At 53.3% G+C, this 42019-nt stretch carries 44 protein-coding genes (1 of these 44 only partly in view); 16 read left to right on the plus strand and 28 right to left on the minus strand.

From position 1 onward, the window contains the following. Positions 1–702, plus strand: the 3' portion of a protein-coding gene (locus tag IE065_RS06630) for an N-acetylmuramoyl-L-alanine amidase (protein WP_189513142.1). 501 nt of this gene lie to the left of the window's left edge; the window shows 702 of its 1203 coding nt (coding positions 502–1203); its start codon lies off the left edge, out of view; the stop codon is at positions 700–702. Between the two features lie 93 nt (positions 703–795). Next, positions 796–2154: a GH1 family beta-glucosidase gene (locus IE065_RS06635; RefSeq protein ID WP_189513144.1), complete on the plus strand. Its 1359-nt coding sequence runs from the start codon at positions 796–798 to the stop codon at positions 2152–2154. A 15-nt stretch (positions 2155–2169) separates the two neighbouring features. On the opposite strand, the gene IE065_RS06640 is transcribed toward IE065_RS06635, so the two are convergent. From IE065_RS06640 to IE065_RS06660, 5 genes are all read right to left on the minus strand, one after another. After that, on the minus strand, positions 2170–2598 hold the full coding sequence (locus IE065_RS06640) for a hypothetical protein (protein ID WP_189513146.1): 429 nt from the start codon (positions 2596–2598) through the stop codon (positions 2170–2172). A gap of 24 nt (positions 2599–2622) precedes the next feature. Next, positions 2623–2997 carry a hypothetical protein gene (locus tag IE065_RS06645; RefSeq protein ID WP_189513148.1) on the minus strand — a complete coding sequence of 125 codons (375 nt, stop codon included), beginning with the start codon at positions 2995–2997 and terminating at the stop codon, positions 2623–2625. 32 nt (positions 2998–3029) lie between these two features. Beyond that, the gene (locus IE065_RS06650; protein ID WP_189513150.1) at positions 3030–4433 is read right to left on the minus strand and encodes a hypothetical protein; all 1404 of its coding nucleotides are present in this window, start codon (positions 4431–4433) and stop codon (positions 3030–3032) included. Further along, complete coding sequence (locus tag IE065_RS06655; protein WP_200163321.1) at positions 4433–6337, minus strand: DNA translocase FtsK; 1905 nt, start codon at positions 6335–6337, stop codon at positions 4433–4435. Before IE065_RS06655 ends, IE065_RS06650 begins: the two co-directional genes overlap by 1 nt. A 312-nt stretch (positions 6338–6649) precedes the next feature. Beyond that, a complete protein-coding gene (locus IE065_RS06660) occupies positions 6650–6820 on the minus strand; it encodes a ribbon-helix-helix protein, CopG family (protein WP_189513151.1) in 171 nt (56 codons plus the stop codon). A gap of 176 nt (positions 6821–6996) precedes the next feature. Here IE065_RS06660 and IE065_RS06665 point away from each other — a divergent pair, with 176 nt between their 5' ends. Beyond that, on the plus strand, positions 6997–7395 hold the full coding sequence (locus IE065_RS06665; RefSeq protein ID WP_189513153.1) for a hypothetical protein: 399 nt from the start codon (positions 6997–6999) through the stop codon (positions 7393–7395). Positions 7396–7410: 15 nt separating this feature from the next. On the opposite strand, the gene IE065_RS06670 is transcribed toward IE065_RS06665, so the two are convergent. Beyond that, positions 7411–11166 (minus strand): hybrid sensor histidine kinase/response regulator, encoded by a 3756-nt coding sequence (locus IE065_RS06670; RefSeq protein WP_189513155.1) that lies wholly within the window; start codon positions 11164–11166, stop codon positions 7411–7413. Positions 11167–11512: 346 nt separating this feature from the next. Here IE065_RS06670 and IE065_RS06675 point away from each other — a divergent pair, with 346 nt between their 5' ends. Next, the gene (locus tag IE065_RS06675; protein ID WP_189513157.1) at positions 11513–12418 is read left to right on the plus strand and encodes a hypothetical protein; all 906 of its coding nucleotides are present in this window, start codon (positions 11513–11515) and stop codon (positions 12416–12418) included. Between the two features lie 2 nt (positions 12419–12420). On the opposite strand, the gene IE065_RS06680 is transcribed toward IE065_RS06675, so the two are convergent. Beyond that, on the minus strand, positions 12421–15117 hold the full coding sequence (locus IE065_RS06680) for a TonB-dependent receptor domain-containing protein (RefSeq protein WP_189513159.1): 2697 nt from the start codon (positions 15115–15117) through the stop codon (positions 12421–12423). Between the two features lie 63 nt (positions 15118–15180). Between IE065_RS06680 and IE065_RS06685 the strand changes: the two genes are divergently transcribed. The 5 genes from IE065_RS06685 (at position 15181) to IE065_RS06705 (ending at position 20385) form a co-directional block, all read left to right on the plus strand. Further along, a complete protein-coding gene (locus IE065_RS06685) occupies positions 15181–15861 on the plus strand; it encodes a response regulator transcription factor (protein ID WP_229792068.1) in 681 nt (226 codons plus the stop codon). Positions 15862–16115: 254 nt separating this feature from the next. Beyond that, a complete protein-coding gene (gene ppk2 / locus IE065_RS06690) occupies positions 16116–17177 on the plus strand; it encodes a polyphosphate kinase 2 (protein ID WP_189513164.1) in 1062 nt (353 codons plus the stop codon). An 88-nt stretch (positions 17178–17265) separates the two neighbouring features. After that, positions 17266–18129 (plus strand): M48 family metallopeptidase, encoded by an 864-nt coding sequence (locus IE065_RS06695; RefSeq protein WP_189513166.1) that lies wholly within the window; start codon positions 17266–17268, stop codon positions 18127–18129. Between the two features lie 60 nt (positions 18130–18189). Next, the gene (locus tag IE065_RS06700; RefSeq protein ID WP_189513168.1) at positions 18190–19566 is read left to right on the plus strand and encodes a M20/M25/M40 family metallo-hydrolase; all 1377 of its coding nucleotides are present in this window, start codon (positions 18190–18192) and stop codon (positions 19564–19566) included. 12 nt (positions 19567–19578) lie between these two features. Beyond that, complete coding sequence (locus IE065_RS06705) at positions 19579–20385, plus strand: class I SAM-dependent methyltransferase (RefSeq protein ID WP_189513170.1); 807 nt, start codon at positions 19579–19581, stop codon at positions 20383–20385. A 2-nt stretch (positions 20386–20387) separates the two neighbouring features. Here IE065_RS06705 and IE065_RS06710 read toward each other — a convergent pair whose 3' ends face one another. The 3 genes from IE065_RS06710 to IE065_RS06720 are packed head-to-tail and all read right to left on the minus strand — an operon-like array spanning position 20388 to position 23885. Next, on the minus strand, positions 20388–21131 hold the full coding sequence (locus tag IE065_RS06710) for an esterase/lipase family protein (RefSeq protein ID WP_189513172.1): 744 nt from the start codon (positions 21129–21131) through the stop codon (positions 20388–20390). Between the two features lie 54 nt (positions 21132–21185). Next, positions 21186–22157 carry a hypothetical protein gene (locus tag IE065_RS06715; protein ID WP_189513174.1) on the minus strand — a complete coding sequence of 324 codons (972 nt, stop codon included), beginning with the start codon at positions 22155–22157 and terminating at the stop codon, positions 21186–21188. A gap of 51 nt (positions 22158–22208) precedes the next feature. Continuing rightward, positions 22209–23885, minus strand: coding sequence for a hypothetical protein (locus IE065_RS06720; RefSeq protein WP_189513176.1), 1677 nt, complete (start codon positions 23883–23885; stop codon positions 22209–22211). Between the two features lie 114 nt (positions 23886–23999). Between IE065_RS06720 and IE065_RS06725 the strand changes: the two genes are divergently transcribed. Together IE065_RS06725 and IE065_RS06730 are read left to right on the plus strand one after the other, a co-directional pair. Next, the gene (locus IE065_RS06725) at positions 24000–24443 is read left to right on the plus strand and encodes a VanZ family protein (protein ID WP_189513178.1); all 444 of its coding nucleotides are present in this window, start codon (positions 24000–24002) and stop codon (positions 24441–24443) included. Beyond that, positions 24436–25266 (plus strand): TatD family hydrolase, encoded by an 831-nt coding sequence (locus IE065_RS06730; RefSeq protein ID WP_189513180.1) that lies wholly within the window; start codon positions 24436–24438, stop codon positions 25264–25266. The genes IE065_RS06725 and IE065_RS06730 overlap by 8 nt, the downstream gene beginning before the upstream one ends. A 6-nt stretch (positions 25267–25272) precedes the next feature. Here IE065_RS06730 and IE065_RS06735 read toward each other — a convergent pair whose 3' ends face one another. The 16 genes from IE065_RS06735 to IE065_RS06810 all read right to left on the minus strand — a co-directional run bounded on the left by IE065_RS06735 (position 25273) and on the right by IE065_RS06810 (position 36576). Next, a complete protein-coding gene (locus IE065_RS06735) occupies positions 25273–25857 on the minus strand; it encodes a hypothetical protein (protein WP_189513182.1) in 585 nt (194 codons plus the stop codon). A gap of 199 nt (positions 25858–26056) precedes the next feature. After that, the gene (locus IE065_RS06740) at positions 26057–26839 is read right to left on the minus strand and encodes a tRNA threonylcarbamoyladenosine dehydratase (protein WP_189513184.1); all 783 of its coding nucleotides are present in this window, start codon (positions 26837–26839) and stop codon (positions 26057–26059) included. A gap of 51 nt (positions 26840–26890) precedes the next feature. Next, positions 26891–27826, minus strand: a complete 936-nt coding sequence (locus tag IE065_RS06745; RefSeq protein WP_189513186.1) for a lactate/malate family dehydrogenase — start codon at positions 27824–27826, stop codon at positions 26891–26893. A 44-nt stretch (positions 27827–27870) separates the two neighbouring features. After that, complete coding sequence (locus IE065_RS06750) at positions 27871–28944, minus strand: class II aldolase/adducin family protein (protein ID WP_189513188.1); 1074 nt, start codon at positions 28942–28944, stop codon at positions 27871–27873. A 13-nt stretch (positions 28945–28957) separates the two neighbouring features. Then, a complete protein-coding gene (locus IE065_RS06755; protein ID WP_189513190.1) occupies positions 28958–29263 on the minus strand; it encodes a EutN/CcmL family microcompartment protein in 306 nt (101 codons plus the stop codon). A 21-nt stretch (positions 29264–29284) separates the two neighbouring features. Continuing rightward, positions 29285–29542, minus strand: coding sequence for a EutN/CcmL family microcompartment protein (locus IE065_RS06760; protein WP_189513192.1), 258 nt, complete (start codon positions 29540–29542; stop codon positions 29285–29287). Between the two features lie 64 nt (positions 29543–29606). Next, the gene (locus IE065_RS06765; RefSeq protein ID WP_189513194.1) at positions 29607–31079 is read right to left on the minus strand and encodes an aldehyde dehydrogenase family protein; all 1473 of its coding nucleotides are present in this window, start codon (positions 31077–31079) and stop codon (positions 29607–29609) included. Between the two features lie 74 nt (positions 31080–31153). Then, entirely contained in the window at positions 31154–31462 is a 309-nt protein-coding gene (locus IE065_RS06770; protein ID WP_189513196.1) for a EutN/CcmL family microcompartment protein, read from the minus strand. Between the two features lie 115 nt (positions 31463–31577). Further along, positions 31578–31874 (minus strand): BMC domain-containing protein, encoded by a 297-nt coding sequence (locus IE065_RS06775; protein WP_189513198.1) that lies wholly within the window; start codon positions 31872–31874, stop codon positions 31578–31580. A gap of 43 nt (positions 31875–31917) precedes the next feature. Then, entirely contained in the window at positions 31918–33102 is a 1185-nt protein-coding gene (locus tag IE065_RS06780) for an acetate/propionate family kinase (protein ID WP_189513200.1), read from the minus strand. Between the two features lie 27 nt (positions 33103–33129). Then, entirely contained in the window at positions 33130–33408 is a 279-nt protein-coding gene (locus tag IE065_RS06785) for a BMC domain-containing protein (protein WP_189513202.1), read from the minus strand. Positions 33409–33436: 28 nt separating this feature from the next. After that, on the minus strand, positions 33437–33706 hold the full coding sequence (locus IE065_RS06790) for a BMC domain-containing protein (protein WP_189513204.1): 270 nt from the start codon (positions 33704–33706) through the stop codon (positions 33437–33439). Between the two features lie 69 nt (positions 33707–33775). Further along, positions 33776–34447, minus strand: a complete 672-nt coding sequence (pduL, locus tag IE065_RS06795; RefSeq protein ID WP_189513206.1) for a phosphate propanoyltransferase — start codon at positions 34445–34447, stop codon at positions 33776–33778. 324 nt (positions 34448–34771) lie between these two features. After that, positions 34772–35560, minus strand: coding sequence for a PEP-CTERM sorting domain-containing protein (locus tag IE065_RS06800; RefSeq protein WP_189513208.1), 789 nt, complete (start codon positions 35558–35560; stop codon positions 34772–34774). A gap of 92 nt (positions 35561–35652) precedes the next feature. After that, the gene (locus IE065_RS06805) at positions 35653–35982 is read right to left on the minus strand and encodes a hypothetical protein (RefSeq protein ID WP_189513210.1); all 330 of its coding nucleotides are present in this window, start codon (positions 35980–35982) and stop codon (positions 35653–35655) included. Positions 35983–36081: 99 nt separating this feature from the next. Continuing rightward, entirely contained in the window at positions 36082–36576 is a 495-nt protein-coding gene (locus IE065_RS06810) for a hypothetical protein (RefSeq protein WP_189513212.1), read from the minus strand. An 83-nt stretch (positions 36577–36659) separates the two neighbouring features. On the opposite strand from IE065_RS06810, the gene IE065_RS06815 reads away from it, so the two are divergent. The 4 genes from IE065_RS06815 to trhO all read left to right on the plus strand — a co-directional run bounded on the left by IE065_RS06815 (position 36660) and on the right by trhO (position 39265). Beyond that, complete coding sequence (locus tag IE065_RS06815) at positions 36660–37442, plus strand: metallophosphoesterase (protein WP_229792069.1); 783 nt, start codon at positions 36660–36662, stop codon at positions 37440–37442. A gap of 42 nt (positions 37443–37484) precedes the next feature. Then, the gene (locus IE065_RS06820; protein WP_200163322.1) at positions 37485–38051 is read left to right on the plus strand and encodes an isochorismatase family protein; all 567 of its coding nucleotides are present in this window, start codon (positions 37485–37487) and stop codon (positions 38049–38051) included. 26 nt (positions 38052–38077) lie between these two features. Further along, complete coding sequence (locus IE065_RS06825) at positions 38078–38368, plus strand: hypothetical protein (protein WP_189513216.1); 291 nt, start codon at positions 38078–38080, stop codon at positions 38366–38368. A 66-nt stretch (positions 38369–38434) separates the two neighbouring features. Then, positions 38435–39265, plus strand: a complete 831-nt coding sequence (trhO, locus tag IE065_RS06830; RefSeq protein WP_189513219.1) for an oxygen-dependent tRNA uridine(34) hydroxylase TrhO — start codon at positions 38435–38437, stop codon at positions 39263–39265. 346 nt (positions 39266–39611) lie between these two features. Here the strand turns inward: trhO and IE065_RS06835 are convergent, their stop codons facing one another. Next, a complete protein-coding gene (locus tag IE065_RS06835; RefSeq protein ID WP_189513221.1) occupies positions 39612–40355 on the minus strand; it encodes a cytochrome c oxidase subunit II in 744 nt (247 codons plus the stop codon). Positions 40356–40546: 191 nt separating this feature from the next. Between IE065_RS06835 and IE065_RS06840 the strand changes: the two genes are divergently transcribed. Next, positions 40547–40759, plus strand: a complete 213-nt coding sequence (locus IE065_RS06840) for a hypothetical protein (RefSeq protein WP_189513223.1) — start codon at positions 40547–40549, stop codon at positions 40757–40759. Positions 40760–41601: 842 nt separating this feature from the next. Here the strand turns inward: IE065_RS06840 and IE065_RS06845 are convergent. Beyond that, positions 41602–41751 carry a hypothetical protein gene (locus IE065_RS06845; protein ID WP_189513225.1) on the minus strand — a complete coding sequence of 50 codons (150 nt, stop codon included), beginning with the start codon at positions 41749–41751 and terminating at the stop codon, positions 41602–41604. Between the last annotated feature and the right edge of the window lie 268 nt (positions 41752–42019).

Here is a 42019-nt window from a genome sequence, read left to right on the forward strand (position 1 = left end):
CTGGAAGCCCTTGGCGCGGTGGTCACGCTGGTTCGCGACACACCTGCCCCGGTGACCACAGATACGCCCGAGAGCCTCCGCCCAGTTGCCGCTGAACTCATCGCCGAACGCGAGCTGACACCCGGCTTAGAGATCGACGTGAAGGACCTTCAGCGGCGTATTGATGCACTCGCCCGGCTGCTTTTTTACCGCGTTAGTGAGATCAAGGCTCGCGCCGAGCGGGTCAATGAATCCATCCAGCCGGACATTGTTATTTGCCTCCATGTGGACGGCGCATCCTTGCCAGAGGGCGTCGAATTGGCGGATTTCGGGCACGCGCATTTTCTGATCAATGGGGCCTACAGCGCAGATGAGATCAGCTATGACGACCAACGCTTGGCCATGCTGGAGAAACTCCTCAGTGGGTCTTGGCGTGAAGAGCGCGGATTGGCCGCAGCAATGTCTGAGAGCTTCGCCGCCGTCAATCCACTGCCTCCCTATGTTTACACCGGAGACAACGCTATACGTATCAATGAGAACCCTTATCTGTGGGCGCGAAACTTGATGGCTAACCGCCTGTATGCCTGCCCAACGGTATTCCTCGAGCCTTACGTGGCCAATACCAAGGAATTCTATGGGCGTTTTACCAAGTCGCCAGCAGGCTTAGTCGATGAGTATGCCGATGCGGTCGCAGTTGCGTTAACGACCTTCTATGGCGAGTAATAATGGTTGTGAGCCTTAGGGGGGGGCTGTCCGGATCATTAGCGCATTTCGTTGTTGTTCTAAGGCCGAGTGAGCACACAAGATACGGCCACAATGTCGATAAATACGAAACCACTTACATTTCCTAAAAATTTCATTTGGGGTTACGCTGCAGCCGCTGCTCAAATTGAGGGCGCGGCCTTCACGGACGGCAAGGGCTGGTCTATATGGGACACATTTGCCCGCGAGCCAGGTAAAGTACACAATGGCGATACCCTCGACGTCGCCTGCAATCACTATAAGCTGTTTAAAAAGGATTTCGCTTTGATGGCGAAGCTTGGCGCGAAGAACTACCGGCTCTCTATTTCTTGGCCTCGCATCTATCCCAATGGTACTGGTGAGATCAATCAAAAGGGCGTGGACTTCTACAATCGCCTAATCGACGCCTGCATTGATGCGGGCATCACGCCTTGGGTCACGATGTTCCACTGGGACTTACCGCAGCAGCTCGAAACGGACTTTGGCGGCTGGCGTGATCGACGCACTGCTGACGCCTTTGCGACTTATGCCGACACGATTGTGCAGGCCTATGGCGATCGCGTGAAAAATTGGATTACGCTCAACGAAATTGTTTGTTTTACCCGACTTGGTTACGGTAACGGCCAGAAGGCTCCGGGTCTCAAGTTGTCCGATCAAGTGGTTAATCAGACTTTTCACACGGCCCTGCTTGCGCATGGTCATGGTATTCGTGCGGTACGGGAGTTTGGCGGAAAGGGTGCCCGCGTCGGGTTGACGGATAACTCGGAAATTTACATTCCGCTGACCGAAACCCCTGCGGACATCGAGGCGGCAAAGCAGGCTTTTGTGACTGCTAACGCTCGGGTGCTTGAGCCGATCTATCGCGGCAAGTATTCGTCCGAATATCTTCGCGAGGCGGGTAGTGATGCGCCGGTGTTTGAGCCAGGTGATTTGGAGCACATCAGCCGCCCAACAGACTTCCTTGGGATGAATGTCTACAACGGACAGTTCGTGCGTGCAGGCAAGCGGGGACGGCCTGAAGTGCTGCCCTATCCGCCCTCATTTCCTACGGCAGATGCGGCGTGGTTGCGTCATACTCCGCAGGCTCTTTACTGGGGGCCACGTTCCGTAGCCGAGATCTACGGGGTGAAGGCTGTTTACATTACGGAGAACGGCGCTGGTTACTTTGATGAACCTGAAGAAAATGGCGAAGTGCTCGACTTGCATCGTCGTGATTATGTGCGCAATTATCTGTGCGAGCTTCATCGCAGCATCCGTGATGGTGTGCCCGTCAAAGGCTACTTCCTGTGGTCGTTTATGGACAACTACGAATGGGAAGATGGCTATCGCTGCCGCTTTGGCGTTGTTTACACCGACTATGCCACTCAGAAACGCACGCCCAAAGCGAGCGCGCACTGGTATACTGAGGTAATGAAGCAGAACGCGATTGTTTAACGGGGGGGAGTGAACTCAGCCCGTTTCTTCATTTGCACGATAGATTCGTTCGCGCATTTTTCCCTGAGCGTCGATGGTTTCAATCCATGAGATCATCGACGTTTCCGTTGTGGCCTGAAACACGGATTCGATGGATTTACGGTCCACATGGACCTCGTCCAATACGCCGTTATCCTGAATAAAGCGTATGCGATAAGCGGCTTCGTCGTTGGTCAATGGCCTTAGCCGAAACGTCGTTTTATCGGTTTTGCCCGCCCGCTTTTTCTTCGGATGTGCCTTGGGCGATGACCCTGTTACCACGGGTTCGGGTGGCGGGGGAAACGGATAAGTATCGCCGAATATCGTTTTAATCTGTGACTCGAGTTCATGCACACGCACATAGGCCGCCTCCCGCTGTAGCAGGAGGTGTTCGACTTGGATGCGTTTCTGTGTGGTTAACGCCATGCGTGTAACTCGAAAGAGGGCGAATTAAGACTCGCTGGATTCCTTGTCTGATTCTGGTTCGGACTTGGGCTCGGCGTCGGTCTTTGGTTCGTCAGTGGTCACTTCGACTACCGGCTGTGGCTTTGGCTTCGGTGCGGGTGCTTTCTTAGGTTTTGGCAGCGCTGTAAAGCTTGCAACAGGCAGTTCGGGTTCAGGGAACGGGAATTCATCATCGTCATCGAGGAGCGCATCAATCTGGGTTTCCAGTTCCGCAATCTTGCGATAGGCCTCGGCGCGTTCTGCCAAGAGGCTGTCGATTTGCTCACGTGCCTCGAGCGCCGCCCGGATGGTTTCGGCATCGGCACCCAGAATGATTGCATTCCGGTTCAGCTGGGTGAGTTTCGTTGGTTTTTTCGCCATAGTTTTTATTCGTTAATGGATTTCGTGTTTCGCTATAAATTGGCTGTGCTGGACGGTTCGGAATCAATGCCGTTTACGATGGCGGTCAGTTCGTTGAGGCATTGCTGGATCTTCGCCTTGGGGACGTGGTCTTCTTCATCTACCGGTGGCGGCGTGACTTCGTAGGCCAGCGTGCGCACAAAGTCTGCGGGGTCATCGCGTAAGTGATTCCTCGCTTTGGCCGGCAGCAATTGAGAAGACGCGGCGAGGGCGCGGATCGACGGTGATGCATGCTGAGCCAGGGCTTCCGCTAAGCTAGGTCGTAGCCAGCTTGCCGAGCGTCGGCAGGCGGCCATGTGAGCTAGTGCAGTGGCGGAAAGGCGTTCATTGGCTAGGTATTGTAAGACTTCTTCCGGCGTTTCCTGATGGCTTGCCAAGGCCGCTGTTACGCTTGCGTGATTCATCCAGGCCAGCTCAAGAAAAAGCGCGGGCGGCATGGCTGGATTATCCAGTAAGGACAGGCAAGCAGATGTGTCTTCGCCGGTGACAAAGAACTCGGCCATTTCGGGCCAGATTGCGGGATTCGCAGCTAGGGCATTGCGGATGTCCGTTTCGGGGTCCTGCGCAAGCTCGTGCTGCAGACCGGGGGGAATGCCTTGGTGCGCGGCAACGAACTCGCGGTCTTCATTGGTCTCGGAACGGCTTAGGTACAGCAATTCGATTTCATCGAGCTCTCGATGCATACGCACAGCTTTGCGGACGGATGCATGAGGCGAGAATAGCAGCGTGCGCAAGATTTTTTTCGGGAGCGACGTACGTGTTAGCAGGGCAATTTGAATTTCCTCACGATCGCTGTCTGCCCAAAAGAGAAGGACGTCGTCGGGAGCTGCAACGGAGGCAACCAACGTGCAGCGGACCAGCGGACTGGGGTCGGCGGAAAGCGCGATGAGCAAGTCGGGGTGCAGGCTCTTGTTATGGACTAGCTCCAAGCGGACGGAGGCGTCTCCCCGTGCAGCGAGAACAGCCTGCGATTTGAGCTTCAAGGCAGGATTGGCCGCAAGGGAACGCCAGAGACGCTGATCTTTTTCCGTGAGGATGCTATCGGCATCTCGCGGCGGAAGGTTTGGATTGGTGAGAGCAGCGGCGCGGACCGATGACTCATCGTGCTGAACGAGGATCGAAAGGGCACCAGGAGGAGTGCGTGGGTTTTGCGCCAACGGAATTAATACGCTGGAAGGATAGTCAGCCTGGTGGGCACCTATTTCTTCTAATAAACTGCTAGGCGTGAGCGCATAAGATGTCAGGAAAATCCAAGCTTCCTCGGGCGGATTCTCCTGACTGATAGTACGTAGCAATTGGCTGGAGATTGGAGGCTTACGAAAGCGCCGCGCAATTGCCTGAGGACCATGCTCATGAATGAGAGCGAGGAGCTCGTTCGTTGTTTGCGGAAGCTGCATCACCGTGGCAATTCACTGGGGGTGACAAAGACTTCGCGGGGGGAACTGCCCACCTGTGGGCCGATATGGCCACGGACTTCTAGCTCTTCCACCAACGTGGCGGCGCGGTTATAACCGATCTTAAGCTTTCGCTGCAAAAAGCTGGTACTGGCTTTGCCTGTCGTCGCGACAATGGCGAGGGCATCCATGAGGAGCGAGTCCGCGCCTTCGTTTTGGTCGCCATCGTCTTCTCCACTTCCGCCTGGGGCGTCTTCTGCGGCTAGTTCAACACGATAGCGTGGCGGGGCTTGTTCGCGCAGATGGTCGGTGATGCGGAGGATTTCGTCGTCGTCGACAAATGGACTTTGCAGGCGTTTCAGGCGCGACTGGCCTGGCGGCGTATAAAGCATGTCACCTTTGCCTTGCAGGGTTTCCGCGCCTTTACCATCCAAGATGGTACGGCTGTCAATTTGTGAAGATACCTTGAACGCGACGCGTGTAGGGAAGTTTGCCTTAATGACGCCGGTAATGACGTTTACGCTGGGGCGTTGCGTTGCGAGGATCGCATGAATGCCAACGGCGCGCGACATTTGGGCCAAACGGGCCAGAGGCGTTTCTACGTCGTCTTTGGCGGTCATCATCAGGTCAGCCATTTCGTCAATGATGAGCACGATAAATGGCATGGGCGCAAAGCCTTCGGCCCGGGCTTTTTCGTTATAACCCGCAAGGTTCCGGACCCGACGTTCGGCCATGATTTCATAGCGGGTCTCCATTTCTCGAACGAGCCACTTGAGTGCTTGGCAGGCTTGCTTAGCGTCATCTACCACTGGATGAATCAGATGGGGAAGCCCGCGATACATTGCAAACTCGACTCGCTTAGGGTCGACGAGAACCAGCTCCAACTCGCCCGGTTTGAACCGATAGAGGAGGGACAAGACAATGTTGTTAATGCAGACTGATTTACCACTGCCGGTCGAGCCCGCGATCAAAAGATGTGGTGCCTTGGCCAAGTCGCAAAGCTGTATTTGACCGGAGATATCCATGCCGAGCACGACGGGTAAGGAGGCAGTGCTCTCGTGCCAAGTGGCAGACATCATTGCTTCACGCAGTGCGATTGTGCGGCTACGTGGGTTGGGTGCCTCGACGCCGACGTAAGGCTCACCCGGGATAGGTGCCTGAATGCGAACTGCATTCGCCTTGAGGGCAAGCGCGATGTTGTTGTCCAATCCGGCAATGGTTTCCACCCGCACGCCATAGCCGGGCTTTACGCGGTACTGGGTGACGCGTGGGCCGACGGTGGCGTCACAGACTAAGGCGTCGACGGCGAAATTATCAAAGGTTTCCTGTAAGCGTTCGCGTTGCTCGGTTAGCTCTTCTTCGCTCATCGAAGCGTCATCATAGTCATCGGATGTGCGTAAGAATTCCAGAGAGGGGGGGGTATAGCTGTCTAAATCGCCACTGCGATAGCCTTCGATCGGTTCGACGGTGTTCGTCGTTGAAGGGGGGGGGGCGGTATCGGGCTCAGGTGTGCTTTCTTCGATGACTGGCAAGTCGTCTTGTTGAGGCATCATCAGCACGGCTTCAATGCGGTAATGGCTCTCGGCCATTCGCTTGGCGTGCATTTTCTTGCGTTGTTCCCGCGCAGCAATGCGTTCAGCTAGCACTTCATTCCAGTCCGCGATTTTCTCCCATTCATGAGCCCATATCGATTCGCGGTCTTCGATGGGGTCATTCGGCTCTGCTTGTTCAGTAGCTACTGCAATTTTTTGCGAAGGAACAACTTCGTCAGGAGGCATTTTTTTTGCCTCTGGAGGGGGGGCAATTTCGGGGTCAATTCCTTCATCTCGGGCAAAAGAGGTCACCCACTGCTTGAGGCGATCAGTGAGCTTGGATTGACTGAGTGAACCGGTGAATGAACGAAACATTTTAGAATCAACCAAAGCGGTCGAGGAAGCCGACATTAGCCAATTCTCGCAAGCACCTTCTTGTTAAATATTTCTTTAATGGCAGTATTGCCTGGTGGGATTGCACGCGAGCAAACCAATTGCGCAACATCTACTGACGACGTTTCAATGGGCATGCATGAAAAATGCCGCCATACCGCCAAGGTGGGGTGCGATTGGCATCAATAGCAACGCCTTGCGATGTAGAGCCCGCAAGGCGTTGCTTAAAAAGTGCTGCTAGTCGTTGGCAGCGGCGTAATGGGATGCCCTTGCATCCCGGTGGTCTTAATTTCTTTAGTTAGAAATATTTGTGAGGACGGTAGTGATGTAATTGGAACGGTTGCGATTCTCGTTCTCTGCTAATACATCAATACGGTTCACTAGGTCCTGTGGGAGGCTGATCGAGATTTGGGTTTTTCCTTTTGCTCGAATGGTCTTCTTTTCGGATTTTTTTCGCTTATTCATTGATGTTATTTGTTTTGTATTGTTTTAAGTGGTCTTTACTTGATAATTAGGCATTAATATCTCGGATCGTTAGTATGTCAAATAAAAAATTCATAATAAAGCAATACAATTGAGGGGCTTTGATGGTTTGCTCTGTAATAGTGAAATTTTATCTATGAAGGTAATAACTCAAGAAAATGTATACACGGGGCATATCAATTCGTTATTTATCTGGGGTCCGTGAGGCCTTTGAATACAAAATATTCTCGGGTTCGAAGGGGTATAGTCGGAGGTTTTTTTTTGATTATGGTAAACGTTCCTTAAATACCGTTATTCCATATTTAGAAAATGTGGAAGAGTGGCTAGGGCTAATCATACCTAGTGACCGTGAGCGTTATTTGCTGAATCTTGAGCGCGCTGACGAAGTGGACCACTTGGTGACCGCTTATCGAATCAATTTAAATGGTGCCCCCGAGCAGTGGGTTGTTGATTACGGCAGGTGTGATGAGGAATTGGATTCGTTGGTTTCTGGAACTATCTTGATTTTGGATACGCTTGATGATGCTGCCCGTTTAATGAAACGTTTTATAGTATAGATCCATTTTATTTCGTTAATGACGAACGAAGGATCGAATCTCATTTAGGACATTTTTTGCCTCTGTGGAATTATAGTCATTGATGCAGTCTTGAAGTTTAAGAAAGCTTTTTGACGCATCTGGGTTCTGTAGGATTAGTAACGATGGGGTTAATTGATGGAGCAGTGAACTGATCTCTTCTTGATTAATTTCACCTAGTTTTAATTCTATTCTGTCACAAAAGTCGTTGACTGTTGCCCAGAGCTCCTCGGTTAATTCCTGTAATTTGGCTGAGTCGTTGCCGGCCATGTATTTAAGGGCATTCCATTCTGAATTACTCTCCTTTTTCTTGGTTGGCTCCAGCGATTTAGAGTGAATTGCTGACATTAGTTGCAGCGGGCTAAAGGGCTTGGGAACAAACTCGTTGACGCCTGCTTCCATGATGCTGCCTCGATGCTCATCTTCGACGTGTGCGCTCATCGCAATAATAGGCACGGTTTTGCCGTTGGGTAGTTGGCGAATTGCTCTCGCTAATTCGATACCGCTTATGCCTGGGAGATTGATGTCGAGGAGAACGAAGTCCCATGATTCATTATTCCATTGTGCGAGGGCTGCTTCGCCGGAAGAAACTGTCGTTGCGATGACCCCCATTTTTTCAAGTATGCCCTGAATGACGATTTGGTTGTAGTGCTCATCTTCGACAACTAAGACATGGGCGTTGGTTAATGATTGTTCGAAATCGGCCTCAACCGGTTCATCGGTTGGAATGGATTCTGGGTCCAACTTTATTGGAATCTCGACAGAAAAGCAGGTTCCTTCTGGGCCAGTGGATAGCAGATCAAGTTTTCCATTCAGCAGTTTGGTCAAGCGGTCGGCAATGTTTAGGCCAAGTCCGATTCCTTTGTTTACGTTGCTGGTGTTTGAAGCTTGGTGAAATTGGTCGAAAATTTTCTGGCGATCATCATCCGGAATTCCGCGACCAGTGTCTTGCACGAGAAAGGTGAGGGTAAGGGCATCATCTGAATCGTTCTGAGAATATTGTGCAGAGACGGCAACCTCTCCCGTGTCGGTGAACTTTATCGCATTGGTGGTCAGATTAAAAAGGATTTGTTTAAGCTTACCCGCATCGCCGCACAGGCTTGGGCAGGTAGGCTTGGGGCGCTCAATTCGGAGTGTGAGGCCTTTTTCTTGGGCAAGCCGTCGATGGAGTGACTCCAGTTCATCGAGTAATACATCCAGTTTGAAGGTTACTACGACCATTCGTAGATGGCCGTTTTCGATCGCAGCGAAATCGAGCATGCCGTCTAGAAGTATCTTCAATTGCTCGGCAGTAGAAAGCAGGTGGCCCAGGCGTTTGTCTCCGGCGTAGGCTTGCTCTTCCATCATGAGGTGTGCCAGTCCGACGATGCCATTCATCGGATTGCGTATTTCGTGGCTGACTTGCGCAAGAAAGCGGTTTTTGGAGGTGTTTGCCAGTGCCAGTTTGACGTTCGTTTTCTCGAGTTCAATCGTGCGGGTTCGCACGGCATTTTCCAGAGCTAGATTTGCCATCCTAAGCCGTTGGGTTCTCCAATGAATGAACGCGTAGATGGCTCCCGAGCCTGCGATGATAAAGGCGATGTATGCGCCGATGGTGCGGTACCAGGGAGGGAGAACCGTAAACTGATATCTGGAAATCGGGCTGTATGGACGACCCTCAATGATGGCTTGGACCTCAAAGACATAAATGCCTTCCTGTAAGTTGGTATATTCCTTGAGGATTGCTGGGTAGGGGTCGCTCCAGTTTTCGCCTAATCCACGAAGCCGGGTTCTGAATTTAACGGACTCATCGCCATAGTATGGAAGGGCAAACTCAAAGCTGCATTCTTTGACTGGAAAGCTCACGTCATGGTTGGCGCTTTGCTTGGCTGGCCCATTGCCATTGGAAAACATGGTGGAAGAAATAATTGGCGCGCTGAGTGGCTTGGGCTTTTGCTCTAAGAGTTGGTCTCGGACAATGCCTCCATTGCCGCCGAACCATGCGATTTGTTTCTCATCCTCAATGAGTAGGCCATGAATCGACCCCAGCACATTGAGGCCCAGTGATGGAATTCGCTGATATTGCGGTTCGTCCTCGTTTGCAGGCCAAGTGATTTTAACCAATTCCCTGCGGACAACTCCAACCGATTGCAGTGTGAGCCAGTACGCATCGTCAGTGGAGAAGAAATTAATGGAGTATGGGTCCAGTCCTAATTCGGCGGGGGTGTTTCTTATCCGCTTCCATTGTCCATTGCGTGGATTGCGCTGGAAGCATCCATCGTTTGTGATGGCAATGATACCGCCGCCTGCGAAACCGCTGGTGTAGGCCCACATAAAAGGGGCTCCGGTTTCGGGGTTCAGAATAGTATCGTAGTGTGGCTCATATGCATTGTCGAAGAGTGCATCTCGTTTAACGTACAGTAGGCCGGTATCGACTGAACCAAGATAAATACCTCCATCATTATCGAAGGCCATCGTCCACATGATACCAGGAAAGCTATTCTTTCGCATAACCTCCAAAATACCCTGATTCCATTTTGCGATTAGAATTTCTTTGAAACTGGACAGGTAAATGACTTCCGAAGTCGGATCACTTTGTGCGTATACAATGTCCTGCGTCGTCTCCAATATGGTGCGGGTACCTTCGGGGTCGGCAGCGATTACGCCGTTTTGATAGCAAAAAAGTGGGCCTTGGCTATGGTGGAGGCCATGCCAGATGTTTTGGCTGTTTTCTCCAATTTTCACCCATTCATAGTTATTGAATGTGGTATTTTGGCTTAAGCGGTAGACTCCCATGATCGTGCCGCAATATAGCTCGTCGTCCCATTTAACAAAGCTGTAAACGATGTCGGGGATTTCGTCATGGGCGGTGCTGAACATCGTCCACGAATTTTCCATGTTAATGCAGCTAATGCCATTTTCGTGACATGCCCATAAATTGCCGTCACGGTCTTGGAACAGGCTGAACACGGTATCGCTCAGTAGGCCTTGCTGTTTGCCAATTTGGCCTGCGAGGCGGCCATCTGGATGCATTAACAATATGCCGTGGGTATGGGTGCCCACTGCAATGTCCCCATTGTTCAGTTGGACAATCTGATAGGCAATCGAGTCGGTTAGGTAGGAATCCAGCTCAGTTGGGAAATTCGTCCACACGTCGGATTCAAATGAATAGAATCCGCTTCGAAATGTGCCATAAAGCCTTGGCTGACTGGATTTAGAAATAAAATTAATCGCGTCACCATTGATCGCTTCGTTGCTGATCAATGGAATATATTCTCCACCAACTTCTTCTAGGACGCCAGCTCCGCGTTGGCTGACTAATACGCTGTCTTGTGCTTGGTAGAGCGTCAGTCGCCGAGGTGTTGTTAGGTGCTCTACCTCGATTTTTACCCCATCCCAGCGGATCAGGTGCTGCTCGGCTACGAAGTAAATGACATCGTTGATTTTACTTATTTGCCAGATGTCTCCGGGCATCAGGGAGTTGTCAGGGAGCTGATCGATGAGAGAGTGATATTTGACGACCTTGCTTCCGCTTACTTCAAAAAAGCCAAATTCATTGGTGCCCGCGGCCCAAATGACACCATCATCGGTGAGGATTGACTGGAATGTCGCGCCAATTGGGTAGACTGTCCAGTGGGCCCCGTCAAATTGGAGCAGCCCCCGGTGGTTGGCAAAGTACATTTGCCCGTAAGAATCTTGTGCAGCCAGCCAGTTTCTTCCGTCAGCATCATAATCCTCTGGCCCGTAGGTCTTTAGCGGAGGGGTCCCGATCATTTCAGCGAGACCTGTGCCCAGCATCAAGAAATATAACCCCGCAATAAATAGGGATAACCTTACTTTGTTGAGGGATGGTCCTCTGCTATGATGAATCAGTAATCGCACCACTAGATTATATAAACAGATAATCCATAAACAAGGTAGATATAAATGAAAAAGTTATTCCGCACAGTATTATTCACAGTGAAATACAATTGTGGCGTTCGGTCAAAACCAAGCATGCCCACATTGGAAACAAAAGCCCCGCCTACTTATCCAACGGAAGTATAACTGATTCAACTACCATTACTGCTAGCGGCGCCGCTGTCCAACCGGGCAGCGGCGCTTGCTCTATCTCACGCACATGAATTTAGCTCCCATTAAATTTCGAGACATCTTGGTGGCGGATGGCGGCCCGATCCGGACGGTCGACATTGGGAGTGAAATGTTTCTGGGCCGAGAGCATTACAGTGCTCACGCCTACCTGCGCGACGATCTTCGAACCCGTCGCACGATGCACACGATACCGGATATGCCCGATGGCGTCGGTTCGGGCAAGGATCCTTCTACCGCTCATTTTCGTGCGGTGTCAGAAGCTTTAGAGAGGTGGGCCTTTCGGCACTGTTCCTTGGATGATCGCTCGCATTTTGAATACGGTTTTGACTATGATCCGACTACAAATGGCATGGCGGCCTATCCAGGCTTGTTTGACAGCGCTGCACGAATGTCCGCGCGTCGCGAAGCCATTGAGCGCCATTGCCTGATTCTTTGGTGGGAGGGCTTTCTAGGGATCACCAGCATTGCTGACCCTTTTGAGGGCGTTCGCGCTGTTCGCATTGATAATCCATTTTCCGACGATGTCGTTGTCCTGCTTTGGCAGTTTGTCGACGAGCGATTTTACACTTATGGATTCGGCTTGGGGGCCTCGGTTGACAAGGCCTGTTGGCGTGCAGGTATTGAGCTTAGCCGCACTGCAGGCATCGTAAAAACCTACTACGAATTCAATAATTGCCCTGATCGGCGGACAATTGAGGAGCTTGATCACCCTTTTGAGCGGAGAATCCTATATTTCAGCCGACCAGAAGGCTTCTTGGATGTCATTAAAAAAATGGAATCCAGCCCCCAGCATGAGCCACCGCAAACTCCTTTGGTGATCGTTGACCGCAAGCTTGTTGGCCCTTGGAGCAAGTATGCGACGGTTTGGAGAGTGGTTATTGAACAGCCAAGTCGTGAATTTGCAGGTAAAAACGCGGATTATTTCTTCTGGTGAAACTAGAATTTTTTGCTGATTGAGCCATAAACAAAGCGGTTCTCAATCGAATACAACGAGGTGTCATACCCGTCGGCAAAGGCACCCGCAGCAAAAGGTGGCTCGGTGTTAAAGACATTGTCGACCCCGACCATGATTTTCGTGCCGTTCAGCAACTGATATTGCGTGTTTTCGAATTCATATCCGGCAACGAGATTCACTTTGGTATAGCTCTCGACGGTTCGGTTCATGCCGCCCAAGGTGAAGCTGGGATCATCTTCGTATGAGCCGATGTATTGCACAGTTGCTCCGATCATGGCCTGATGTACGAACAGATTGGCGCTCGCCAATCCTTTCCACCGCGGCACAGCGCCGGGGCTCAAATTATTTGAGCGTTTATCGACGTAGCGCCCGGCAAATGAGACATCGCCTGTGCCTGGCACATCCGCCTCAAAGCTGATCACTTGATTGACGCCCATTGAAAGACGCATGCGAATGTCTTCCGTAAGTTTACGATCATAGCTTGCTTCATAATCCATACCTTGAGTTGTCAGGCTGGAAACATTAAAGAAGCGTGAAGTGACAAAAACGACGGGTCCATTGGGCCCAGCACGGATGACATCAGCGGGGTTGTTTTGATCGAGGGTGTATTGCGCGCCATTGGCGATAGCGTCATCGACTCTAATATAGTAATAGCTGGCGCGCAGGGTCAGGCCTTCGGCGAAATCAGGTTCCCAAATGGCGCTGGCGGAGAAGTTGTTCGATGTTTCAGGGTCGAGCGAAGGATTACCGCGCACGAGGGTTGGAATCGGTGTACCGGGCGGGGTGGCTCCTGTTGAGTCGACTAGAATTGGGTAATCATAGATTTCGCCCGCATAAGATTCATACAGGGTAGGGGCGCGGAATCCTGTGCTGTAAGCGGCTCGCAGTGTGACTGACTCGACAGGCTTCAGGCTGATTGCGGCCTTCCAAGAAAGATTTCGATATCCATTGGGGGCCGAGATTCCGGTAATCGGATCATTGCCTGTGTCGGAAAAATTTTCAAAGCGTAGGCCGAGACTGAGGTCAAGTCGGTTGACGGCGGTAATTGATTGCTTGGGGGAAATCAGCGGAATATTGATTTCACTAAAGAGTGCAGCTACGTTGCGTTGCCCGCTGTAGTTTTGGGTAAAGCCACCTCCGCCTAGGTTTTGGCCACTGGCCCAGAGGGAGTCGGGTGTGGCGTCAATGGATTCATAGCGATACTCAAGCCCGAATGCACCTTCCAGGTCGCCCGCAGGCAGCTTAACCAGATCGCCGGACACTTTAGCGTCGTAGGAAAACATGTTTTCGTAGAACTGGTCTTTCGCGTCAACAGAAGCGGCATTTAAGGCCACATAGTTGTTGAATGGGACGCCGGCATTATTACCTGCAACCGCGCGTGCGAAGGGGTTGAATAAGCCTGAATTGATGTGTGGAATGAGTAGTCGGGCATCCGCAATTCCGGATACTTCATTGGTCAGTTCCGTCTGGGTATAGAGCACAGCCGTATCCCATTCCCAGCGATCATCGACTAAGCCTCGTGCCCCCCCGACCAGTCGAAACGCATTGCGTTCAAAGCGCGTGTTGAGTGTGCCGAGCTCAAAATTGCGATAAGTGACTGAAAATAAGTCCGCTGCCGGAACAGGATTATGCGGGCTATTTTGTGCGGCGGTAAAAATTGGCGTTCCTGGATAGGCACCCCATGGGGCCGAGGCCAAGCCATTGGCTTGGTTTTGATAGGAAAACAGCGCCTCGCCATACAGCGTTACTTGGTCGGTCAAGTTATGCTCGATTGCGGCAAAAATGCTGGCGATGCGCAGGGCGGGAATGTCTGGTGCTTGATTGTTATAATTTAATGCATCGGTGTTTTGATTGTAGGGAACATAGTCGGCTCCAGTCGTGGGGAAGGGGATTCCGGGGGCCAGGACGCCGTTTACGTTGGAGCCGCCAAACAAGAAATTTGCCCGCCCGGGAAAAGTGGAACTTCCACGGTTGGTACCGCCGAGGGGGATGAAGTTCGTGGTGGCGGATAAATCCCGATCACGCGCCCAAACAACCTGCTGATCAAAGTAACTGCCCAATAGTGTTAAGTGCGTATCTTCGTCCAGATTGAACCCGGCGATCATGGAGTATTGCTGTAATTGACCACCTCCGTCTGTTGTGTTCCCGTAAAGCCCATCCAGTCGGACGCCTTGAAAGCGATTATCCAGACCGATATTCACGACGCCGCCAATCGCGTCTGAGCCATAGGTTGTGCTCGCGGTTTCCTGCAGGATGTCAATCTCGCGTATGGCTGCTTGGGGAATGAGGTTCAGATTGGCGAAACCACCAGGGTCCAAACCCAGAGCGCTATTGCCGCCAGCACGTCGTCCGTTGATGAGATTCAATGTGCGCAGCGTGCCCAAGGCATGTATGTTGGGTGAGGATGCGCCCGTGCCACCATTGCTGTCATTCTCAGTGTTCATCGCACCGTAAAACGAGGGTAACATGCGGAGGCTTTCAATGGGCATTTGATTGCCCATGAGGATCAGATCCTCATATTTTAGCGTTGTAAACGTTTCATTCGGATCGCCTTCATTGGGGGTAAAAAGCGATCCGGTCATGTAAACAGGGGCGAGCTCGTAGAGTGCGGGCTCGGCTATCGGTTCTGGCACGACTTGAGCAGTGGCGGTTAGGAGGCCGACAGTGAACGTCGTCATGCACACCGAAGATCTTAAGATGGTGGGGAATTGCATGTTCTAGGGTATTTATCGTGGATAAAGTTGAAGCTCTACTTGTGTCTTGGGCATTATCCTGTCACGTTTCTTTCTATGCGGATAGTTGTTGTCGAGGATCAAAGGCTTTTCAGACAATTGATTGTTAAAATGTGCAGCGAGCGTTTCCAAGTTGTTGGAGAAGCGGAAACGGGGACTGATGCGCTTCGAATCTGTCGTGAGCAAGAGCCTGACTTATTATTGATGGATATTCAAATACCAAAACCAGATGGTATTACAGTAGCCGAAACGCTGTTGGAAGAGCTGCCGTCGCTTCGCGTGCTAGCCCTTTCTGCTAAATTGGATTCGGTTACCGTGTTTCGTCTGCTTAAATCTGGCGTCCATGGTTTTGTGAGCAAGTTTTCGGATCAATTAGATACGGTCATGATTGCAGTGGAGGCCATTTACAACGGAGAACCATACTTCTCTGATGCATTTGACCAAGTAAAAGCCGAAATTAAAAAAGACCCACTGGCCTATTATAAGATTTTGTCCAATAAGGAGTTAGAGCTCCTCCCATTGTTCTCGAAAGGGTTGGATGATAGCACTGTTAGTGGAATGATCAATCTTAGCGCCAAAACGGTTCGTTGGCATCGTCGTAACATCATGAAGAAGCTGGAAATCCATGCGTCGACGGACCTCATGCGCTACGGTATTACTCATGGTTTCTGGGATCCAAATCCCAGCTAATGAGCACCTTTGACGCGGATATTTTAGTCTTCAGTGTCTAGCAGCATATAAAATCACTGAAAAGATAAATTCGGCGAGGGGAAGCTTCATGCAGCGTTTGGCTTTGCTTGCATTCAGCGCCTGCCATCGGCATGTTATCTGCTGCGATTGTGCGACAGCGAAGCGTTCACGCGCTTTTTTTTCATTTCCTTCTACTGTTGTTCAAGGAGGGCATTTGTGCCCTCCCTGTTTTCGTTTTTATCAACTACGCTGCCATGAAAAAATCTTCAAAAAAGACCATTGTATCCGCCAAAAAGGCGACTAAAAAAGCCCTGTCCACGAAGACGGTAAAATCTAAGAAGACAGCCAAAGGCAAGGAAGTGGGTAAAATCAAAAAAGAAGCCTCGGCGGCGGTGTTAGCCAAAGCCTTTCCAATGGCGGCCGCGATTGACGAAGTCGTTCACAAGAGTGTGCCCGCGAACATCGTGGCCAAGGTCAAAAGCGCCCGGAGCAAGAAGGCAATTATCAGCGTGACCTACCCCTACGACAAGATGATCAAGCGCAGTGTTTACGAGGAACAGATAGAGCTTTTGCACATCGAACTGGTCAAGATGCAGGCTTGGGCCCAGCAAACAGGCGAGCGCATTGTATTGCTGTTCGAAGGCCGCGATGCAGCAGGCAAGGGTGGTTCGATTAAACGTTTCACAGAGAACCTTAACCCGCGCGGTGCCCGCGTCGTTGCTCTCAGTAAACCCTCTGATAGCGAGAAGGGCCAGTGGTATTTTCAACGCTACGTCGAGCACATGCCAACCAAGGGCGAGATCGTGTTTTTTGACCGTTCATGGTATAATCGTGCTGGCGTGGAAAAGGTCATGGGTTTCTGCACGCCCCAAGAATATCTGGAGTTCATGCGCCAGGCACCGGAGTTTGAGCGCATGCTGGTACGCAGTGGTATTCGCCTATTCAAGTTCTGGTTTTCAGTTAGCCGCGAAGAGCAACTCCGTCGCTTCATGGGTCGCGCCAAAGACCCGCTCAAGCAATGGAAACTCAGCCCGATGGACGTCGAATCGCTCGGTCGATGGGATGATTACACCAAGGCCAAGGAATCCATGCTCTTTTATACCGACACCGCAGATGCCCCTTGGACTATTGTCCGTTCCGATGACAAGAAACGTGCGCGCCTTAATTCGATCCGCTTCCTGCTCAGCAGTGTTCCCTATGCGGGCAAAGATGAAAAATTGCTCAAAGAACTCAATCGGCACATCGTTGGTGCGGCCAAGGATATTTATGAGTCGGACGAACGCGCACCAATGCCCATCGACCCCATCGTCGCCTAATTAAACATTCGGGAAATCTTTGTTCCTGAAGTGAAATTGACCTGTGGCTGTGCATTGACGGCGGCTAGTTGTTGGTTAAAGTGAGGACATGGAAATTTCCCAGCCGATTGTTTCAACCTTCATCGCGGGCTTGGCTATCGCTTGGCTGACTGGTTGCTCGACCGTCAGTGAAACGGGCCGTAGCCAACTGAGCTTGGTTTCTGACGCCGAGGTCGAGAGCATGGCCGTGTCGCAGTTTGACCAGATGAAGCATGAAATGCCGATCGCCAACGATCCGGCCAAGCAGCAGGCATTGCGCCGGGTGGGCGAAAAAATCGTCCGTGCGGCGCGTGCGCAGGGTGCGGATCTCCTTCCTCCTGAGCAGTGGGAGTTCGTCCTTTTCGACAGCGACCAGGTGAATGCGTTTGCAATGCCCGGTGGTAAGGTTGGCTTTTACACGGGTATTTTCCCGCTATTTCAAAGTGATGACGATATTGCCGTCGTGATGGGCCACGAAATCGCCCACGTTTCCGCCGACCACGGGGCGGAAAAGGTTTCCCAGCAAATGGCTAATCAAGTGGCGGGCACGGCGTTGTCCATCGGGTTGGGTGTTGGCGGGGTGGAGCACGATACACAGCAGATCGTCATGGCGAGTTATGGGATGGGCAGCAACTTCGGGTTTATCCTGCCCTTTAGCCGCACGATGGAGTCTGAGGCCGACCACATTGGGCTGCTTTACTCGTCCACGGCGGGTTATGACCCCCGTGCCAGCGTTCCCTTCTGGCAGCGCATGGCGGCGAACGGCGGTGAACGTCCTCCGGAATTTCTGTCCACGCATCCGAGTGAAAACACCCGCATTGCGCGCCTGCAAGAGCTCATTCCGGAGATGCTGCCTTTGTATTACAAAGCGAGCGGCCAAACTCAGAACGAATGGCTTGGACCAGTTGCTCCGCACTATGCGATGAATGACTAATCGCATCCATCGCTGTTTTCGTAGTTTCCATTCTCTACAAACCTCCATCATACTACTTTCATGGCTTTTGACCCACTAGAACTGATTTCCGAATTCGTCCGTTGCCCGAGCGTATCCACTGATCCAGCCTATGCACAGGCCATGACGGATGCGCGTGAGTGCGTTGCCGACAAGCTCAAGAAGCTCGGCTTTACGGTGGAGACCGTTGCTACGCCGTTGCACCCGATTCTGCTCGCCGAGCGTGGTGCTGAGCACGATGACTGGCCGCACATCCTTGTCTATGGACACTACGACGTGCAGCCCGCTGATCCGTTTAATCTGTGGACTACGCCCCCCTTTGAAACCGAAATTCGCGGAGATCGCATCTATGGTCGAGGTGCCGCTGACAACAAAGGCCCTATTGCCGTGCAGCTCACTGCGCTATCCCGCGTGCTGGAGCGTCATCCCGGCTTGCCGCTACGTATTACCTGGATGATTGAGGGTGAGGAAGAAATTGGTAGCCCAAGCTTCGCTGGATTCCTTGATCAGCATTCGGACCGTTTGAAAAAGGCGGGCCTCGTTATCTTGTCGGACACGGGTTGCCCCAGTCCGGACACCATGGCGATCACGCTCGCGCTGCGTGGTCTAGCACCGTTGCAAATCAATGTGACCGGTCCGAAGCAGGACCTGCATTCCGGCATCCACGGTGGCTGTTTGCTCAACCCGCTTCAAGCGCTCATGGATATCTGTGCCAGCCTCCACAATGCTGATGGCACGGTTAACGTTCCGGGTTTTTACGACGACGTTATTCCGCCGCAGGATTGGGAGCGTGATGAGCTGGCCAAGCTTCGCGTTACGGAAGATGAATACCAAGAGTTTCTCGGCATTCCCGCATTTCATTGTCCGCCGGGACTCAACGCGTTTGAGGCCTGTCGTTTTGCGCCAACACTGGAGTTCAATGGCATCGGCGGCGGCTATCAGGGTGAGGGCGAGAAAACCGTCATCCCGTCTAAGGCGTTCGCCAAGATCACTTGCCGTCTCGTCGCCAATCAGGACCCGGAGAAAATTCAGGGACTAATCGCGGCGGCGATCAAGCGTCGTGCGCCCAAGGGCGTTACGGTCGAGCTTGATATCCATAGCGGCGGTGCTGCCTACATGGTCACACCTCCTGGAAAGGGTGGTACGGTCGCCGATGATTCAACGAAAAGCCGCGCCTTCGCGATCGCAGAGGCCTCGATCAACGAAATCTGGAAGCAGCCACCCGTTTACCTGCGCGAGGGCGGTAGCGTGCCTATCATTGGCGACATTCACCGTAAGCTTGGCCTCGACTCGCTCATGCTCGGCCTCTTCACCAAGGAGGATAACCTCCACGCGCCCGACGAGTCCATGCACTGCAAAATTATCGAGCGCGGTGTCGCCCTCTACGAACGCATTTTCGAGAAGCTCGCGACGAAGTAAGAGGTAGGCCTAATGAGCGTACCGGATTATTCTTCGACGGTTGAGCGTTTTACTGGTTTTGGTGAGGCCTATAATCAGGCGCGTCCCTCGGCACCAACTGCATTGGCGGACTTGCTGTGTCCCATCGCGGGCTGTGACCGACCGGATTTAGTCGTGGACTTGGGCTGCGGAACGGGACTTTCCACACGCTACTGGGCGGAACGGGCCAAAGCGGTAATTGGCGTCGAACCTACGGCCTCTATGCGCGAACAGGCAGTGCAGGCTGGTGGTGCCAACATCACCTATCGAACGGGCTATTCGCACGAGACTGGTTTGCCCGCAGTGAGTGCGGACTTGGTCCTCTGCGCACAGTCATTACATTGGATGGAGCCATTCGCCACATTCGCCGAAGCTGCGCGTATCTTGCGCACCGGCGGCATTTTTGCGGCCTACGATTACGATTGGCCGCCGTTTACCTCATCGTGGGAAGTCGATGCGGCCTACATCGCCTGCATGGAGCATGGTCGTCAATTGGAGCGTGAATGCGGACTGACCGAGCAGTTGCCACGGTGGGACAAACCGGGCCATTTGGAGCGGATGAGGAAGTCTGGTCAGTTTCGTTTCGTCCGGGAAAGTCTTTTACACCATGAAGATGAGGGTGGGGCAGCCCGCATTGTGGCCTTGCTGTTGAGCCAGGGCTACATCCAGTCCTTGCTAAAGCAGGGCCTTACGGAAAGAGATTTGCACATTGATCACTTGCGCGATGTCGCCGCCTTTGCTTTTGGCGATGGGGTTAAGCCGTGGCTGTGGAGCGTGCGTGTCCGCCTCGGCGTTAAGTAGCGCTATTGCCGGTGCGTCCAGTTACGCATCCAGGGGTTATCGTCCTCGACTTGTTCGACTTGAGGTAGGAATTTTCCGGTCTTTAAAAACGCGGTTGTCTGGTCCATGACTTCGCCGTTGAAGACGAGCATCGGGTGAGTCTCATGGACGATGGTGAAGTCCGTCATGCCCTCGAGCTTTGTGCTTTCCACGGAGATCACGCCATCGTCGGCACCAGGAATCAATGAGGACATGAATGGGTCCAGGCCGAGGCTGCCCGCGATCACGCCAACTTCAAACGTCGCTGGTTTCAGAGACTGTAGTTGCTCATTCTCACCGCTGGCCAGCGCCATGCCCGCCGGGCCGATCAACAGCTTTGCGCCGGGCATATCCGCCAATAAATTAACGGCCATGCTGCCTTGGTTGGGCGGGGAAATCATCACCACGCGGCCAATTTCGGGCAGAGGATTATCGCGCTCGATCATGCGTAGCAAGATACCGCCCATGGAGTGCGTGACAAAATCAATGCGCTTGGCGTCGGCAGTTTCCCGGACTATGTCCGCCCGCACATGCACGGCCAGTTCATCCAGTGACTGACTCATGGATGGGTAGTCAATGTTGACCACACGATAACCCTCAGCCTCCAGCGTTCTCTCGATATGTCCCATCGTGCCCGATGTTGCCGCGAGTCCATGCAGCAGGACTACGGTTTCTTTCTCGCCAAACAAAGCGAGCGGCCAACAAAACAGGAAGATCAACCAGCGCATCGTTTTAGGTTAGCGAGCGTTGGGCGAAAGTCCAATGCGGAAGGCTTTTTCCGATTAAAATCCCTTGTTTGGAATCTCGGCTACTTTGTTGGCACCAAAATAGAGATCCCACTTCGGTGCGGATGGATCGACCAGAAACAGTAACTCTAATTCTTTCCCCAGCGTTGATTCATAGGGGACGCCTTCGAGCGCGGCATACTGCTTGGCCTCTTCCACGTCCACATCGACGCCGATCGTATAGATGCTGTTGTCCATGAGCGAGCTGCTGCCAACCAGTTGAAACATCGGGATTACTTGCTCACCGTTGACAAGAGAGAAATCTGCCGGTTGGAGAATGTAACTACGTGCCGTGCCCGAACGGTTCGGCATCGTTGGTACAACCTGGATTTTAACATCGAGTACCTTGCCCACGAGTGGCGCGGCAACCTGTGTCTGGCTCGGAGTCAGTGTAAATGTGCGCGGCGCTGCCTTGCTGAAGCGATCTCGCAGGGTCACTTCGTTGACAGTGATCTTCGGTAAGTAGGCATCTTCGAGGCGCTTGACCTCGGTCGGCGTCACTTCGATGGACTTGTCACCAAAGTTGACCGAAAATGCCCCTGTCGGCTTGAAATAAAACAATAGAGTCAGAACGGCAGTGTCAGCATTTGCCTCGTTCTTACCTCTTTTGCGGAAGCTTTCCTTTTCGCGGGCAGGATCACGAAATGCTTTCAGATGGCGACCATCGGAATTGCTGTCACCGACCGGTGAATATGTTTCGTCACCGACGTTGGCCGAGATTTCATTCATCATCAGCTTCAGCTCTTTAGCATTTTGGTAATCAACCTTCAGTTGTAGCTGAACGAAAACAAACTTCTGCTCTCCGTTATTCTCGATCAGTGTTGACGCTTCGATGCCCGACTGGCTTGACGGCAAAGCAAATGTTTCAGGGATAACCGCCTTGGCGGACTCCAAAGTGGCAGTCTGCGCATTGGCAAAAGGTGTGGTCAGGGCAAGTAGCAAAGCCGCGAGGGCAGTTGTTGATCTCATGCCGCCGATCATTCCGCCAGTCGGAGGCCTGTCAATCACCCATCCCTTGGCTTATCGCTCGAGGATGAGCTTCCGCTTGAGCGGACGCACATGGAGGATCTTGAGCAGTGCGACGAAGATAATGCCGAACAGCGTTGAGGCATACGCGGCCACGAGGCTGGCCTGCACGATGCCCATGGCGAGCATGAGCAGTGAGATCACCGTGCCAGACAAGCCCACGTAAAGCCCGAGGTCGAACAGCGGCTCCTCATTCTCAAGCAGGGTGATCCGCGTCTCGGCGGGAACCGGGGCGCGCTTGAGTTGCGAGATCTTCATCAGGCACACGATATAGATCACGAACTGCACCATCAGAAAGATGAGCAGGACGAGAACGGTTTGTTGATCGATGGAGGCGTTGGGCATGGTTTCACCTTCTACTGTGCCAAGTGCGGCGGGTAATTCAAATTCTAAAAACAGCGTCCCAGGCTCAGTGACTGGTTGGGCGAATAATTGCGGCTCCTGAAAACTGACAACGATCAGGAGCAAAATCACGCCGACAACCCCGTTTTGCATCCACGCGAGCCCCGGATAACTTCCTTTAGTCGATCGGCTGGAGATGACGAGCTTGATGCCCGCCGCCAGTAGCATGCCTGCTGTTAGCAGCAGCAGTACCTTGGCTACCATGGCAATAGGGCGGTAAAATGCGCACAACTGAAGCGTAAGGCGTGTCAGTTCATTATCGGTTGGCGTTTCCGCATCAGACCACAAGGCTGGTCCCTGATAAAGTGGCAACTGACGCTCCAGTAAGTAACGCAAGGCCTCCCCCCCCCAAGGGAACACTCGGGCGAAATCAGGCCAGGCTTCATCGCCAAAGGTTTCGTAATAATCAGCGACCCAGTCCGGGCGTTGGCTGAGCATGACCAAGCTGAACACCAAGGCTTCGCGATCACCGCTTTGGCGGAGTAGGGTGGTGGCTCGCATGAAGCTGACCGGGTCGCGCGCCATCCGTGTCCATGCCCCCAGGGATGCCCAGTCGAGGCGTTGTGCGGCACCAAGCATGGAGAGATAAAAGGCTTCTAGACGGGCGACAGACGCCGGTTCGCCGCTCATTGCCAATTGGGCCATCGTGGCGAGCTCACGGGCGAATTCTGGCCCCACTAAGCCAGCTTGCACGAGCAGGGCAGTCGTCAGAATGGCGGAGTCTAGCGGGGCACCAGCCGCCGAAGCAACCGGCATGAAATGCCGCACACCAGTTAGCCCCTTGGTTGCTAGAATGTGCTGTACGTTCTGATTGCGCGATTCAATGAGCATTGCACGTAGCGCCTCGCGATTGGCTCTGGGTGTCAATAGTTGCTGAAAAGCTAGGGGGCCATTCTCGGTTGCCAGCTCGGGCAATTTCGTGGCGATCTGGATGAATTGGAGCCCGAAAGGTTCCGCATTGCCAGTTAAGCGGTCTTTTGGATGGTCTGCAATAAACTGTTCGATTTGGCCATTGAGAAAATTTTCCGGCGACAATGTCTCCGATGACGCTGTGTCTAGTGACGCCAATGCAGTATTGATACGCCAAGCTGGCCCGAACTGACCCTCATCTAGTAGCTGCTCGGCGACATTTACGGCGGGTTTGCCCTTTGCGCCAGCCAGCCGCAAGACAGCAGGAGCAACTGCATCGAGATAAACTGGCGCAAGCCACCCCCCCCCCCCGAGAAGCAGGGCGAAAACAACGAGCACAATGCCAGCTACTTTCTGCATTTTGACAGAAACGTAGCGGGTTCATGACTTACGATCAACGGAAACCTTATGCGGAAATGAAGGTCCATTTGTGTCTGGACGCCCGTCCCCCCAATCCTGTTACTGATTTCATCGATGAAGACCTCGCCCGCATCTCAGCGCCTCCGTGCACTTTGGCTTCAGCGACTATGCTGGTGGCAGCCGCTGGCATTAGTTGCGGCGATTAGCATCGCGTCTGGCGGAAACCCTGCACCGCTGCCGTTTAGTTTTTTCTCCCTCGATAAGGTCATCCATTTACTGGTCTATGGCCTGTTGGCCACATCGATTTACCGTGTTTCCAGCCCGACATGGCCTGACGGATTACGTGCGGTTTTTGCGATCACCCTGACGGTGGTTTTTGGCCTCGTTGATGAGCTTCATCAGAGCCAGACGCCCGGGCGCATGATGGATTTTGCTGACTGGCTCGCTGATTCATTTGGCGCGATAACAGCAGTCTATGTTTACCGTGGCTGGGCGGGTTACCGCGGTGTGTTGGAATGGGCTGTGATTCGCCCTCGAAAAAAGAATGCCCATGAGTGACGCCCCACTTTACGACGCGCATTGCCACTGGCACGATCAACGGCTGAATCCGGGGCAAGAATTAATGGTCGCTGGATTAGCGCAGATTCCATTGGCCAAGGCGGTTGTCAATGGGACGCATCCGGGCGACTGGGAGGCGGTGGCCGAACTGGCGGAACAAGACTCACGGGTTTTACCTGCTTTTGGGCTGCATCCCTGGCATGTTAACGAAGCACCAAAGGACTGGCTGGATCAGCTTCAGGATTACCTTCATCGCTTTCCTTATGCTGCGGTGGGAGAAGCCGGGCTGGATCGGTGGATTCAGGGCCATGATCTACCACGTCAGCAAGCTGCCTTACAGGCGCAGATGGAGCTAGCAGCGGCGGAGAATCGCCCGATTTCGCTGCATTGTTTGCAAGCTTGGGGCCCGCTGTTCGAGCAGCTTCAGGCTGGTCCGCTTCCGGCCCGTGGATTTCATCTGCATGGTTATGGGGGGGCACCTGAAATGGTGGCGTCTTTTGCGGCGATTGGCGGCTACTTCAGCTTTTCCGCCTATGTCATGCACGAGCGCAAGGCGCGCCATCGTGAATCGTTTGCGGTCATTCCCATCGAGCGGCTTCTATTGGAAACGGATTCGCCAGACATGTTGCCATCCGTTGATTGGCTTGATTGGGAGTTGACGGGTAATGCCGTTTTCGCCGATGAGGGGGGGGGGCGTGCAATGCATCATCCTGCCAATATCACCGCGAGTTATCGGGCCGCATCGAAATTAACAGGTATGCCAGAGTCAGCAATTCGGTTACAGGTGGAGCGGAATTTTCACCGCTTCTTTCTCGAAGCGTAATCGCGATTAGCTCGCTTCGCTCTCTTTGTAGACACGGAGGAAGATAGTGCGGCTACTGGCGTCGCGGAAGAGCAGGTATTCGCCATCAGGATCGTGTCCGACGAAAACCAAGCCCATTTCCGGAGCAACAACATCTCCTACATGATAGAGGGCACCGTTGATGATTGCTCGGGTGCCGCGACCACCTAAACGCACGCCATTTACTGTAGCACGGTTAACAAATTCCTGTGGGGTTGAGGCGTAATCCAGAGTTTTCCGTGGGTCTTCTGTTTTTGGTGCCTCAACGAACATCAGCGTGGGCTGATCGGTTTTCACTGGTGCCTTGGCTCCAGTGATTACCTGTTTTCCGACATCAGAGGTTTTGCTCAAGAAAAATATCGTAATAGAGAACACAACCAGTGCGGTTGCGAAGAGGTAGAACCCTCTGAGCATCATGCGCTTTTTCTGAGCCTGTATCTCAAGGCGCAAGGCTTCTTGGACTACGGGAGCTGCTCGGCTGATGGCCCCTCGTTCACCATACAGCATGCCCTGCGAACCGCGTTGCAGCAATTCGCGTTGCGCCTTGGGCGACTGTGGTTGAATGATGGCCATTGTAAAAGGAGCGAGTCAAAGAGGATCGGATACAGACTTTACGGTATTTGATATGGGTATAATCATGTATTTTTGGCAAGTGCCCTTATAGGGTCGAACTGTGATTAAACAAAGATTTCACAATCTTTTAGGTGTAAAGATTCATCTGTGCATGGAGTCTAATTGCCCCATTCGGCATGCCGATTGGCTGAGTGCCCTTTTACTGACTGGGGACGGCAAGCGCAACGTCGACTGCCACTGCTGCTGCTGTAAAGCCCATGGTGCCAGTCACAAAGCTCGCAGTTCCGAAACCTTGATCACAGTTAAGGCGGAGGGCTGCGCCTTTCTCTTTGGTTGCGCAAACGGTGCCATCGCCCCACGGAAAAACGACAGGCTCGTCGGAATACACGCAGGGCACCTTAAATTTCCAACGACGCTCCCGGGGGAACTCGAAATCTCGGCGGAGTTGTCGGCGCACCTTAGCCAACAGCGGGTCGCCAATCGCGCGTGAGAGATCGTCGACCTTCACGGCGGACGGGTTTTTTCTTCCGCCGGCCCCTCCCACGGTGACAATGGGGATTCGTCGCTGTCGGCACTCGGCAATCAGCCGACATTTGTTTGAAACGGCGTCAATCGCATCGATGACCACATCGAACCCCTGACCCAGCAAACGATCGACTGTGGAATCGGTGAAGAATGTCGCCTCAGCGTTCACCTGGCACTCCGGGTTGATTAAACGGGTCCGCGCAGCGAGCACGTCGATCTTCAGCTTGCCGACTTCTCCGTCGAGCGCGGGAAGTTGTCGGTTGACGTTGCTCAGGCAGACATCATCGAGGTCAATGAGTGTGAGCTGCCCAATACCAGTCCGCGCCAATGCTTCAACCGACCACGAACCGACGCCGCCAACGCCCACGACACAGGCGTGCAATGAACGTAGTTTCTCCAATCCAGCGGCACCGTAAAGCCGTCCGATTCCGCCAAATCGCGTGTAGTAATCACTCATCACGGGCAGTTCTCTTAAGTAAACGCCCCTTGGTGCAAGCTTTTGCTAAGCCTAGGTTGCGAGTGCCTTCAAATCGTTTTGTGTATTCCGTGCTGCTCGTACGAGGGCGGACTGTTCCCGCGGCCAAAGTTTGAACTCAACCACTTCGCCTGCACCTTGTTGGCCGACAATCGTTGGCAGTGCGAGCGTGGTTCGGCGAAGGTCGTATTTGGGCAAACGAAAATCGTGGGATTGACTGACTGGCAAGATCACCCGCTCATCACGCGCAACGGCACAGGCGGCATCGGCTGTGGCCGCTGCTGGGCCTAACCAAGCGCCGCCCTTACCGTAGAGGAGCATTTCGTCAGTTGCTTTGACGGAGGCCTCGACCTCGCTTTGCATGACGCCTTGCCATTGCTTCAGCGAGGACAGTGGTGCTCCGCCAGCTGTAGCGCCGGACCAAAGTGGAACCAACGCCTCACCGTGTGCACCAATGGCCGAAATTGAAATATCTTTCGCGGTGAGTGACAGTTTCTCCGCAATGGATGTCCGCAAACGCCGGGCATCAATCATTGTCCCCAAGCCAAAGACCTGTCCCGTCGGTAATTCCAAAAAACTTGCTGCGAGCGGTGTCAGTAATTCGCTGGGTTCGGTGGCGATAATCACCACGGTGCTCGATTTTAAGCCGACCTCTTTCAGCTCGTTGAGCAATCGGCAGAACGGGGTCAAGTTGCGGCGACCAAGCTCAAGGCGCGATTCATTCGGTTGGGCGGAAACGCCGCCTGCCAGAATGATGATGTCACTTTGCGTGGCAAAGTTAACTTGCGTTGCCGCGTGTAGGCGGACGGGCTGATTCGCACAAGCGTCACGCAGGTCTTGGATTTCCGCAGTGCACAATTCGGCTTGGCCATCAATCAGCGTAATTTCTGTAAACAGATTACGCCGGACAAGCTCCGCAATTACGGCGCTGCCGAGACGTCCGGCTCCACCGATGACTGCGGCGTTCATACGAAGGTGATTGGTGAAGGGCGGATGAGCCTTTCACCATGCGATCAGCCTTTCAGTTGTTGCAAGATCATATCGGTAACCTTCTGCACCAAGGCTTCGGCGTCGTCGCCGGAGGCAGTCTTTGGCGCGGCGGGAGTCGGCATCGTGCAGACGACACCGGGACGGAACTCAGAGTTATCGCACAGTTCGCATTCCTTCAGGTTTTCGCGTTTGTCGGGCATGCCGAGCGAGCGACGAATGGCAATCAGTTCCTTGAGCTTGTTGCCGCCGTAAGTGTTGAGTCCGTGGCCGAGCTGCGAAGCGATGTAGATCGTGTTACAGTAGGCCTCGGTATTTTCCATCTTCCAGTAGGCGTCTTCAACGTCCTTGCCCCAAGTGATCACGCCATGGTTCTGCATGATGATCGATTGGTGATTCGGTGCAAGCGCACCAACGGCTTTGGCGTTTTCTGGCGTGCCGGGTGTTTCGTAGTGAGCCAAGGCGATTTCGCCGAGGAACACTTCAGGCTCAGGAATCAGGCAAGTGGGGGGCGCGACGCCAGCAATCGCGAACGCTGTGGCGTGGATTGGGTGCGCGTGCACACAGGACTTGGCGTCCGGCGTAGCTTTCATAATGGCCAAGTGCGTGTTGACCTCACTGGTGCGCTTACGAGTGCCAGCAACTTGGTTGCCGTCGAGGTCAACCAGGCAAATGTCTTCGATCTCAATGAAGCCCTTGGAGATCAGCGTTGGGGTGCAAAGTACGAGGTTGTCACCGACGCGGACGGTGATGTTGCCGCCGTTGCCATCGCAATAATTCTTGGCCCAGATGCGGCGACCAATGTCGCACATGCGCTCCTTGATGATACGCAGCTCAGGAGAATTAAAGAATGCCAGAAGCGCATCGGAGCCAACAGGGTCGGCACCAGCTTTCCATTGAAATTCGTAGTTCGGCACGATCGGCTCTTGGATGGCCTTACTTGGTTTGGTCGAAACCGTGCGTCCGCCGCTGCTCTTTTTCGCTTCGCGAATCGCGTCCTTGGCGGAAGGGGTCAGCACTGCGTTATCAGGGATCGCGCAGAGGCTTTTTCCACTGGCCAGCAGCGTTTCAATATCTTTTCCGGTAAATACTTTTTTCATGGCTGTTTAAAAATTAGAGAGTGTGAGTTCGCCCCTGATAGGTGATCTCGTCGATCAGCGCGCAGTTAAATGCGTCGACCGGTGTCGGTTTATCAAAAGTTGCTGAGGCTTCGCCGCCTTCGACGAATCCGATGACATCGCCCAGCCCGCCGCCGACATTATCGTAGACAACCACATCGGGTTGGCCAGAAACTGGCGGCAAATCCTCACCGCTGATGCGGGCTTTATCCATCGGGCTAACCAGCAGGAAGCGCCCGCCAATGTAAGTGGGGTCGCTATCACTCAGGGTGACTTTGCCGATGACTTTGCCGAAACGCATATCGAAATTTTGGTTTGTTGGTTACTCGTCCTCGATGGCGAGGATCATGTTGCGGATGGGCGTCTTATCGACGCCGAGAAATTCGCGGACACCTTTACCATCGGTGGTGATGACGATCGTCGAACCTACGCCAGCGCCCTGTGGATCAATTGCCATCACTGGTTGCCCCGAGTCTTTGCCATCTCCATCCAGCGGCTGGCAGATCAGCAAACGCCAGCCTTTCATCGTCTGATGGCAGACCGTGGAGACGACATTTCCTTCTACGCGTGCACGGATCATGGACGAGGTTAAAAGATTAAAGTTAAAAGGTTAAAGAGAACCAGCTAAGGGTTTGATGGCGTTCTTAGTACATCTGCAGGCTGTCGACCAATACGCAGCGACGGCGGCGTGTGAAGGTGTCGGGCGTGGTGATGCCTTCGCCGGTGGTCGTGGCGATCGAGAAGCTGGAGTAGCCTTCCCCGCCAGTGCCGAGACCTGCAACACAAGCGCCGTTCTTGACGAAAAGCGTGGAGTCGAGCGCACGCGCCATCAGGCCCATATTCACGACATTTAGCGAGTGAATCATCGACGAATGCTTGTAACCGTGCTCGGAAATTTTTGCCAATTCGATGGCTTCTTCAATGTTCTTCACCCGGATGATTGGCAGCATCGGCATCATCTGCTCTTCGATCACGAACAGGTGGTTGGCGTCGGTTTCGGCAAAAAGAATTTCCGTGCCAGTGGGTGCAGACGCACCTGCGATTTCAGCGAGCTTCGTGGCGTCAGCGCCGACTAGATCGCGGTTGAGAACAGGGTGCGAGCAGCCTCCGCCGTTACCATCGGTGGTGAAGGCAATCTTGGTCAGTCGGTCGAGCTGATTGCCGTTAATGCCCACGGCACCCGCGGTCTTCAGTTCGGAAAGGAATTGGCTGTAAACCTTGTCGAGGACGAAGACTTGCTTCTCGCCGATGCAGAGGAGGTTGTTGTCGAAGGCGGCTCCAAAAATGATGTCGCGCGCGGCTTTTGCCAACATTGCCGTTTCGTCGACAACGACAGGGGGGTTGCCGGGGCCTGCGCAAATGGCGCGTTTGCCGCTCTTCATTGCTGCATCAACAACGCCGGGGCCACCAGTCACGCAGAGCAGGTTGACATCGGGTGTGCTGCACAGTTCGTTAAAGCTGTCGAGGGTTGGCGTCTCAATGATCGTCGCAATGTTTTCAATGCCGATTGCAGACTTAATGCGCTTGTTGAATTCGCGGATCGCAACGACGGCGCAACGGGCACCCTTGGGATGCGCATTGAAGACGACGGTGTTACCCGCAGCCACCATGCTGACGATGTTGCAGGAAAGTGTGGGGATGGAGTGAGTGACCGGCGTGATCGCGCCGACAACGCCGAAGGGCGTGTTTTCTTCCATCGTAATCCCGTGGTCGCCGCTCATGCCGCGTGGTGATAACCACTCGACGCCGGGCAAATTCGGGATGCCTTGCAGCTTGGCGATCTTGTGTTCAAGACGGCCGATTTTGGTTTCGTCAAATTCCAGCTGGCCCCATTCCACAGACTTTTCGGCACAGGTTGCCTTGATGATTTTTACCACCTTATCACGGCCTTCGATGCCGAGCTTGCGCAATTTCTTCTGCGCTTCTTTGGCGGCAGCAGCGGCGTCACTTGCGGTTTTGAAAACGCCGTAATCACCGTTAGCACAGGCCCCGTTACAGGAGCAGCCGCAGTCGTCGTCCTTCTTGGCGATTGTGGGTGCCGCGCCTTGCGTCTGAAGCTTGCGCAGGACGTCGGCGACGACGTTTTTCAGTACGGATTCATCGATTTGCAAACTCATCTGGCGAAAGTGTGAAGATTTGAAAAAAAGGGGGGAGAGGTTGCACTGTAGGACAAATGCTTTGCGATGCAGAGTTACTTGCCGTCATAGACTTGATGGCCGAGCACATCGACATTGTCGACAATGCCGACCACCGCGCAGTCGACGGGGAGGGCCTTCATGCCCTCAGTAGCGCGGGCTGAGCTACCTTGCACGAAGAGCACCATCTCGCCTTTGCCCGCCCCGAGGTTGTCTACCGCGACGACGGTATTAGAACCGTCACGGAATTTTTTCGGGTCATTCGGATCGACCAATTGCGGACGCAATAGGAGGAGCTTACGCCCCTTCATCTTGTCGTCTTTTTTGGTCGCCACAACGTGGCCAATGACTTTGGCGAGGAACATGGTGAGTGAAGGTTAAAGTTTAAAAATTAAAGATTAAAGGGGTGGGCATGTGGGTTATTGGTCCAAAGCGGCAAACTCCCGCTTTAATCTTTTTCCTTTAATTTCTAATCTCTCCTTACTTCTTTGCTGCGCTCTTGGTGCTGGGAAGGATCTTGGAGACGTCGTCATGCGGGCGGGCGATGACGTGGGCGCTGACCACTTCGCCAAATGACGATGCGGATTCGGCACCAGCGTCGAGTGCTGCTTTAACGGCGGCGACGTCACCGACGATGGTTGCGCTAACGAGTGCGCTGCCGACGCTTTTCATTGGTCCGACCAACTCGACGTTGGCGGCCTTGAGCATGGCGTCGACGCCTTGCACGAGTGCGATGAGTCCCTTGGTTTCGAGGAGTCCGATTGCTTGAGATGCCATGATATGTATGGGTGTTAAGTTTGAAGTGTAAGTGTTCTGAAAGTTATGCCGGTTGGGCTTGAAGGAAACGTGAGACTTCGCGGGCGACAACGAGCTCTTCGTTAGCTGGAATGACAAAGGCCTTAACACGCGAATTCGACGCGCTAATGTCGCCTTCCTCGCGGGTGGTGGCGTTGGTCGTGGGATGGAGGATGAGTCCGAACCCTTCAAGCCCTGCGCAAACGTCGGTGCGTAGTTCGGCGTTGTTTTCGCCAATGCCGCCAGTGAAACAAATCGCGTCGCAGCCGCCCATTTGGAAAACAAATGATCCGGCCCAATGACGGATGCTGTGGACTAGGGCGTCCAGCGCGAGTTGAGCGCGTTCATTCCCAGACTCTGCCGCTGCCTTTACGTCGCGGAGATCATTGCTGACACCCGATATGCCGAGCAGGCCACCTTCTTGGGTGAGCTGGCGCTCGGCTTCTTCGAGGCTGAGGCCTGTGGTCTTCATCATGTAGGGCACAGCCATGGAATCCAGGTCGCCCACACGGTTGTTCTGCGGGAGCCCGCCTTGTGGCGAGAAGCCCATGCTCGTGCCGATGGCCACGCCGTTTTTAATACCCGTTACGGAACTGCTGCCACCGAGGTGGCAGGAGATTACGCGCAGAGGCGCGCCTTCGACCGGTGTGTCGCCCTTTTGATAAAGTGCCTGCACCTTCGCGGCGACATCGTCTCGGCCCAAAAGTTGGGCGGAGCGTTCGGCGATAAACTTGTGACTTGCGCCGTGGAAGCCGTAGCGCCGCACACCAGCATCATGCCAGTTTTGCGGCACCGCGTAGATTGATGCAGCCTTGGGCACCCACTGATAGAACGCCGTTTCGAACAACGCCACGCGGGTGACTGACGGCATGACTTTCGCAAACATACGAATGCCAGTTGCGTAGGCCGGGTTGTGCGCCGGAGCGACTTCTTTAAAGCCTTCCAGTGCAGTTAGGGCCTTGTCGTCTGCTTCGACGCAACCGCTGAGGTCTTTGCCGAGTACGGTCTTGAAGCCGACTGCATCGAGGTCGGAGTCGCCGATTAAATGTCCCTCCGACTGAAGGGTTGCCAAGCAATCTTCGATCACGCTGGCATAGTCTTCAACGCGTTCGTAGCCGCCCTTGGCCAGCATGCGCTCATCACCGTCCTCTAATGAATAGAGGCGGTATTTGAACGATGTCGAACCGAGGTTGGCGACGAGGATTTTCATCAATCGATAATTTTAAATGGCGGGCGATTAACCCATCCAGTTGCCGAGCTTGGCGAGGTCATCGTGAGGGCGGGGGATAACCTGCACGCCGAGGACATCGCCGACTTGGGCGGCGGCTTCTGCGCCAGCGTCAACCGCAGCCTTAACCGCAGCGACGTCGCCAACGAAGAATGCCGTGACAATACCGCTGCCGATTTTGTCCCAGCCGCTCATGGTTACATCCGCCGATTTGAGGGCGGCATCACAGGCCTCGAGAAGAGTGATGAGGCCTTTAGTTTCGATCATGCCAACAGCTTGCTTAGCCATAATATAAATTCGTTGAGGATTAGTTAAATTAATTGAGGAACTGCTTGAGCAGTTCGTCGTGTGGGCGCGCCATGACATTCGAAGAGATAAGCTCTCCGACCTTGGCTGCGGCTTCGGCTCCGGCTTCGACGGCTGCCTTGACGCTGCCGACATCGCCCTTGCAAAGAACTGTTAAGAAGCCGCCACCAATGGAGACCAAGCGAACGAGTTCAACGTTCGCGGCCTTGACCATTGCGTCGCTGGCTTCGACGCTGCCCACGTAACCGCGGGTTTCTACCATTCCGAGTGATTCGCTCATGTGTGTTTGGGTGTTAAGTTTTCGATGTTAAATTCAGAGAGAGATGGGAGGAGGCGGGGAGGGAGAGAGTTAAGTTTTGACGAGTTCCACCAAGCTGTCTGGCGTAAGGCCGCAAGCGTTGCCCTCGTCGGTGTCAATGTGGACTTCTAGTTTGAAAGAGTCGCTGACGCGGACAAAAATGCGATCGAAGGTTACACCTAATTCACCACCAACGCGGAGCTTCATATAGTCGCCCTGTTTGACACCATAGAATTTAGCATCGTCGGGGTTCATGTGCACGTGCGGTGCAGCGCGGATGACGCCTTCGTCTAGCTCAAGGAAGCCTGCCGGGCCCATCAGCATGCAACCGGGTGTGCCCTTGATGTTGCCGCTTTGGCGGACGGGGATTTTATAGCCCAACGCAATGGAGTCCGTGTAGGCAAGCTCGACTTGGTTAAGCTCGCGACAGGGGCCAAGGATGCGTAAATTGGAAATGACTCGGCTACGTGGGCCAACCATAGTCACCGATTCTTCGGCGGCGTATTGGCCATCCTGATACAGCCATTTCATTGGCGTAAGTTCGTGCCCAGGGCCAAAAAGCTGCTCCACCGCCTGTGGCGTTAAATGACAATGACGTGCGCTAACGTTGACCACGAGCGGGTTCGGGCCAGCCTTCGGTGCGGCCAGTCCAAGTTGCGAATAGACGCTCTCTCGGACCAGCTTTTCAATCTGGGAACGGGTAATGGCGGGATTGGCGCTCAAAGCAGCTTGGAGTTAATAAAATTGAGGGTTTTGGAAACGTGCGTTCAAAATCTTCCAAAATCTTCCATTAGGTCAAGCATAAAGTTTCAAGCGACCACTCAATAAGCATCGCATATAAACAGTATAAAGCACTCAGAGTCTGGTTTTGGGCTAGTTAAATGGATGCCGTAACCATACATTTTTCCCGCATTTGATTTGGCTCGAATGAGAAGAGCAGTGTGTCGGTTACCCCAAAAAAGTAGAAGCCTGCGCCGATATTTCGACGCAGGCTCCTTTTTCTTTCTTGCTTGGCTGGCTAAAGCAGTAGCCTTGGTAGTGGCAAAATCAGCGCTTAAACTGACGGCGGCGCAGGACAACGCCGAGGACAATGACGCCCAGCCCAATCGCGTAGCTGGATGGCTCCGGTACTACGGTGGTGGGGGAGAATGCGCTGCTGGCGATATCGCTATCGATGCGGATCCGGTCCAAACTGGCGTGGATCTTTACGTCGCCGATGACTTGGAAATCGTCCACAAAGTTGGGGATATAGAATTCCCAGATTTGCTCCTGAAGCGTTACATCGCCGAAGCTGCTGCTGACGATGCCTTCGAACAGAACGCTGTATTGGAGGACGCTGGCGTTATCACCGCCCAGTAGCGAATTGCCCAGAGAGTCCACGATCTGGATTGAATCGGGATAGATGCCGACGCCTTCGTTCATCGTTGCCGCAGTCTGGACGATGATGTGGGTGCCCATATTGCTGGCAAAGCCGCCAGCGCCTGAGGTGCCGCCGTGGTTATAAACCGTTGCTGCGAAACCGTAGTCGCTGCTAAACGAATAGTAATTGCCGCTGCTGGTGGCGAAGCCTGAGCCGGTCGGGGCAATGGTGGAATCGCTGCTGAGGGCGGGGTTGGTGGAATGTCCAATGTCAGGCGTGGAGGACTGGAGATCGTCCCACTCCTGATAGGTGGAGTTCGTGCCGCCAACGACCCAGCCGTCTGGATCGACGAAGTTTGTCGTCGCGCTGTAGCCAGCGAAGGCTTGTGTGCCAGCGAGTAGGCTAACCGCCAGACAGGCGGCCAATTTTAGGCTAGGGTCCCTAGGGAGGGATGGTAGTGTGAGTTTTGTTTTCATGATTTTCGGTTGGTTCTTCCGCGGCATGCGCCCGGAAATTAAGAAATTGAGTCGCGGTATCAATAGGTGTCGAAATGAAAGATCGATTCTGCCTATTGGAACATGATGACTGCGCCAATGAATACAGTGACAATAATAGCTGCCGCGCTGGTGAGAAGCCACTGAGTCTTTTGATTCGTCTTCTGACGACGCGTTGAGCCATCCTTTTTGGCATGGGTCTCGGGACGTTGAAGTCGATTTGTGCGAGGAATTGTCTCGTTTATAAGCGAGCGGCCTTTCCTTGGGCTGGACGTGCCTTGCGTTCGCATTGTCGGCACCCGATGCGGTAGCCGACCGGTAGGGCGTTGATTTGCGTCAATGATGAAGAAGCCAGGGACGACTTGCGTGCCTGCTGATGGTAATGCTCTGCGATCGGGTCTCATTTATGCGCCAGAATTAGAGGATTTTGGCGCATGTCAAGAGATATTGAGATTCAATATCAAAATAATTGCAAAAAAGTTCCTTGCCAGTTCGGTTAGGCCTTAAAAAACGAGCGAGTTGAGCTCTTCCTGGATGCGCACGAGCGAGGCGGGGTCGGGGTCAGAAGATTGAACGGAGTACAATACCTTGGAGCGAACGTGTAGATAGCTTTGCTGGCCGTCGACTGGGCGACCTTGGCTGCGGAGGATACGCTTGCGCTCCAGCATGAGGCCGAGGACTTGCTTGAAAAGCTCGCGATCTTCGGCCACGTCCGCGCTATCTGATTCAAAAAGAGAGAGGAAAAGCTCCTCGGTGGTAGCCAATGCGTGGGCGCGGGCCTCGCGCTCATCCTCCCCACGTGGTTTTACTTCGCGCCCCCATCGGCCTAGGACAGCCTCGGGGCGGGGGAAATCATCCACCTTGCTGGTGGCGACATCGGCGCGTTGGAGTTGGCCTTCCTCGTCACGGTAGAGGAAGCAGATAACCTCGTCGCCGATTTCAAATGGCTCGCCGGAGACGGCGCACTCGCGCGCCAGTGGTTTGATTTGCCAATCCATTCGTCATGTAGCTTGCTGCCAGCAATGCCCCTCGGGCAAGGGGATTCTTCGCTCTAAGGGTGATTTTCCAAGAGTTTGTTAACATGGATTTGGGAACACCTTTGGCTTGCGGTGTTGATCAGCATTACAAATGCTGGCCGATACACACGGTAATAACGAGTGACCACGACGAGTTCATGCATCCTGGGAAAATCTATACGATCGGCGACGTTCATGGCTGCAACGTCGAGCTGGAAGACTTGCTCAATCAATTGAATCTGGGCGAGCACGACATGGTGGTCTTTGTGGGCGACCTCATCAACCGAGGCCCGGATTCATTGGCGGTGCTGGACATTGCGCGAAACCTGCCGGGCGCATACTGCTTGTTGGGGAATCACGAGTTGCGCCTGAATCGTTATCATCAAAGCGGAGACCGTTCGATCCTCAAGGATTATGATTGGGAAACGATTCCCAAGCTGAGCGAGCAGGATTGGCGTTTCATGCAGGAGTTTCATCCCAATCTTCATTTTCCAGGATTGCAGACGGTTGTGGTCCATGGCGGTTTTTTGCCAGATAAGCCTTGGGATGAACAGTCGGTGGACGTTGTGACCCAGATTCAGGTGATGAACCGCAAGACGGGCAAATGGGGCAAGCGCTCCGATGTGTCCGGTGGTGAATCGTGGATGAAATACTGGCAAGGCCCGCCCTTTGTGGTCACTGGCCATACCCCGCGGAGCGCAGTTGTCCGGACGAAGTGGTCGATCTGCATCGACACTGGCTGTGTGTATGGTGGCAAACTGACCGCGTATGAGCTCACGGAGGATCAGATTTTCCAGGTCGACGCTCGACAGCCATATGTGACCAAGTCGCTGACGACGTCCGCGTAATCCCATTGACGCCATGGGGCGCTCGTGGGTAATCCTTGGCACGTGACCACCGAGAACTCCTTGCCACCGCTGCCCGTCGCCCTGTTGTTGGTCGACTGGCAATTCGCCTTCACGAGCGTTATGCCAAATGGTGCGGCTGCTGTCCGTCGGGCAATATTGGCGGCTCGCGCTGCCCAGCTCCTTGGCTTGCCGATTGCGATTACTGAGCACGTGCCGCACAAGCTCGGCACTACGCTGCCGGAGATCCGCGAAGCTGCGCCCAATGCCCCCGTTTTCAATAAAACTGCGTTTTCCGGCGTGGCCGCGGACGGGCTGATCGAGTGGTTGCGTGAGCGCAATGTGCAGCACGTTTTGTTGACCGGTTTGGAGAGCCCGATTTGCATTTATCAGACGGCGGTTCAGGCCATGGCCGAGGGCTTCGACGTCACCTTGTTGGCAGACGCCGTCGTTGAGCGCCGCGCCGCAGACCGCGTCCATGCGTTTGATACGCTTTGCCGTGCGGGTGCGCATATCCTGCCAGTCGAAACCGTGTTTTATTCACTTTTCAGCGACTCGATCCATCCGCAGTTCCGTGAGTTCACGCAATTGGTGAAGACTTTTGGAGACTGAAAATTCGTAACCCCACCACCACTGTCATGATTCGATACCAAGACTTTGCTCCTGAAAAAACGGCTGCGGGCGGCTTCTTTAAAATGCCGACTTTTGAATCGCTCGACGAATGTGTGGCTCAGGCCAACCGCTGGATCGAGGACAACCAGCTTGAATTGATCAATGTGGAAACCGTGGTCCTGCCGAACATGCACATCAGTGGCGAAGAGGGCACGTCCGACGTTAGCCTGCACACCTCGGGCGACATGATGAGCAACTGGCATCAATTCGTCCGCGTCTGGTATCGCACTGACAAGTCCACGCCACCGCCGATTTAACCGAAATTCCGCTCGACAATTCGATCTTCTCTCTTCTGCTTTTTACGTCTATTTTAACGAATCAGCATGGACCAGACACACATCGCCGCACTGTACCACTTCTTCGAATTCGATGACTTCGAGGCCTGGCGGCCGCGTTTGCAAACACTCTGCGACGAGGCGCAATTACGCGGAATTCTCTTGCTGGCAGGCGAGGGGATCAACGGCACCGTCGCGGGGCCAGAGGCTGGTATTAAGCACCTGCTCGACACCCTTCGCGCCGATTCGCGCATGACTGGACTTGAGGTTAAGTTTTCCTACGCCGATGAAAATCCCTTCCGCCGCGAAACCGTGCGCGTGCGATTGAAAAAAGAAATCGTCACCATGGGCGTGCCCGGCATCGACCCGCGAAGCGAGGCCGGGGAATACGTGGACCCCGACCGCTGGAATGCGCTGATCACCGACCCCGATGTCGTCGTCATCGATGTGCGCAACGACTACGAAACCATGCTGGGAAAGTTTAAGGGCGCGCTTGAGCCGGATACCGAAGACTTTCGCCAATTTCCAGAATGGGTCGCCAACAATCTCAACCCGCAAACCCAGCCCAAGGTCGCGATGTATTGCACGGGTGGCATTCGCTGTGAGAAAGCGACGGCCCTCATGAAGCGCCAAGGCTTCGCCGAAGTTTACCACCTCGAAGGCGGCATTTTAAAATACCTGGAATCGACGCCCCGCGAGCAAAGCCAATGGGAAGGCGAGTGCTTCGTCTTCGACCAGCGCGTGTCTGTGAACCACGATCTCGCCCCCGGCCAGTATGCGCTCAATTGGACTTGCGGCCATCCCAAGCCCCAAGGCGAAGATCCCGCTAAGTGCCCTATCTGCTCTAAGCGCGAGCATGATAAACCGGCGGTGATTTAAGTAATCCGCCCCAATCAGACGGACCATGCTAGAGAAGGTAAGCTAGGCCCCCATCGTGTCCGATGTGACCCCCATGCGCCGCCGCAATTTCGATACTGACAACCCTTGGCGCACCATCACCAAAGCCATGCACACACGGCAGTGGATGATATAGGTGGCTGATAGGAGGTAGCTTTTCATCAGGATTTCGTAGTAGTAGTAGCAGTAGTAGTAGGGGTGTGAATAAACAGTGCATGCCGTGTAGTCTCAAACCGATTAACCCCTCATTTTTACTGGCTAACGTCCGTAGGCCCTGCTCCAAGGCAAAAACCGCAAGTGTACCATCTACGCCAAGCGCCGGAGTGGGCTACTTGAGATTCAGATTATGGTCTTCCTCAATCGTCTGAATGGCCTCGCGAAAGACTGGGTATGCGCTGCCGCTTTTGGAATTTAGCGTCCAGGTCATGATCTGGTAAAAGTCATTCTGGCCCTCGACGACGTAATTCAAATAGTTAATACGCATGTTGTCGATTTCGCCTTGTATTTCCGATTCCGAAACATTCATGCCATTCACTTCAAAATGACGGCTGTCGACGACGCGTCCTGAGTCCATGCGCCCGAGCAGTGTGTCGTTGCTATATTCCGTAAATCCGTCGAGGTCGTCCAGTATGTCCATCTTGGAGTAGGAGAAGGCCATTAGATATTCCTCTTGGAACAAATTGCCCATTTGCAGGGGAACATCCTCCTCTACGATCTTGAGCAATTTCCAGTGGTCGGGCATACCGATGGTCAGTGGACTGCCTGCCACGGGAACGACGCGATCCGTTCCCTCCACCTGATCATCAGCGACTTTGTCTAATGCACTGGTATAGCCCACATAAATGCCATAGCTAAACATCCCGATAAATGCCAAAACCGGGAGCGACGTAATGACCAGCACCACCAGCCAGCCAGTGCTACGGCGTTTGACGTATTTAACGATCGAAACAATAAATAGCACTGGGATCGCCAAGAGGATAAGCACGCTTATGGTCGTACCAATCAGGTAGCCGATCTGATGGGCAGCATCATTTTCGGCCGCTGCCAATATATTTACGATAAGTGAATTCACGTGATGAAACGTGTGCATCGATCACTTAATCTGCGAGCCGAAAACACTGCCCCATTAAAACTTTTTGAGCGATGACTATACTGCCTCTCAAGGCTGCGGAGCCAAGCGCTCATCTGTGCCAAGCGCAGGCATGATAATCTCGAGGTGAAATTGTAATTTGCGCACGTGGCGGTTTCCGTTATCGTATCGCCATGTCAGAAGTAACAGGACAAGGATCATCGGGCAACGTGCTTGCCGCCGTTTGCAGTTTTTTCATTCCCGGTCTCGGGCAGTTAGTTCAAGGGCGCCCGCTCAAGGCTCTCTTGATGTTTGTGCTCGCCGCCGTGCTGTGGTGGATTCTGTTGGGCTGGATCATCCACCTCTGGTCAATCATCGACGCAGCCATGTTTAAGCCACAGGCGTAACGCCGTGCCCACACCGTCGATTTCAACAAAAGCGAATGTCAGCAAGCAATAGCAACTGGGTTTGTTTCACGTGTTACTTCGCAACCCGCCAGCAAAAATACAGTGACCATAAACCGAAGTGTCCACAATGTGGTGGCGACTGCTACTGCCTTGGCTACAAGGTCGAAATTCCGAAGAGGAGTGACCACAAAAAATGGAATGAAATCAAAGAAGAAAGCAGACGAAGAGATCTTGAGTCAGTAAGTTCGAGATCCGAGTCCAGAGTGCGATCAATCCATAGAATTGAAAAAGAAATAGCTAAGCTACAGGCGATGGAAGAAAACGAAGGACGAAGAATTTCAATCAAGAAACTTAAAAAGGACCTAGATCGTGTAAATCAGGATCGGTAACGAAAAAGCACGGCGTTTCCACACCTGTCTCGCAGGTTTTTAGATAATGACAGAGCTAGAAAGAATGGCTTACATTAGTATTCTAGGATTTCTTTCCTGTAGTGCGCTATTGCTATTTTTCCTTCACTATCAATCCAAACGCGATGGACGCGAAAATGATTTTCGCCTGTGGCCAGTTTTAGGACTATCATTGCTCGGTTCCCTTTGGATGATTGCATTTGTCTCGTGTGGAACTTATGCAATGATTTCGGGTTACGCGGTGTTAGGAAAAATCCTAGTCTTTGTTGGTATTATTGGTTCTGTAATATTAGTAAGTTTCATTTCCGGAATAAAGAAGCCTAGGCGAGAACCAAGCAGGATCGACGATGGCTCATAGCCGCAGTCGCCTCACCTAAAACGTCAGCTTGAAAAATGAAATGCTATAAATCCGATAATGACGGCACACTGGTCGAATTAGGAGAGTTCTCCGTCGAAGAGGCAATTGAACTTCTTCGGATTCATCGTGAAGAAGATGGGAAGAATGAACTTTTTATTGGTGCTAGCCGGTCGAATAGGGATTTCGTGGAGATTGGATGCTGTGGAAAGAAATGCTTTATGATTCATACTGACATACTTACGAAGCCTTCGGGATTCCTTCGCTCATTGTTCTCGAAGTCGAGTTTGGACGTGACAGTATCAGGAATTGATCGGGCGGAAGACATTTTTAGGAAGTATTACTCGGAATCTCGGGATTCTTTCGAGAGATACCTAAAGAGTATAAAAAACTAACCAGTAGGAATGAGAAGGCGTTTCCCCGGAACTGATACTTCTCAAGATGAGCAAAACACCGACTAAGCACCGCAAGACTAACGCCGCCTCCATCACCATTGGG

It is taken from the genome of Cerasicoccus arenae, from assembly GCF_014651635.1.
In the GTDB taxonomy this organism is placed as follows: Bacteria; Verrucomicrobiota; Verrucomicrobiia; order Opitutales; family Cerasicoccaceae; genus Cerasicoccus; species Cerasicoccus arenae.

Bases quoted from the DNA above. Each gene is read 5' to 3' on its own strand.
- IE065_RS06695 (WP_189513166.1), top strand. From the start codon at position 17,266: ATGGAAATTTCCCAGCCGATTGTTTCAACCTTCATCGCGGGCTTGGCT.
- IE065_RS06770 (WP_189513196.1), bottom strand. From the start codon at position 31,462: ATGTTCCTCGCCAAAGTCATTGGCCACGTTGTGGCGACCAAAAAAGAC.
- IE065_RS06730 (WP_189513180.1), top strand. From the start codon at position 24,436: ATGAGTGACGCCCCACTTTACGACGCGCATTGCCACTGGCACGATCAA.
- IE065_RS06725 (WP_189513178.1), top strand. From the start codon at position 24,000: ATGAAGACCTCGCCCGCATCTCAGCGCCTCCGTGCACTTTGGCTTCAG.
- IE065_RS06790 (WP_189513204.1), bottom strand. From the start codon at position 33,706: ATGAGCGAATCACTCGGAATGGTAGAAACCCGCGGTTACGTGGGCAGC.
- IE065_RS06775 (WP_189513198.1), bottom strand. From the start codon at position 31,874: ATGGCATCTCAAGCAATCGGACTCCTCGAAACCAAGGGACTCATCGCA.
- IE065_RS06765 (WP_189513194.1), bottom strand. From the start codon at position 31,079: ATGAGTTTGCAAATCGATGAATCCGTACTGAAAAACGTCGTCGCCGAC.
- IE065_RS06665 (WP_189513153.1), top strand. From the start codon at position 6,997: ATGTATACACGGGGCATATCAATTCGTTATTTATCTGGGGTCCGTGAG.
- IE065_RS06710 (WP_189513172.1), bottom strand. From the start codon at position 21,131: ATGCGCTGGTTGATCTTCCTGTTTTGTTGGCCGCTCGCTTTGTTTGGC.
- IE065_RS06750 (WP_189513188.1), bottom strand. From the start codon at position 28,944: ATGAAAAAAGTATTTACCGGAAAAGATATTGAAACGCTGCTGGCCAGT.
- IE065_RS06720 (WP_189513176.1), bottom strand. From the start codon at position 23,885: ATGCAGAAAGTAGCTGGCATTGTGCTCGTTGTTTTCGCCCTGCTTCTC.
- IE065_RS06810 (WP_189513212.1), bottom strand. From the start codon at position 36,576: ATGGATTGGCAAATCAAACCACTGGCGCGCGAGTGCGCCGTCTCCGGC.
- trhO (WP_189513219.1), top strand. From the start codon at position 38,435: ATGGACCAGACACACATCGCCGCACTGTACCACTTCTTCGAATTCGAT.
- IE065_RS06715 (WP_189513174.1), bottom strand. From the start codon at position 22,157: ATGAGATCAACAACTGCCCTCGCGGCTTTGCTACTTGCCCTGACCACA.
- IE065_RS06740 (WP_189513184.1), bottom strand. From the start codon at position 26,839: ATGAGTGATTACTACACGCGATTTGGCGGAATCGGACGGCTTTACGGT.
- IE065_RS06780 (WP_189513200.1), bottom strand. From the start codon at position 33,102: ATGAAAATCCTCGTCGCCAACCTCGGTTCGACATCGTTCAAATACCGC.
- IE065_RS06645 (WP_189513148.1), bottom strand. From the start codon at position 2,997: ATGGCGAAAAAACCAACGAAACTCACCCAGCTGAACCGGAATGCAATC.
- IE065_RS06635 (WP_189513144.1), top strand. From the start codon at position 796: ATGTCGATAAATACGAAACCACTTACATTTCCTAAAAATTTCATTTGG.
- IE065_RS06640 (WP_189513146.1), bottom strand. From the start codon at position 2,598: ATGGCGTTAACCACACAGAAACGCATCCAAGTCGAACACCTCCTGCTA.
- IE065_RS06705 (WP_189513170.1), top strand. From the start codon at position 19,579: ATGAGCGTACCGGATTATTCTTCGACGGTTGAGCGTTTTACTGGTTTT.
- IE065_RS06785 (WP_189513202.1), bottom strand. From the start codon at position 33,408: ATGGCTAAGCAAGCTGTTGGCATGATCGAAACTAAAGGCCTCATCACT.
- IE065_RS06680 (WP_189513159.1), bottom strand. From the start codon at position 15,117: ATGACGACGTTCACTGTCGGCCTCCTAACCGCCACTGCTCAAGTCGTG.
- IE065_RS06825 (WP_189513216.1), top strand. From the start codon at position 38,078: ATGATTCGATACCAAGACTTTGCTCCTGAAAAAACGGCTGCGGGCGGC.
- IE065_RS06815 (WP_229792069.1), top strand. From the start codon at position 36,660: ATGGATTTGGGAACACCTTTGGCTTGCGGTGTTGATCAGCATTACAAA.
- IE065_RS06700 (WP_189513168.1), top strand. From the start codon at position 18,190: ATGGCTTTTGACCCACTAGAACTGATTTCCGAATTCGTCCGTTGCCCG.
- IE065_RS06840 (WP_189513223.1), top strand. From the start codon at position 40,547: ATGTCAGAAGTAACAGGACAAGGATCATCGGGCAACGTGCTTGCCGCC.
- IE065_RS06845 (WP_189513225.1), bottom strand. From the start codon at position 41,751: ATGAATCATAAAGCATTTCTTTCCACAGCATCCAATCTCCACGAAATC.
- IE065_RS06800 (WP_189513208.1), bottom strand. From the start codon at position 35,560: ATGAAAACAAAACTCACACTACCATCCCTCCCTAGGGACCCTAGCCTA.
- IE065_RS06675 (WP_189513157.1), top strand. From the start codon at position 11,513: ATGAATTTAGCTCCCATTAAATTTCGAGACATCTTGGTGGCGGATGGC.
- IE065_RS06670 (WP_189513155.1), bottom strand. From the start codon at position 11,166: ATGATCGGGACCCCTCCGCTAAAGACCTACGGGCCAGAGGATTATGAT.
- IE065_RS06745 (WP_189513186.1), bottom strand. From the start codon at position 27,826: ATGAACGCCGCAGTCATCGGTGGAGCCGGACGTCTCGGCAGCGCCGTA.
- IE065_RS06760 (WP_189513192.1), bottom strand. From the start codon at position 29,542: ATGATCCGTGCACGCGTAGAAGGAAATGTCGTCTCCACGGTCTGCCAT.
- IE065_RS06650 (WP_189513150.1), bottom strand. From the start codon at position 4,433: ATGCAGCTTCCGCAAACAACGAACGAGCTCCTCGCTCTCATTCATGAG.
- IE065_RS06655 (WP_200163321.1), bottom strand. From the start codon at position 6,337: ATGTTTCGTTCATTCACCGGTTCACTCAGTCAATCCAAGCTCACTGAT.
- IE065_RS06660 (WP_189513151.1), bottom strand. From the start codon at position 6,820: ATGAATAAGCGAAAAAAATCCGAAAAGAAGACCATTCGAGCAAAAGGA.
- IE065_RS06805 (WP_189513210.1), bottom strand. From the start codon at position 35,982: ATGAGACCCGATCGCAGAGCATTACCATCAGCAGGCACGCAAGTCGTC.
- ppk2 (WP_189513164.1), top strand. From the start codon at position 16,116: ATGAAAAAATCTTCAAAAAAGACCATTGTATCCGCCAAAAAGGCGACT.
- IE065_RS06755 (WP_189513190.1), bottom strand. From the start codon at position 29,263: ATGCGTTTCGGCAAAGTCATCGGCAAAGTCACCCTGAGTGATAGCGAC.
- IE065_RS06735 (WP_189513182.1), bottom strand. From the start codon at position 25,857: ATGGCCATCATTCAACCACAGTCGCCCAAGGCGCAACGCGAATTGCTG.